At 60.8% G+C, this 55,482-nt stretch carries 58 protein-coding genes (1 of these 58 only partly in view); 16 read left to right on the forward strand and 42 right to left on the reverse strand.

What is annotated here, in order from left to right:
- Positions 1 to 208: 208 nt before the first annotated feature.
- Positions 209 to 553 (reverse strand): divalent-cation tolerance protein CutA, encoded by a 345-nt coding sequence (gene cutA, locus ACE3SE_RS02040; RefSeq protein WP_374553612.1) that lies wholly within the window; start codon positions 551 to 553, stop codon positions 209 to 211.
- Here cutA and ACE3SE_RS02045 point away from each other — a divergent pair.
- A complete protein-coding gene (locus ACE3SE_RS02045; RefSeq protein WP_045846390.1) occupies positions 552 to 977 on the forward strand; it encodes an FxsA family protein in 426 nt (141 codons plus the stop codon). The genes cutA and ACE3SE_RS02045 overlap by 2 nt on opposite strands.
- Positions 978 to 985: 8 nt before the next feature.
- Here the strand turns inward: ACE3SE_RS02045 and ACE3SE_RS02050 are convergent, their stop codons facing one another.
- Positions 986 to 1,282, reverse strand: coding sequence for a DUF167 domain-containing protein (locus ACE3SE_RS02050; RefSeq protein ID WP_374553614.1), 297 nt, complete (start codon positions 1,280 to 1,282; stop codon positions 986 to 988).
- A gap of 93 nt (positions 1,283 to 1,375) precedes the next feature.
- Here ACE3SE_RS02050 and ACE3SE_RS02055 point away from each other — a divergent pair, with 93 nt between their 5' ends.
- From ACE3SE_RS02055 to ACE3SE_RS02075, 5 genes are all read left to right on the forward strand, one after another.
- The gene (locus ACE3SE_RS02055) at positions 1,376 to 1,840 is read left to right on the forward strand and encodes a Dps family protein (RefSeq protein WP_062788372.1); all 465 of its coding nucleotides are present in this window, start codon (positions 1,376 to 1,378) and stop codon (positions 1,838 to 1,840) included.
- A 104-nt stretch (positions 1,841 to 1,944) separates the two neighbouring features.
- The gene (locus ACE3SE_RS02060) at positions 1,945 to 2,817 is read left to right on the forward strand and encodes an energy transducer TonB (protein ID WP_374553616.1); all 873 of its coding nucleotides are present in this window, start codon (positions 1,945 to 1,947) and stop codon (positions 2,815 to 2,817) included.
- Between the two features lie 14 nt (positions 2,818 to 2,831).
- Positions 2,832 to 3,206, forward strand: a complete 375-nt coding sequence (locus tag ACE3SE_RS02065) for a hypothetical protein (protein ID WP_045846394.1) — start codon at positions 2,832 to 2,834, stop codon at positions 3,204 to 3,206.
- Between the two features lie 28 nt (positions 3,207 to 3,234).
- Entirely contained in the window at positions 3,235 to 3,642 is a 408-nt protein-coding gene (locus tag ACE3SE_RS02070) for an acyl-CoA thioesterase (RefSeq protein ID WP_045846395.1), read from the forward strand.
- Positions 3,643 to 3,699: 57 nt separating this feature from the next.
- The gene (locus ACE3SE_RS02075; RefSeq protein ID WP_045846396.1) at positions 3,700 to 4,191 is read left to right on the forward strand and encodes a TlpA disulfide reductase family protein; all 492 of its coding nucleotides are present in this window, start codon (positions 3,700 to 3,702) and stop codon (positions 4,189 to 4,191) included.
- A gap of 213 nt (positions 4,192 to 4,404) precedes the next feature.
- On the opposite strand, the gene ACE3SE_RS02080 is transcribed toward ACE3SE_RS02075, so the two are convergent.
- From ACE3SE_RS02080 to def, 8 genes are all read right to left on the reverse strand, one after another.
- Positions 4,405 to 5,160, reverse strand: coding sequence for a HesA/MoeB/ThiF family protein (locus tag ACE3SE_RS02080; RefSeq protein ID WP_374553619.1), 756 nt, complete (start codon positions 5,158 to 5,160; stop codon positions 4,405 to 4,407).
- A gap of 108 nt (positions 5,161 to 5,268) precedes the next feature.
- A complete protein-coding gene (locus ACE3SE_RS02085) occupies positions 5,269 to 6,537 on the reverse strand; it encodes a sigma-54-dependent transcriptional regulator (RefSeq protein WP_045846398.1) in 1,269 nt (422 codons plus the stop codon).
- A complete protein-coding gene (locus ACE3SE_RS02090) occupies positions 6,537 to 8,642 on the reverse strand; it encodes a sensor histidine kinase (RefSeq protein WP_374553621.1) in 2,106 nt (701 codons plus the stop codon). Before ACE3SE_RS02090 ends, ACE3SE_RS02085 begins: the two co-directional genes overlap by 1 nt.
- Entirely contained in the window at positions 8,642 to 9,196 is a 555-nt protein-coding gene (locus tag ACE3SE_RS02095; RefSeq protein WP_242673576.1) for a DUF4390 domain-containing protein, read from the reverse strand. The genes ACE3SE_RS02090 and ACE3SE_RS02095 overlap by 1 nt, the downstream gene beginning before the upstream one ends.
- 4 nt (positions 9,197 to 9,200) lie before the next feature.
- Positions 9,201 to 10,454 (reverse strand): 16S rRNA (cytosine(967)-C(5))-methyltransferase RsmB, encoded by a 1,254-nt coding sequence (rsmB, locus tag ACE3SE_RS02100; RefSeq protein ID WP_374553623.1) that lies wholly within the window; start codon positions 10,452 to 10,454, stop codon positions 9,201 to 9,203.
- Positions 10,455 to 10,566: 112 nt separating this feature from the next.
- On the reverse strand, positions 10,567 to 11,418 hold the full coding sequence (gene htpX, locus ACE3SE_RS02105; protein WP_062788386.1) for a zinc metalloprotease HtpX: 852 nt from the start codon (positions 11,416 to 11,418) through the stop codon (positions 10,567 to 10,569).
- 34 nt (positions 11,419 to 11,452) lie between these two features.
- Positions 11,453 to 12,373 carry a methionyl-tRNA formyltransferase gene (gene fmt, locus ACE3SE_RS02110; RefSeq protein WP_374553625.1) on the reverse strand — a complete coding sequence of 307 codons (921 nt, stop codon included), beginning with the start codon at positions 12,371 to 12,373 and terminating at the stop codon, positions 11,453 to 11,455.
- Between the two features lie 82 nt (positions 12,374 to 12,455).
- Positions 12,456 to 12,959 carry a peptide deformylase gene (gene def / locus ACE3SE_RS02115; protein WP_045846404.1) on the reverse strand — a complete coding sequence of 168 codons (504 nt, stop codon included), beginning with the start codon at positions 12,957 to 12,959 and terminating at the stop codon, positions 12,456 to 12,458.
- Positions 12,960 to 13,084: 125 nt separating this feature from the next.
- Here def and ACE3SE_RS02120 point away from each other — a divergent pair, with 125 nt between their 5' ends.
- The 5 genes from ACE3SE_RS02120 to ACE3SE_RS02140 all read left to right on the forward strand — a co-directional run bounded on the left by ACE3SE_RS02120 (position 13,085) and on the right by ACE3SE_RS02140 (position 19,057).
- Positions 13,085 to 14,122 (forward strand): LysM peptidoglycan-binding domain-containing protein, encoded by a 1,038-nt coding sequence (locus tag ACE3SE_RS02120; RefSeq protein ID WP_374553627.1) that lies wholly within the window; start codon positions 13,085 to 13,087, stop codon positions 14,120 to 14,122.
- A complete protein-coding gene (dprA, locus tag ACE3SE_RS02125; protein ID WP_374553629.1) occupies positions 14,119 to 15,201 on the forward strand; it encodes a DNA-processing protein DprA in 1,083 nt (360 codons plus the stop codon). The genes ACE3SE_RS02120 and dprA overlap by 4 nt, the downstream gene beginning before the upstream one ends.
- Positions 15,202 to 15,242: 41 nt before the next feature.
- Positions 15,243 to 15,701 (forward strand): DUF494 family protein, encoded by a 459-nt coding sequence (locus ACE3SE_RS02130; RefSeq protein ID WP_045846407.1) that lies wholly within the window; start codon positions 15,243 to 15,245, stop codon positions 15,699 to 15,701.
- A 169-nt stretch (positions 15,702 to 15,870) separates the two neighbouring features.
- A complete protein-coding gene (gene topA, locus ACE3SE_RS02135) occupies positions 15,871 to 18,168 on the forward strand; it encodes a type I DNA topoisomerase (protein WP_045846408.1) in 2,298 nt (765 codons plus the stop codon).
- A 490-nt stretch (positions 18,169 to 18,658) separates the two neighbouring features.
- On the forward strand, positions 18,659 to 19,057 hold the full coding sequence (locus tag ACE3SE_RS02140) for a hypothetical protein (RefSeq protein ID WP_374553631.1): 399 nt from the start codon (positions 18,659 to 18,661) through the stop codon (positions 19,055 to 19,057).
- Here the strand turns inward: ACE3SE_RS02140 and ACE3SE_RS02145 are convergent.
- A complete protein-coding gene (locus ACE3SE_RS02145; RefSeq protein WP_374553633.1) occupies positions 19,048 to 19,428 on the reverse strand; it encodes a DUF1622 domain-containing protein in 381 nt (126 codons plus the stop codon). The two genes, ACE3SE_RS02140 and ACE3SE_RS02145, sit on opposite strands and share 10 nt — an antisense overlap.
- Before the next feature lie 125 nt (positions 19,429 to 19,553).
- On the opposite strand from ACE3SE_RS02145, the gene ACE3SE_RS02150 reads away from it, so the two are divergent.
- Positions 19,554 to 20,303 (forward strand): hypothetical protein, encoded by a 750-nt coding sequence (locus ACE3SE_RS02150; RefSeq protein WP_374553635.1) that lies wholly within the window; start codon positions 19,554 to 19,556, stop codon positions 20,301 to 20,303.
- Here the strand turns inward: ACE3SE_RS02150 and ACE3SE_RS02155 are convergent.
- From ACE3SE_RS02155 to ACE3SE_RS02175, 5 genes are all read right to left on the reverse strand, one after another.
- Complete coding sequence (locus tag ACE3SE_RS02155) at positions 20,300 to 20,686, reverse strand: diacylglycerol kinase (protein WP_045846412.1); 387 nt, start codon at positions 20,684 to 20,686, stop codon at positions 20,300 to 20,302. The two genes, ACE3SE_RS02150 and ACE3SE_RS02155, sit on opposite strands and share 4 nt — an antisense overlap.
- A gap of 148 nt (positions 20,687 to 20,834) precedes the next feature.
- Positions 20,835 to 21,791, reverse strand: coding sequence for a glutathione synthase (gene gshB / locus ACE3SE_RS02160; RefSeq protein WP_062788398.1), 957 nt, complete (start codon positions 21,789 to 21,791; stop codon positions 20,835 to 20,837).
- Between the two features lie 42 nt (positions 21,792 to 21,833).
- Positions 21,834 to 22,775: an XAC2610-related protein gene (locus tag ACE3SE_RS02165; protein WP_374553637.1), complete on the reverse strand. Its 942-nt coding sequence runs from the start codon at positions 22,773 to 22,775 to the stop codon at positions 21,834 to 21,836.
- A 4-nt stretch (positions 22,776 to 22,779) separates the two neighbouring features.
- Positions 22,780 to 24,063: a glutamate--cysteine ligase gene (gene gshA / locus ACE3SE_RS02170; RefSeq protein WP_131356254.1), complete on the reverse strand. Its 1,284-nt coding sequence runs from the start codon at positions 24,061 to 24,063 to the stop codon at positions 22,780 to 22,782.
- A gap of 163 nt (positions 24,064 to 24,226) precedes the next feature.
- A complete protein-coding gene (locus tag ACE3SE_RS02175) occupies positions 24,227 to 25,174 on the reverse strand; it encodes a carbohydrate kinase family protein (RefSeq protein WP_131356256.1) in 948 nt (315 codons plus the stop codon).
- 138 nt (positions 25,175 to 25,312) lie between these two features.
- Here ACE3SE_RS02175 and ACE3SE_RS02180 point away from each other — a divergent pair, with 138 nt between their 5' ends.
- Positions 25,313 to 25,801, forward strand: a complete 489-nt coding sequence (locus tag ACE3SE_RS02180; protein ID WP_374553640.1) for a TlpA family protein disulfide reductase — start codon at positions 25,313 to 25,315, stop codon at positions 25,799 to 25,801.
- 80 nt (positions 25,802 to 25,881) lie between these two features.
- Here ACE3SE_RS02180 and ACE3SE_RS02185 read toward each other — a convergent pair whose 3' ends face one another.
- A complete protein-coding gene (locus tag ACE3SE_RS02185) occupies positions 25,882 to 27,903 on the reverse strand; it encodes an oxidoreductase (protein WP_374553642.1) in 2,022 nt (673 codons plus the stop codon).
- A 228-nt stretch (positions 27,904 to 28,131) separates the two neighbouring features.
- On the opposite strand from ACE3SE_RS02185, the gene ACE3SE_RS02190 reads away from it, so the two are divergent.
- Positions 28,132 to 28,500, forward strand: coding sequence for a DUF1294 domain-containing protein (locus tag ACE3SE_RS02190; RefSeq protein ID WP_045846418.1), 369 nt, complete (start codon positions 28,132 to 28,134; stop codon positions 28,498 to 28,500).
- On the opposite strand, the gene ACE3SE_RS02195 is transcribed toward ACE3SE_RS02190, so the two are convergent.
- The 17 genes from ACE3SE_RS02195 to uvrD form a co-directional block, all read right to left on the reverse strand.
- The gene (locus tag ACE3SE_RS02195) at positions 28,497 to 29,441 is read right to left on the reverse strand and encodes an alpha/beta hydrolase (protein ID WP_374553644.1); all 945 of its coding nucleotides are present in this window, start codon (positions 29,439 to 29,441) and stop codon (positions 28,497 to 28,499) included. The two genes, ACE3SE_RS02190 and ACE3SE_RS02195, sit on opposite strands and share 4 nt — an antisense overlap.
- Before the next feature lie 130 nt (positions 29,442 to 29,571).
- Positions 29,572 to 30,153 (reverse strand): GNAT family N-acetyltransferase, encoded by a 582-nt coding sequence (locus tag ACE3SE_RS02200; protein WP_045846419.1) that lies wholly within the window; start codon positions 30,151 to 30,153, stop codon positions 29,572 to 29,574.
- Positions 30,154 to 30,287: 134 nt separating this feature from the next.
- Positions 30,288 to 31,169 carry a phosphoribosylaminoimidazolesuccinocarboxamide synthase gene (locus tag ACE3SE_RS02205; protein WP_045846420.1) on the reverse strand — a complete coding sequence of 294 codons (882 nt, stop codon included), beginning with the start codon at positions 31,167 to 31,169 and terminating at the stop codon, positions 30,288 to 30,290.
- 111 nt (positions 31,170 to 31,280) lie between these two features.
- Positions 31,281 to 32,411 carry a 5-(carboxyamino)imidazole ribonucleotide synthase gene (locus ACE3SE_RS02210; RefSeq protein WP_374553646.1) on the reverse strand — a complete coding sequence of 377 codons (1,131 nt, stop codon included), beginning with the start codon at positions 32,409 to 32,411 and terminating at the stop codon, positions 31,281 to 31,283.
- Positions 32,412 to 32,900, reverse strand: a complete 489-nt coding sequence (gene purE / locus ACE3SE_RS02215; RefSeq protein WP_045846422.1) for a 5-(carboxyamino)imidazole ribonucleotide mutase — start codon at positions 32,898 to 32,900, stop codon at positions 32,412 to 32,414. It abuts the gene before it with no gap.
- A gap of 121 nt (positions 32,901 to 33,021) precedes the next feature.
- A complete protein-coding gene (locus ACE3SE_RS02220; RefSeq protein ID WP_374553648.1) occupies positions 33,022 to 33,843 on the reverse strand; it encodes a CPBP family intramembrane glutamic endopeptidase in 822 nt (273 codons plus the stop codon).
- Between the two features lie 53 nt (positions 33,844 to 33,896).
- Positions 33,897 to 34,652 carry a tol-pal system protein YbgF gene (gene ybgF, locus ACE3SE_RS02225; protein WP_374553649.1) on the reverse strand — a complete coding sequence of 252 codons (756 nt, stop codon included), beginning with the start codon at positions 34,650 to 34,652 and terminating at the stop codon, positions 33,897 to 33,899.
- 130 nt (positions 34,653 to 34,782) lie between these two features.
- Positions 34,783 to 35,310: a peptidoglycan-associated lipoprotein Pal gene (gene pal, locus ACE3SE_RS02230; RefSeq protein WP_374553651.1), complete on the reverse strand. Its 528-nt coding sequence runs from the start codon at positions 35,308 to 35,310 to the stop codon at positions 34,783 to 34,785.
- Positions 35,311 to 35,341: 31 nt separating this feature from the next.
- On the reverse strand, positions 35,342 to 36,607 hold the full coding sequence (tolB, locus tag ACE3SE_RS02235) for a Tol-Pal system beta propeller repeat protein TolB (protein ID WP_231588849.1): 1,266 nt from the start codon (positions 36,605 to 36,607) through the stop codon (positions 35,342 to 35,344).
- 95 nt (positions 36,608 to 36,702) lie between these two features.
- A complete protein-coding gene (locus tag ACE3SE_RS02240; protein WP_374553653.1) occupies positions 36,703 to 37,662 on the reverse strand; it encodes a TonB C-terminal domain-containing protein in 960 nt (319 codons plus the stop codon).
- A gap of 3 nt (positions 37,663 to 37,665) precedes the next feature.
- Positions 37,666 to 38,079, reverse strand: coding sequence for a biopolymer transporter ExbD (locus ACE3SE_RS02245; protein WP_374553655.1), 414 nt, complete (start codon positions 38,077 to 38,079; stop codon positions 37,666 to 37,668).
- A 133-nt stretch (positions 38,080 to 38,212) separates the two neighbouring features.
- Positions 38,213 to 38,881: a class I SAM-dependent methyltransferase gene (locus tag ACE3SE_RS02250; protein WP_374553657.1), complete on the reverse strand. Its 669-nt coding sequence runs from the start codon at positions 38,879 to 38,881 to the stop codon at positions 38,213 to 38,215.
- Positions 38,882 to 38,999: 118 nt separating this feature from the next.
- On the reverse strand, positions 39,000 to 39,179 hold the full coding sequence (locus ACE3SE_RS02255) for a DUF3460 family protein (RefSeq protein ID WP_045846552.1): 180 nt from the start codon (positions 39,177 to 39,179) through the stop codon (positions 39,000 to 39,002).
- A 105-nt stretch (positions 39,180 to 39,284) separates the two neighbouring features.
- The gene (locus ACE3SE_RS02260; protein WP_374553659.1) at positions 39,285 to 40,766 is read right to left on the reverse strand and encodes a diguanylate cyclase domain-containing protein; all 1,482 of its coding nucleotides are present in this window, start codon (positions 40,764 to 40,766) and stop codon (positions 39,285 to 39,287) included.
- Between the two features lie 236 nt (positions 40,767 to 41,002).
- Complete coding sequence (locus tag ACE3SE_RS02265; protein ID WP_131356295.1) at positions 41,003 to 41,743, reverse strand: LytR/AlgR family response regulator transcription factor; 741 nt, start codon at positions 41,741 to 41,743, stop codon at positions 41,003 to 41,005.
- A complete protein-coding gene (locus ACE3SE_RS02270; protein ID WP_374553661.1) occupies positions 41,731 to 43,443 on the reverse strand; it encodes a response regulator in 1,713 nt (570 codons plus the stop codon). Before ACE3SE_RS02270 ends, ACE3SE_RS02265 begins: the two co-directional genes overlap by 13 nt.
- Before the next feature lie 34 nt (positions 43,444 to 43,477).
- Positions 43,478 to 45,628: a DNA helicase II gene (gene uvrD / locus ACE3SE_RS02275; RefSeq protein WP_374553663.1), complete on the reverse strand. Its 2,151-nt coding sequence runs from the start codon at positions 45,626 to 45,628 to the stop codon at positions 43,478 to 43,480.
- A 126-nt stretch (positions 45,629 to 45,754) separates the two neighbouring features.
- Between uvrD and ACE3SE_RS02280 the strand changes: the two genes are divergently transcribed.
- Positions 45,755 to 46,669, forward strand: a complete 915-nt coding sequence (locus tag ACE3SE_RS02280; protein WP_374553665.1) for a substrate-binding periplasmic protein — start codon at positions 45,755 to 45,757, stop codon at positions 46,667 to 46,669.
- Here the strand turns inward: ACE3SE_RS02280 and ACE3SE_RS02285 are convergent.
- On the reverse strand, positions 46,653 to 46,874 hold the full coding sequence (locus ACE3SE_RS02285) for a hypothetical protein (protein WP_374553667.1): 222 nt from the start codon (positions 46,872 to 46,874) through the stop codon (positions 46,653 to 46,655). The genes ACE3SE_RS02280 and ACE3SE_RS02285 overlap by 17 nt on opposite strands.
- A 229-nt stretch (positions 46,875 to 47,103) precedes the next feature.
- Between ACE3SE_RS02285 and ACE3SE_RS02290 the strand changes: the two genes are divergently transcribed.
- On the forward strand, positions 47,104 to 47,766 hold the full coding sequence (locus ACE3SE_RS02290; protein WP_374553669.1) for a flagellar basal body L-ring protein FlgH: 663 nt from the start codon (positions 47,104 to 47,106) through the stop codon (positions 47,764 to 47,766).
- Here ACE3SE_RS02290 and ACE3SE_RS02295 read toward each other — a convergent pair.
- From ACE3SE_RS02295 to secA, 7 genes are all read right to left on the reverse strand, one after another.
- Complete coding sequence (locus tag ACE3SE_RS02295) at positions 47,753 to 48,376, reverse strand: cell division protein FtsI (protein ID WP_374553671.1); 624 nt, start codon at positions 48,374 to 48,376, stop codon at positions 47,753 to 47,755. The two genes, ACE3SE_RS02290 and ACE3SE_RS02295, sit on opposite strands and share 14 nt — an antisense overlap.
- Before the next feature lie 97 nt (positions 48,377 to 48,473).
- Positions 48,474 to 49,316 (reverse strand): isopenicillin N synthase family dioxygenase, encoded by an 843-nt coding sequence (locus ACE3SE_RS02300; protein ID WP_374553673.1) that lies wholly within the window; start codon positions 49,314 to 49,316, stop codon positions 48,474 to 48,476.
- A gap of 105 nt (positions 49,317 to 49,421) precedes the next feature.
- Positions 49,422 to 50,201: a DUF3658 domain-containing protein gene (locus tag ACE3SE_RS02305; protein WP_374553675.1), complete on the reverse strand. Its 780-nt coding sequence runs from the start codon at positions 50,199 to 50,201 to the stop codon at positions 49,422 to 49,424.
- On the reverse strand, positions 50,198 to 50,983 hold the full coding sequence (gene cysE, locus ACE3SE_RS02310; RefSeq protein ID WP_045846437.1) for a serine O-acetyltransferase: 786 nt from the start codon (positions 50,981 to 50,983) through the stop codon (positions 50,198 to 50,200). Before cysE ends, ACE3SE_RS02305 begins: the two co-directional genes overlap by 4 nt.
- Before the next feature lie 47 nt (positions 50,984 to 51,030).
- Entirely contained in the window at positions 51,031 to 52,527 is a 1,497-nt protein-coding gene (gene rng / locus ACE3SE_RS02315) for a ribonuclease G (protein WP_045846438.1), read from the reverse strand.
- Between the two features lie 14 nt (positions 52,528 to 52,541).
- The gene (locus ACE3SE_RS02320; RefSeq protein WP_374553678.1) at positions 52,542 to 53,138 is read right to left on the reverse strand and encodes a Maf family protein; all 597 of its coding nucleotides are present in this window, start codon (positions 53,136 to 53,138) and stop codon (positions 52,542 to 52,544) included.
- Between the two features lie 319 nt (positions 53,139 to 53,457).
- On the reverse strand, positions 53,458 to 55,482 hold the 3' portion of the coding sequence (secA, locus tag ACE3SE_RS02325; protein ID WP_045846439.1) for a preprotein translocase subunit SecA. 693 nt of this gene lie beyond the right edge of the window; the window shows 2,025 of its 2,718 coding nt (coding positions 694–2,718); the start codon falls outside the window, past its right edge; its stop codon occupies positions 53,458 to 53,460.

The raw sequence follows: 55,482 nt of genomic DNA on the forward strand, positions 1-55,482 counted from the left end.
AACTCGCGACCAACGGATTAAAAGTCCGCTGCTCTACCGGCTGAGCTACCGACCCACGAAAGAGTTCGCAACTATAATAAAACAGCCTTTTTCAGTCAATACTTTTACCGAATTAATTTGAAAAAACCGAGGCATAGACCCGAAATTCGTGCACATCTGCCGGAACCTGACAATCAGCAAAGCAGTCGAAAATAATTGTCGCCCCGGCTCAGCACTCTCTTGAAACCACCTCGGAAGATACCCATGTCAGATAGGCAGGCAAGCCCTGTGCGACTGGCAATGCAATGATTTCCGGCACATCATACGGATGCAGGGCTTGCAAGCGCTGCTCCAGTGCGGCATAAGCCGCAGCCGTGGTTTTGATGAGCAAGGGATATTCGCTGCCTTCCTGCAGCGCACCTTCCCAGCGATACACCGCCTGACAGGACGGAAGAATATTGACGCAGGCAGCCAACTGCTCCTGCACCAGAACATGGGCAATGTGTCTGGCCGTTATTTCATCCGGAACATTGCAGAACACCATCAGACAATTCATACGGGTACCTCGATTCATGCGCGCAATTCTGTTGCTGTTACTGCTTTATCCCTTACTGGAAATCGCCACGCTGGTCACACTGGCCCACCATCTTGGTGGCGGGGTGGTCTTCCTGCTGGTCGTGGCCAGCAGCCTGCTGGGGATCTGGATGCTGCGCAACCAGAAACTGGGCGCACTGATCACCCTCACCAGCGTCGTGCGTCAGGGGCAACAAGTTTCCCTGTATTCCTTGCTCTGGCCCTTGCGCTATGCACTGTCAGGCCTGCTGTTTGCCATTCCGGGCATTCTGAGTGATGTGCTGGCCATCTTGTTGCTGCTGCCATTCAAGGGGCCGAAGCTGAACACGATGGCAAATCCCGGCGCAATGGCCGATGATGTGATAGAAGGCGAGTTCAGCCGGGTTGACCCCAAGCGCAGTGACACGCAACGTCACCTGCCCTGAGGCCACACTCACTGGACATGTAGCAGCTTGAGCACGGCAGCTTCATCCAGCACCGTGTCAATGGAAACCACTTTGTGGCGACTCTTGTCACCGGCCTGCAGGCTGACCGCACGCTTGCCAACCGAAAAACAGTCTGCCAGCCAGGCCAGCAAGGCAGCATTGGCCTTGCCATCCACCGGTAGCGCGGCCAGACGGATTTTCAGGCAGTCGCCATGCTCCCCGGCGACTTCGGTTTTTCTGGCGCCGGGCTGAACATGCAGCGTAAGACGCACGGTATTGCCGCTACAGACCAGCCAGGGTTTCATGGTGTATTTTTTCACAAAATGGCAATTCTAGACGATCCGGGCCACATACTGGCAAACCGTCGTTCCGGAATGGCTACCAACAGGAGTTTGCATATGGATATCGGCATCAACGAACAAGACCGTCAAGACATTGCACATGGCCTTTCCCGGCTGCTGGCTGACACGTATACCCTGTACCTGAAAACCCACAATTTCCACTGGAACGTGACCGGGCCGATGTTCAACACCCTGCACCTGATGTTCGAAACCCAGTACAACGAATTGTCACTGGCTGTCGACCTGATTGCAGAGCGCATCCGCGCCCTTGGGCATTTTGCACCGGGCAGCTATGCCGACTATGCCAAGCTGACCGCTATTGCCGAAGCCAACGGCGTACCCAAGGCCGAGGAAATGCTGGCCCAGCTGGTGGATGGCCATGAAATCCTCTGTCGCACCGCCCGCAGCATTTTCCCGCTGGCTGACCGCGCCTCGGACGAACCCACCGCCGACCTGCTGACCCAGCGCCTGCAAGTACATGAAAAAACGGCCTGGATGCTGCGCAGCATGCTGGACAAATAAGTCCACGCATCATCCCGCCAACGCCGCGCCAGTCGCGGCGTTTTTCTTGCGGATGGCTGCTGCATGTTAAACTGCAGCAGACCTACGGAGCCTGCCGCACAACCATGACTGCCCATCTGCGCAACCCTGCCAGCCACAACCAGAAACTGACGCTGATCATCATGATCGCCGTTTCGGTACTGGCTCATGTCTTGCTGTTCGGTTCCACCATGATTTCATGGGTCCGCCCGCTGCGACTGGCAGAAAGCCACACCATCAGCGTGAACCTGGCCAGCACGCCCAGCAAGAGCGCTCCGGACACCCGCCGCCTGGGCACCGACAATAATCAGGGCAGTGGCAATACCACCGAAAAATTCCGCCAGGCCAGCCATCGCAATCTCAACGAACAGCCAACACCCGCCGCACAAGCGGCAGAGCCTGCCCAGGCCGCGCCACAGCAACGCCAGGTACATACCATCCGCAAAGCGGACAACAAGCAGGCCGCAACCTTGCCTGCCCCCAGTCCCGGTGACAACAGCAGCCCGCCAGCGGCAGTGAATGCAGCCGCATTACTGGCGCAGGTGGGCGGACTGAACAGTGTGCAACGGGGTGATGTGGCACTGAACGACAGTGCACAGGAGTCCGGTAGCAAAAACGGGAGTGGCGACAGTACCCACCGCTATGAATGGGCGCGCTACCAGACCGACTGGCGCTTGCGCATCGAACGGATCGGCAACCTGAATTATCCGGAAGAAGCCCGCCGCCAGAACGTTCATGGCTCGGTGACGCTGGAAGTGACCGTGGCCGCGGATGGCAGCCTGCTCAAATGCCGCATCCTGCGCGGTTCCGGACACAACGTACTGGATGAAGGTGCACGACGCATCGTCCAGATGAGTGCACCATTCAGTCCCTTCCCACCGGCACTGGCCCAGCAAGGTGCCAAAATCATCGTGCAAACCTTCGCCTTCACCCGCGACAACCAGCTTTCCAGCCATTAATGCAAGGATTCACCATGTTTGAAGTCAATCGCAGCATCGCCCTGATCCGTCCCCGGGCACCGTTTCTCGCATGGCTGCAACAATTGCCCGGCGATCTGGACGGCCAGCTGGAGCTCGACAGCCTTACCCGGGATTGCAACGCCCTGCTGATTCCGGCGGCGGACGATTATGAATCCGCCCACGATTTTGTGCTGCAACACTACCGCATGCTGTTTCAGGCCGAGCTGGCCGACTGGTGCGATGACGAAACACTGTGGCCGGAGCAACTGACACCGGCCCTGTTCCTGGAGTGGTTCGATGTTGAAATCCACTCCGTTCTTACCGATATGGTCGAGACGCCACTAGAGCGCGAGCCATTCGTTCCGCTGGACCTCAATGCCGAGGATTGAGACCCAGCATCACACCGAGGGGAAACACATGACACATGAAACAAATATCAAGGTCCGTGGTTATCACCTGGACCTGTACGGCCACGTCAACAACGCCCGATACCTGGAATTCCTGGAAGAAGCCCGCTGGACTTTCTTTGAAGAACGCGGCGACCTGCCCTGGTTCCTGCAGTCCGGTCTGGCACTGGTGGTGGTCAACATCAATATCGACTACCGCTACCCGGCCACCATGGGCGATGCGCTGGCCATTGCCACCTCGGTCAAATCCATCGGCAGCCGCAGTGCAGTCATGCACCAGCGCGTCACCCTGGCAGGTACTGACAAGGTGGTGGCGGAAGCCGATGTCACCTTTGTAGTGTTTGACGCCAAGCAGAACAAGGCGGTGACACTTGAGGGACAATTGAAGGAACTCCTGCAATCCATGCTGGACCAATAGTGCCGGTTGCCCCACGCGTGTGGGGCTACCGTTTTTCCACCTCCCGGATGACCCCGCATGAAGAAGGTTCTGCTCTCGCTCCTGGCCGTGGCCGTAGTCGGCCTGATTGCCTACACCACCCTGTTCGACCGCAATGCAGCACCGCAGGTCAGCTACACCTCGCTTGGCGGCCAGCACGCCGATACCACCTCGCTCAAGGGCAAGGTGGTGCTGGTGAATTTCTGGGCCACCAGTTGTTCGGGCTGTGTGGAAGAAATGCCGGAAATCAAGAAGCTGCACCAGCAGTATGGCAGCAAGGGCTTGCAGATCATGGCGGTCGCCATGAGCTATGACCCGCCCAACTACGTGCAGGCCTTTGTGCAGAAATACCAGCTGCCCTTCTTTGTCGCCCTGGATGGCGAAGGCAGCATTGCCAAGGCATTTGGTGACATCCAGCTGGCACCGACCACTTTCCTGATCGACAAGCAGGGCAATATCCTGAAGCGCTATGTCGGGGTGATGGATTTCAAGGAAGTACACCAGATCCTGAACCAGCAACTGGGTGCCTGAGCCCGGTCAGCAGAAAGCCCCGCCAAAGCGGGGCTTTCTGCTGCTTAGACAGTGATTTGATGCGACTCTACTGAACCCGGCAAGGCCGGGCCTTTCGTCTAAGGCATTTCTTCGGCAGCCTTCCCATCCATTCCCCCCGCCCGGACACCGTAAGGGTTGGCTTTCCTTACAGAAAGCGAGAGGCGTTTGCCAATAATCGGAACCGAGGCCCGGTCAATGCACCGCACATACCGGACAGGCCGGATCCCGGCTGAACTTCATCTGGCGGAATTCACCGCTCAGTGCATCGTACAGGGTCAGACGGCCAAGTACCGGTGCGCGGCCTGCCAGCAGTTTCACCGCTTCCACCGCCTGCAAGCTGCCGATTACCCCAACCAGCGGTGACAACACGCCAAAGGTCGCACACGGACCATCAGATGCCTCGCCCTCCTCGGCAAACAGGCAGTGATAACAGGGTGAGCCGGCAACACGCGGATCAAACACCGCCAGCTGTCCGGCAAAGCGCACGGCCGCACCAGATACCAGCGGCACCCCGGCAGCCACGCTGGCGCGGTTTACCGCATGACGGGTGGCGAAATTGTCCGAACAATCCAGCAACAGGTCATGCGCTCGGGCTTCCTCCAGCAGGCGCGCGGCATCCAGCCGTTCACCCAGCGCCCGCACGGAAATATCCGGGTTGAGTGCCAGCATGCGGGCACGGGCTGATTCAGCCTTGTTCTGCCCCAGTGAGGCCATATCGTGCACCACTTGGCGCTGCAGATTGCTCAGCTCCACCGCGTCGTCGTCGGCCAGCGTGATGTGGCCGATACCGGCACTGGCCAGATACAGCGCCACCGGCGAGCCCAGCCCGCCGGCACCAATCACCAATACCCGCGCGGCAGCCAGCCGCTGCTGGCCTTCGATATCGATTTCCGGCAGCAGGATATGCCGGCTATAGCGCAGCAGCGCCGCATCGTTCAAATCTGTCATGAGGGTGAAGCTTAGTGAAATCAGTCTCCAGACGCCATAGTTCCTGCGAGCTAGCCGGAAAAACAAAACGCCAGCGCGAGGCTGGCGTCTGGTTGGGCAAACAACGGATTATTCCTCCACCACCTTGCGGGCGAACTTGATGCCCAACTGCTTGAGCTTGCGATACAGGTGAGTGCGCTCCAGGCCCACTTTCTGTGCCACGCGGCTCATATTGCCGTTTTCCAGCGAGATGTGGTACTCGAAGTAACGACGCTCCAGCTGTTCACGCAACTCACGCAAAGGCATGTTGAAGTCGAAGCCGGACTCTTCCACCGGTTTTTCATGGCGGAACTGGGCCAGTACCTTGTTGACTTCCGGTGCGTCCACATCATCCGATTCGGAGGTCAGCGCCAGGCTCTTGATGATGCTGCGCAGCTGCTCCAGGTTCCCCGGCCAATCATACTGACGCAAGGCATTCAGCGCCGCGGTGGTCAGTTTCTTGTTGGGGATCTGCCGTGACTCCACCAGCTCGATCAGGATCTGTTCGGCGATGAAGATGATGTCTTCCGCATGCTCACGCAGCGGCGGAATCGGCACGATCACGCTGGACAGTGCAGTCAGCAGGCGATTATCGCATTCCGGGTCCACCAGCAGTTCCTGCAAGGGACGGCTGCAGGAGCACAGCAGGCGCACATTGAAGCGATCCAGCTTGGACAGCAGGAACAGCAAACCTTGCTGCACCCGGCGGTTGTACTGGCCGATTTCCGGCAGGAACAACACGCCGTTATTCGCCTTTTGCAGCAACTCCAGCGGCGCATCCGCCAGTTGTTCCGGCTTGGCAGGCGTTACCCAGGGGGTATTGCCCTGATGGAAAAAGCGCGCCACCAGTTCGAAACCGGAGCCAGGCTCACCGGTCAGCAACACCGGCGACTTGACCTTGGCCACCCGTTCCAGCTGACGCTTGAGTTCCTGGATGGGTTCGCTGCGGCCCAGCTTGTCCAGGTTCAGCGAAGTATTGGCTTGCATGTCGCCATACTTCAGAGCCCGCTGTACGGTAGTCAGTAGCTTTTGCAGGGCAATCGGCTTTTCCAGGAAATCGAAAGCACCGATGCGGGTGGCTTCCACCGCCGTATCAATACTGGCATGACCGGACATCATGACCACCGGCATGTTCAACTGGCCGGACTTGGCCCATTCCTTCAACAGTGTCACACCGTCGCAGTCGGGCATCCAGATATCCAGCAACACCAGCGCCGGACGTGTCTGGTTGCGCAACTGTCTGGCTACCTCGGCGTTTTCCGCCAAGGCGACCGTGTATCCCTCATCCTGCAGGATCTCCGAGAGCAGTTCACGAATCCCGATCTCGTCATCAACAATCAATATATCGCTGCTACGCATTAGGCCTCCAGCAATGGCAGGGTGAGAAGAATGCGCGCGCCGTGCTGCTCGCCATTCCCCAATGTGACCTGACCATGGTGTTCCTCCGCTATTTTCTTCACCACCGCCAGTCCCAGCCCCGTGCCCTTGGGCTTGCTGGTCACATAGGGCTCGAACGCGCGTGGCAGGAGCTCGGCGGGAAAGCCCGAACCGTTGTCCTGCACGCAGACGATCGCGTTTCTTCCTTCTTGTCGGCTGCTAATGTGAATCATCGGGATGTCAACGTCAAGGACCGCATCCTGTGCATTCTGCATCAGGTTATGCAATACCTGCCGCAGCAGTGCGGCATCCCCCATGATCATCAGCGGCCTTTCTTCCAGTTCAATCTTAACAGCCGGATTGGATTCGTACAGCGTACTTACCTCTCGCACCACCTGATTGAGATCAAGTTCACTGAGTTTGATGCGCGGTGCCCGGGCATAATCGCGGAAGGCATCCACCATGTTCTTCAGTGCCGCCACCTGTTTGATGATGGTGTCGGTAGAGCGTTTGAGCATGTCCGCATCGGCAGTTTCAAGCTTGGCGGAAAGCTTCATCGCCAGGCGCTCGGCCGACAGCTGGATGGGCGTGAGCGGATTGCGGATTTCATGCGCCAGCCGCTTGGCCACTTCGCCCCAGGCCGCATCCCGCTGGGCCCGCGCCAGCTCGGTAATGTCGTCGAACACCACAACATAACCGCTTCCGGAGCGTTCGGGCAAGCGGGCACCGCGTACCAGCAGGCTGCGCGCGCCCTGCCCGGTCATGTAATCCAGCTGGGTTTGCCACTCTTCTTCCTGCTTGTTTTCACCATGTTGCAGCATGGTATCCACCAGGGGAATCAAAGCCGGAACCCGGGTGGACCACTGCTCTACCGGGTAGGGCACCAGCTCGGAAAAATCCACGCCCAGAATGCGTCCGGCACTGGTATTGGCCGCGCGCAGTTGCCAGGCCGCATCCAGTGCAATCACCCCGGCAGAGAGATTGGCCAGAATGCTTTCCAGGTAAAGCTTGCCGCTTTCCAGCGCCTGTTGGGTCTGGTTGGCCGTCTGGCGTGCTTCATCCAGCTGCTGGGTCATGCGGTTGAACAGCGTGGTGAGCATGCCCAGCTCGTCACGGCGGTATACCGGGTGGCGTTTGGAGAAGTCACCTTGCGCCACCGCACGGGTACCTGCGGCCAGCTCGGACAGCGGCGCGGACAGGCGTTCTGACAGAAACAGGGCAAATGCCAGCGCTGAAGTCAGCGCCAGCAGACAGGCCAAGGCCAGCGTCAGCATGTAAAAGGTTTTCAGCCCATCCCGCGACAACAGCAGCTGGTGGTATTCGGCACGCGCGGTTTCGATCTGCTCGGCATCGCGGGCAATGGATTGCGGCGCAGCCTGCACCACTTGCAACACGCGCCATTCGCCTTCCAGCGTGCGATAGGGCAGCAATACGCGCAGGGTGAGTCCGGCGGCGTCATTCTCCACCGATTTGCTGCCCTGCCGCAGCTTCAGGCCGCGCAGGGCATCGCGGGATGGGGCCTGCGGCAATTGCCGGGTATTGCTGCTGGCAAAGTTGAGCAGTTGTCCGGATTTGTTGAAGATGGCCACCTCGCGCAAACCCAGTTGTTCGCGCAGGCGCTCCAGCCGGGACGGCAACATCAGGGACGGCATGCCGTCAATATCGTCCAGCACCACGCGGCTCTTGCGGGCCACATCTTCCAGTACGTAGTTGAGCGCGCCCTTGCCCAACTCCAGCCCGCGATCCAGCGCGGACTCTACCCGCACGTCAAACCAGCTTTCGATACTGCGCGTCAGGAATTGTGCGGAAATGGTGAACACCAGCATGCCCGGCACCAGGGCAACCACGGCAAACATCATCACCAGACGCTGGGTCAGCTTGGCACCGAACACCCGGCCCTTCACCCGCTGGCGCAGCCGCAAGAGCTGCCGCCCCACTACGCCCAGCAGGCCAACCAGCAACAGGCTGTTGAGCCCGAACACCCACCAGTAGTATTCGGCCAGCTTGGAGGCATTGCCGGTGGCAATGGCCAGCAGGTAGAGCATGATGGCCCCGAACGTCGCCAGCGCAATGGCGGCGTAGCGCATCAGCTACCTTCTTTCATGGTGATGCTGGTCCAGTTGGAGGACAGGCTCCATTCGCCGGAGCCAAGGGCATTGAGCTGGAAGGGCTTGGGCAGCTCGCTGATATCCAGCACCAGTCGTACCCGGCCTGCCACGCTGCCGGAGTTGCGCGGATCGAGCGCACCGCTTTGCAGGACGCGCCAGTCCTGGATGGAACCCAGGGCACCCATGGCTTCGGACAGGGAACGGTAATAATTTGAAAAACTGCCGATGGTGACGCGATAGCGGCTGGTCAGGGACTGATAGGACAGCTTGAACGTGAGGCTGGCGTGTGGCTCGAACCACTCTTTCAGATTGAGGTAATAGGCGGTACTGCGCGGTCGGGTCAGTTCGAACTCCAGCCGGAAGGTCAAGGTGACACCTTGTGCCAGCGCATCATTCAGGCTGCTGGATAACTTGGTCTGGAAGCGGGTGCTGAGCGAAAGCTGGCCGTCTTGCGTCAGCTCGGCATCGGCACGGCGCGCCAGAATGCCATCGGCCTGCGCCGTGGGAACGGCACAGACCAGTAGCCATAACACCAGGCTAATGCTTCGCAAGCAGCGCGTAATAGAAACCGTCATGACGCTCACAGGGCAACAATTGCTGCTGATTCTGGCATTCGGCATCGGCATGACGCGCCAGGAATGCAGTCAACTGCTGCTGATTTTCTTCCGGAAAAATCGAGCACGTAGCGTATAGCATTTTCCCGCCGGGCGCGAGTAGCCCCCATAGCGTGTCAACCATCTGCGCCTGCTGGGCGGCCAGGGTGGAGAAGTCGCCCGGACGGCGCAGCCATTTGATGTCCGGGTGACGACGCACGACACCGGAAGCCGAGCACGGCACATCGGCCAGAATGCGATCGAAAGGCTTGCCATCCCACCAGTCAGCAGCCTGCCCGGCATCGGCCGCGTGCAGGCTGGCGTGCAAGCCACCGCGCTGCAGGTTTTCCGCCACCCGTTGCAATCGCTGCGGGTCGATATCCAGCGCGGTCATCTCCACATCTGCCATTTCCAGCATATGACATGTTTTGCCACCCGGCGCGGCACAGGCATCCAGCACGCGCTGTCCGGCGTGCAGGTCCAGCAGGCGGGCAGCCTGCTGTGCGCCCCAGTCCTGTACCGACACCACGCCGTCAGCAAAGCCGGGCAGTTCGCGTACATTCACCGGCTTGTCCAGCAGGATGCCGCTGGCGTCATCCAGTGCTGTCGCCCCCATGCCCAGCGCTTCGAGCTGGGCCAGATAGGCGGCCACCGTGCTCTTGCGGAGGTTGACGCGCAGCGTCATCGGCGGATGGCTGTTATTCCACTCCAGGATGGACGACCACTCTTGCGGGTAGGCCTGCTGGATGGCTTTCACCCACCAGCGCGGGTGATTGGTGGCAGCTTCCAGATCTTTCTGCGCCAGGCGCAGCATTTCCTCGCGCTGGCGCAAGAAGTTGCGCAGCACGCCATTAACCAGCGCCTTGAACTTGCCGCGGGCCAGCCGCTCTGCCAGCTTCACTGCCTCGTTGACGACGGCGTAATCGGCTGCGCGGGTATATACCAGCTGATAGAAAGCCACCTGCAATACCCGCTCCAGCTGGGCATCCGGCAAGGCCTTGGGCACCAGGCGGCGCAACCAGAAGCGCAGGCGTGCCAGTTGACGCAGGCTGCCGTAGCAAATGTCCTGCAAGGCCGCGCGCTCTTGCGCAGTCAGGTCGGCGCCCTGGCGTTGGGCCTGGGCCAGCGCCTCGGTCAGGGTACGGCCGGATTCCACCTGGCCCAGCACTTCGGCGGCCAGTTGCTGTATGCGATGCATGTCAAAACCTTGAAATGGCAAACGGCGAGGACTGTGCTCTCGCCGTATGAAAACGGCCGGTATCCGTCTGGCGGTACCGGCCCGTGTGTTCGTTCAGATGCGCATGATACGTTCAGCCCACGCCGCGCGCCATAGCGTGCAAGCGGGCAATGCGCTCCTCGGTATGCGGGTGGGTACGGAACAGCTCGCCCACATCCAGCCCGGCCAGCGGGTTGATGATCATCATCTGGGCGGTTTCCGGATGGGCCTGCGCAGTGGGCATGGCAATACCTTGAGCGTAGTACTCGATTTTCTGCAATGCACCCGCCAACGCGAGCGGATCGCCGGAAATTTCGGCTCCGCCGCGGTCTGCCTCGAATTCGCGGGCGCGTGAAATGGCCATCTGGATCAGGCTGGCCGCCAGCGGCGCCAGGATGGCCAGCAAGATTCCGGCCAGCGGATTGACCGGTCGACCGTTTTCGTCCCGCCCGCCAAAGAACATGGCAAAGTTGGCCAGCGCCGACACCGCACCGGCCATGGTGGCGCTGATGGTGGAAATCAGGGTGTCACGATGCCGCACATGGGCCAGCTCATGCGCCATCACGCCACGCAGCTCGCGATAGTCCAGCATGCGCATGATGCCCGTAGTGGCTGCGACGGCGGCATGTTCCGGGTCTCGCCCGGTGGCAAAGGCATTGGGTTGCTCTTCGTGGATGACGTAAACCCGTGGCATGGGCAGGCCGGCACGCTGTGCCAGCTCGGCCACCATGCCGTAAAACTCGGGTGCCGACCGGGCATCCACCTCCTGGGCGTTGTACATACGCAACACCATTTGGTCTGAATTCCAGTAGGCAAACAGATTCATCCCGCCAGCAAACAACAATGCCAGCATCAAGCCGTTCCGGCCCCCGATGAGGGCACCGATCACACCGAGAAAAGCGACAAACGCGGCCATCAGCATGGCCGTCTTGAACATATTGTTCATTTACCCTCCTTTTGCTGTGACCGTTGAAAGACGCTTACTGCCCCAGACGGGTTCCCGCCAGCGTGGCACGGCCTGCGGCAAAGTCGCGTGCGCCCAGACGTTTGCCACCAGCGGCCTGCAGTTGCGTCAGCACCACCAGTCCCTCGCCACTACCCACCACCACGCCATCGGCATCCGCACGCACCACCAGGCCAGGTTCGGCCTGGCCGGCAATGGCATGGGCCTGCCACAGCTTGAGCGGCTCGCCAGCCAGCTGGGTAAACGCGCCCGGCGCCGGGTTGTAGGCACGGATGGCACGGGCAATGTCGGCAGCTGGCAGTTGCCAGTTCACCTCGGCTTCGGCCTTGGTCAGCTTGTGCGCGTAGGTGACGCCTTGTTCCGGCTGCGGCTGCGCATTCAGGCCATCCAGTGTCGCCAGGGTGCTGACAATGGCTTCGGCACCGCACACAGCCAGCTTGTCATGCAGGCTGGCCGCGGTCTCGTCCTGGGCAATGGCCAGCGGGTGTACCGATAACATGGCACCGGTATCCAGCCCCACATCCATCTGCATGATGGTGATGCCGGTTTCACTATCGCCGGCCAGAATGGCGCGCTGAATGGGAGCGGCACCGCGCCAGCGCGGCAGCAAGGAGGCATGGATGTTCAGGCAACCACGCGGCGGAATGTCCAGCACCGCCTTGGGCAACAGCAGGCCGTAGGCCGCCACCACCATCAGTTCGGCACCGATCTCGCGCAGCATGGCCTGGGCTTCGTCGGTCTTGAGCGATAGCGGCTGCTCCACCCGCAAGCCGTGTTCCAACGCTACTTCCTTCACTGGACTGGGCTTGAGCTTCATGCCACGCCCGGCCGGACGGTCCGGCTGGGTCAGCACCAGGGCAATTTCATGACCGGCGGCCAGCAAGGCGCGCAGCGCGGCCGCGGCAAATTCCGGCGTACCGGCAAAAATCAGTTTCATCGTCAACCCGCAATCAGCAAGACAGGACGCGCCTGTCTTTATCAGCATCACCCGTCCGACCAGTACCGGACAGGTTCATTCATCACATATTCTGTTTTTCGCGCTTTTTCAGCTTGGTGCGAATCCGGCCTTGCTTGAGTTCGGACAGGTATTCGACAAACACCTTGCCATCCAGATGATCAATTTCATGCTGAATGCAAATGGCCAGCAAGCCGTCGGCTTCCAGTTCATACTGGGCACCGGTGGCATCCTGTGCACGCACCTTGACCCGCTCGGCCCGGGTAACCTTGTCGTAGATGCCGGGCACCGACAGGCAGCCTTCTTCGTATACGGTTTCACCTTCTTTTTCGATGATGACCGGGTTGATGAAGACACGGCGTTCGTTGTGGTCCTCGGAAATATCCATTACCACCAGCCGCTTGTGATAGTCCACCTGGGTGGCAGCCAGGCCGATACCCTTGGCCTCGTACATGGTTTCAAACATGTTGTCGATCTGGGTCTGCAAGGCAGCGTCAAAGGTCTCGACCGGCGTGGCCACGGTATGCAGACGCGCATCCGGATAATGCAAAATGTTCAGCAGCGCCATCGGTTTTATTGCTCCAAGTTGTCTTAATGCCATCAGCACATCGATAATAGACATGTCTGACGCATGCTCGTTTGTCAAAGGAGCGCTCGCGGGCGCTCATTACACTCAATATTGGGGCACTTTTCATGCGTAAAAGTATTATATCGCTTGCTTTGGCTCTGGGACTGGCTCTCCCGGCTTTTTCCGACACCCTGACCATCAAGCCCGGCGCACCGGCGCGTTATACCGTGGTGAAGGGTGACACGCTGTGGGGTATTTCCGGCCGTTATCTCAAGAGCCCGTGGAAATGGCCCCGCCTGTGGCAGATGAATAAGAGCGAAATCAAGAACCCGCACTGGATCTACCCGGGCGACGTACTGGTACTGACCTATGTCAACGGCCAACCGCGCCTGACGCTGGAAAAAGGCCGTCAGGGTGATGTACGCCTGTCGCCGCAGGTCCGCATGTCCGACATCGACAAGGCCATCGCCAGCATTCCGGCCAAGGCCATCGAGCCTTTCCTGTACCGTCCGCTGGTGGTCAACGAGGAAGAATTCCTGACCTCGCCGCGCCTGGTGGCCGGTCCGGGAGAACGTCTGGCTTTTGGCTCTGGCGATCGCATTTTTGCCAATGGCGTTGCCAGCACCGGCACCTGGCAGGTGTACCGTGCCAGCAAGCCGCTGATTGATCCGGTTACCAAGGAAAACCTCGGCTACGAGGTGATGTATGGCGGTGATGCCGTGGTGGACAAGCTGGGCGAAGAAATCCAGACCATGCACCTGACCAAGGTGAACAGCGAGATTCTGGTAGGCGACCGCCTGATCAAGGCCCCCAGGGACCAGTTTGTCAGCTATGTGCCGCATAGCCCGGATGCCAATATCCAGGGGCAGATCATCTCGGTTTATGACGGTGTGGACGGCGCGGCCCAGTACTCCAACGTAGTGATCAACCGTGGCCAGCGCGAGCAGGTGGAGCCGGGTGATGTGTTCAACATCGTCAAGAACGCCAAGCCGGTTACCCTGATCATGGCGGATGGGGAGAAAAAAGAAGTCACCCTGCCAGGCCAGAGCATTGGCAAGATCTTCATCTACCGCGTATTTGACAAGGTTTCCTATGGCCTGGTGCTGGACAGCACCGACGCGGCCAGCGTGGGGGATGTGGTCAACTCGCCGGAAAGCGAATGAGCCAGCAGAACGAAGACTGGCTGCTGCTGGCCCTGACACCGGGCATAGGTCCGGCCGGTTTTCTCAAGCTGATTGCCGCCTTTGGCTCCGCCAGCCATGTGCTGGCGGCCAGTACCGCACAAACCGCACCGCTGATCGGGCAGGACATCGCCCAGGCGCTGCGCGAGAGACGTGCCGAGGCAGACGCCAAGGCGGCCCTCGCCTGGGCCGAACAAGAGAATTGCAGTCTGCTGAGCCTGCTGGATGACGATTACCCGCAAGCACTGGCAGAAACTGCCGCCCCGCCGCCGCTGCTGTTTGCCCGCGGGCAGCGCGCCTTGTTGCAACGTCCGATGCTGGCCATGGTAGGCAGCCGCAGTGCCACCCCGCCGGGCAAGCAGATCGCCGAGGACTTTGCCCGCCAGCTGTCCGCCCACGGTTACACCATCGTCAGTGGCCTCGCCAGTGGCATTGATGCCGCCGCACACCGGGGTGCCTTGCAGGAATCAGGCTCCACCATTGCCGTCATCGGCACCGGGATTGACCGGGTGTATCCGGCCAGCAACCGCGAGCTTGCCCACCAGATCGGCCGCTCAGGCCTGATTTTGTCGGAATTCCCGCTTGGTGCCGGTCCGGTTGCCGGCCATTTCCCGCGCCGCAACCGCATCATCGCGGGCTTGTCGCGCGGTTGTCTGGTAGTGGAGGCCAATATCAATTCCGGCTCGCTGATTACCGCGCGGCTGGCTGCAGAAAGCGGGCGCGAGGTCATGGCGGTTCCCGGTTCGATTCACAACCCGCAAGCACGCGGCTGTCACCGCTTGCTGCGTGATGGTGCCCGCCTGATCGAAACCGTGGATGACGTGCTGGATGAAATCGGCCGGGTGGCTTCGCCCCCGATCACGCCGGCAGCAACAGCAGGGGAAAATCAGCCGGTGGACGACCCGATTCTGGCGATCATGGGCTTTGATCCGGTGAGCAGCGAGGCGCTGGCAACACAACTCGGGTTGACGCAGGGAGAGGTTTACGCGATGCTGCTGGAGCTGGAACTTGCCGGCAAGCTGACCAGCCTGCCCGGCGGACGGGTTCAGCGACTGGTCTGATCCGGACCAGCCCCTGTAGTAGTTCATTTGAAGAAGACCTGATGTTTGACGTTCTCACTTATTTGTTCGAGCAGTATCGTGATCCGGATGCCTTTGGCGACCGCGGCTCGCTGATGCGCCAGCTGGAAGCCGCCGGCTTCGAAGACGAAGAAATCAACGATGCACTCGACTGGCTGGACAATGTCGCCAATATGGTTGACGGCCTGTATGCCAGCGCGGATGACGCGGTGGGCATGCGCATTTACGCCGATGCCGAACTGGAACGCCTGCCCACCGATGTGCGCGGCCTGATCCAGTTTCTGGAAGATCACGGCGCGCTGTCGCCATCGCAGCGGGAAATGGTGATAGACCGGCTGTGCGAACTACCCGATGACGACATCAATGTCGGCTCGGCCAAGCTGGTGGCACTGATGGTGCTGTGGGCACAAAAAGCGGAACTGCCCATCCTGTTGGGTGAAGAACTGCTGGATGCCATTCATGGCGAACCCACCATGCAATGACTTGTCAGCGCTGGCGCTACGGGCTTACCATCCCGCCTCGCCTGACAGTTACGGCAGGGAATTTTTACAAGAGCGCCAATTGCGCTCTTGTTTTATTTGCGCTCTTGCTTTATTTGATAGATAGAACCGCTATCAACCGGATGTTTCCGGTACACACTGAAACGAAAACATGCCCTCCAGCCTCTTGATCGTTGAGTCGCCATCCAAGGCAAAAACGCTGAAGAAATACCTGGGACCGGACTTTGAAGTCCTGGCCTCCTACGGTCACGTGCGCGATCTGGTACCGAAAAACGGTGCGGTAGACCCTGAAAAGGGCTTCGCCATGAAATACCAGTTGATCGCCCGCAACAGCAAACACGTTGATGCCATCGTCAAGGCCGTGGCCGAAGTCGACCATGTCTACCTGGCAACTGACCCGGACCGCGAAGGCGAAGCCATTTCCTGGCACCTGGTACAAATCCTCAACAGCAAAAAGCTGCTGAAGGACAAAACCGCCCAGCGCGTGGTGTTCCACGAAATCACCAAGAATGCAGTGCTGGAAGCCATCGGCAACCCGCGCGAAGTGGCACAGGACCTGGTGGATGCCCAGCAGGCACGCCGGGCGCTGGACTATCTGGTGGGTTTCAACCTGTCGCCGCTGCTGTGGAAGAAAATCCGCCGTGGCCTGTCGGCAGGACGGGTGCAAAGCCCGGCGCTGCGCCTGATCTGCGAACGCGAGAACGAGATCAAGGCCTTTGTGCAGCAGGAATACTGGTCGGTACATCTGGACAGCCACAAGGGCCGTACCAAGTTTTCTGCCAAGCTGACTCAGCTTGCCGGCAAAAAGCTGGACCAGTTCGACATTCCCGGTGATGCCGAACACGCCGACATCCTGGCCCGTTTGCAAGACCAGCCGGCCACCGTCACCAGCATCGAGAAGAAAAAGAAGTCGCGCAGCCCCGCCGCGCCCTTCACCACTTCCACGCTGCAACAGGAAGCCGTGCGCAAGCTGGGCATGACCACCGACCGCACCATGCGTACCGCGCAGCAGCTGTATGAAGGTATCGACATCGGCCAGGGCACGGTCGGTCTGATCACCTATATGCGTACCGACTCGGTGGCACTGGCCAACGAAGCCGTTGAAGAAATCCGTACTTATATCGGCGACACCTTCAACAACGACTTCCTGCCGAAAAACCCGGTTGCCTACAAGAACAAGTCCAAGAACGCACAGGAAGCGCACGAGGCCATCCGCCCGACGTCCATCCTGCGCACGCCGGAATCGGTCAAGCCCTTCCTCACCACCGATCAGTTCAAGCTGTACGACATGGTGTGGAAGCGTACCCTGGCCTGCCAGATGGCTCCGGCCAAGTTTGACACCACCAGCGTGGACATCACCGTGGGTGAAGGCATCTTCCGCGCCAGCGGTCAGGTACAGACCTTTGCCGGCTTCCTGGCCGTGTACGAAGAAGACGTGGACGATGCCGAGGACGAGGACAACGCCAAGCTGCCGCTGCTGGAAGAAGGCGACAGCCTGCCGGTGGACAAGCTGTACGGTGAACAGCACTTCACCCAGCCGCCGCCGCGCTTCTCCGAAGCCAGTCTGGTGAAGGCACTGGAAGAATTCGGCATCGGCCGTCCGTCCACCTACGCCAGCATCATTTCCACGCTGAAAGACCGTGAGTACGTGATCCTGGACAAGAAACGCTTCTTGCCCACCGATACCGGCGACATCGTCAACAAGTTCCTGACTGAGCACTTCAGCCAGTACGTGGACTACAACTTCACCGCCAAGCTGGAAAACCAGCTGGACGATATCGCCAGCGGCCAGCGCGAGTGGGTGCCGGTGATGGACAGCTTCTGGAAGGGCTTCTCCAAGCAGATTGCCGAGAAGGAAAGCATCTCCCGCGCCGAAGTCACCACCGAGAGCCTGGACGAAGCCTGCCCGAAATGCAGCAAGCCCTTGTCGATCAAGTTTGGCAAGCGTGGCCGCTTCATTGCCTGTACCGGTTATCCGGACTGCGACTACACCCGCAATATCGGTGAAACCGCAGAGCAGGCGGCAGAAGAAGCCGAAGCACCTACAGTGATCGAAGGCCGGGTCTGCCCAGACTGCGGTGGCGAACTGCACATCAAGAAAGGTCGTTACGGCAAGTTCATCGGCTGCGCCAACTACCCCAAGTGCAAGCACATCGAACCGCTGGAAAAGCCGCGTGACACCGGCGTGGAATGCCCGGAGTGCAAATCCGGTCACCTGATCGAGCGCAAGAGCCGCTACGGCAAGCTGTTCTACAGCTGCAATACCTACCCCAAGTGCAAGTACGCCACCTGGAACCCGCCGGTGGCCGAGCCCTGCCCGAAGTGCAACTGGCCGATTCTCACCATCAAGACCACCAAGCGTCGTGGTACCGAGAAAGTCTGCCCGCAGAAGGAATGCGGCTACAGCGAGGTGATTGCCCCACCGGAAGCCAAGCCAGCGGAAGAGTAAATCGCCGCCAGCGGATTGCACACCATAACGCCACCTTCGGGTGGCGTTATTATTTTGACAATATCTTCTCGCTTCCCAGCAGGAATTCGAGGCTTACCTTTTCAATTGCCAGGGTAAGGGCGGGGGATAGAGAGTAGGAGGGAAGGCTGCGGAATCGATCCGGGAGCAGGAAGACCCGGCTCTGCCGGGTCCTGCGCCATCGCAACGCATTGTTTTGTCAGCAGTCTGACGCCACCTCCGGGTGGCGTTGCTTTTTTGGCCATGGCAGCCAAGCCATGCAACTGGAGGAGCTACGCCAACAGCATTGGCAATGGCCTGATTTTATTAATCAAGTTCAGAAAAGCCGCCATATAATTCGGAAATCAGGCTAAACCGTAAACAGCTAACCAGTCTGACGGCTCTTGCGACGGGCCACATCGTTTCCGAACCATACGCCGCCGCCATCACAGGCGGCGTTCGTCGTTTTACGCCCCCCGGCAAAGCACACATCATGAAAACACACAGCAGCTTCTTTTTTACCGGCGCATCGGTACTGACTCTGTTTGGCCTGGCCAGCGGCCACTGGCTGATGCTTCCCATTGCCTTCCTGCTGGCTTTCTGCGGCATGGTAGTGGCCGACCGGGAGCAACTGGCAGAGATGGATGAACGCACGGCCGCCATGTTGCTGGTGCTGCCCAGCCAGCACCCGCTATTGCCGCTGGACCACTTCCACGGCAACGACCTGATGTTTTACCAGGCCGGCAGCCCGGTTTACCGCGTTTTGCAAGCCGATGGTGCCCGTTGGGAGCTGGTGGGTGAATACGGCAAGGTAGAAGACGACAGCGGCTGCATCCGCGTTTACCCGGGCTATCTGTACCGCCGCCAGCCTCACGTGAATGTTCAGGACTGATCCGGCCGCCGTTCTTCGCCCTCGTGCTCGGTATCACGGATTTCCTTGCCCAGGAAAAAGTTGAGCGCGGTACGCAGCACGGCAATGGCGGCCAGCTTGCCGATCTGGTCCCAGCTTGGCGCCACGGCGGTGGACAGGATGTCAGCCGCCAGTTGCAATTCCAGCGCCAGAGCGAGAAAGCGGGCAAAACTCAGCCGTACTGCATTGAATTGCGCCATGCCCGGCTCAAGGCAGTGCTGCAAATAGCGTACCCCGGCCACCAGTACGCCAATGCCGATCACCACGGCACCGCTGGCTTCCACCGCCAGTTTCAGCCATAGCACCAGATTGAGCACCAGTTCTTCCACTCCGGATTCGGCAGGTGACAGCATGCGTTTTCCTTGTGCTTGATGGGGAATGCCCAGCATACACACAAGGCGGACAAGCGACAGCTACTGAACGCCTGACCATGCAGGCAGCATGTTATGCTATCGGATTATCCAGCCTACCCCACCGCATGCTGTTACTGAAACTGACGCTGGTTCCTGCCTTTCTCTATCTGCTGGCTCTGGTGGCACGCTACTGGGGGCCGCAGCGCGCTGGCTGGATGGCCGGCCTGCCGGTGGTGGCCGGGCCCATCCTGTGGCTGCTGATGCGGGAACATGGCCCCGCCTTTGCTGCCAGTGCGGCGTTGCAGGCCATTGCCGCCATTGCGGCCTCCGAGTTGTTCAACCTGATCTATGCCCGCCTGGCTGCCCGCCTTGCCTGGCCGCTGACGCTGATATCTGCCCTGTGCGGCTGGCTAGCAGGGGCCTGTCTGCTGCAAAGCCTGATACTGACTCTCCCCGTCGCACTGCTCATGGCGGTACTGGCAGTGCTGATCAACAGCGTCTGCCTGCCCCGCCCGGCCCTGTCAGGCGTGGTGGCTGCGGTGAATGAAACCCTGGGCTTGCGTATGCTGGCCGCCGCCGTGCTGACCTTGCTGGTCAGCCTGGCCGCCAGTCATCTGGGGGCGCGCTGGAGTGGAATGCTGGCTGTCTTCCCGCTGCTGGCCGTGGTGATGGCGGTGGCAACCCAGCGGGCACAGGGTGTGGCCGCCACCCAGGCATTGTTGCGCGGCATGCTGCTGGGTCGGCTTGGCTTTGCCGGCTTTTGTCTGGCCTTGTGGCTCTTGCTGCCGCTGATGGACGGCAATCTGGCGTTCTTGCTGGCTGCCGCCACGGCCATTGGCTTGCAGCTGCTGTCACGCCGTTTGCTGGCAGCCTAGTGGCCGAACAACACCAGCGACCACATGGCCGCCAGGTTGATCAGGCCAAGCAACTGGGCCGCGCTGCCCATGTCCTTGGCGCGCTTGGCCAGCGGGTGGCGCTCCAGTGAAGTGTGGTCCACTGCTGCCTCGATGGCGGAATTGAGCAGTTCGATCACCAGCGTGGCCAGCGAACTGGCCACCAGCAGCGCACGGGCCAGCGGGCTGGCCGGTACGATGAACAGGGCGGTGGGAATGAGGATGATGGCCAGCAAGGCCAGTTGGCGGAAGGCATCTTCATGGCGGAAGGCCGCCTTGATGCCGTCCAGCGAATAGCCAAATGCGTTGATCAATCGGCGAATGCCGGTCTTGCCCTTGAACGGGCTTTCCTCATGCTTGCTCATGTCGGGTCCTGTGATTGCGCAGTGTCAGCCGGGTGGTGCCAGTCTGGCGAGCGGCATGTTAAGCCCTGCACTCCGGTGCAGCAAGCCTGGCTTGCCAGATGGCCAGCGGCGATGGTGCCGCTGGCAGATGACAGGCTGATGGCAAGGCTTAATGTGCAGTGGCGCGTTCCAGTGCGTCGATGTACAGGCCGGCAACGTTCAGGCCGGTCTGATCCATGATTTCGCGGAAGCAGGTGGGGCTGGTGACATTCACTTCGGTCAGGTAATTGCCGATCACATCCAGACCGGCCAGCAGGATGCCGCGCTTTTTCAGCTCCGGGCCCACTGCTTCGGCAATTTCGCGGTCACGGGCGCTCAGCGGTCGGGCTTCGCCACGACCACCGGCTGCCAGGTTGCCACGGGTTTCACCGGCGGCCGGAATGCGTGCCAGGCAGTAATCCACCGGTACGCCGTCAATCACCAGCACGCGCTTGTCACCATCGCGGATTTCCGGAATGTAACGCTGGGCCATGATGGTGCGCTTTCCGCGCAGGGTGATGGTTTCCAGAATCACCGACAGGTTGGGGTCGTTCGGGGTCACCCGGAAAATGCTGTCGCCACCCATGCTGTCCAGCGGCTTGAGAATCACATCCAGATGCTGGCGGATAAAGGCTTTCAGACGCGGGGTTTCACCGGTGATCATGGTGGGCGCGGTCAGCTCGGGGAAATTCAGGATGGCCAGCTTTTCGTTGAAATCACGCAGGGCCTGACCGCTGGTGAATACCTTGACGCCCTGTGCTTCGGCCAGCGTGAACAGCTGCGAGGCATACAGGTATTCCATGTCGAACGGCGGGTCCTTGCGCATCACCACCGCATTGAAGGCGGTCAGCGGCTGGCGATGCACATCATCCAGCTTGTACCAGGCCGGGTGATCGCCCTTGCGCTCATCGGTGACGGTAAGGCCTCGGGCATCCACCAACAGACGGCCGCCCTCTACCGACAGCTGGTGCGCCTGGGCATAGCTGATGGCATGACCGCGTCGCGCCGCCTCTTCCATCATGGCAAAGGTGGTGTCCTTGTAAATCTTGAACTGTTCCAGCGGGTCGGCGATGAACAGGATACGCATGCTGCTCTCCAGAGTTGGGGCGGCCAGCTGGGGCCGTCGGATTCATTGATGATAGTAGGCGTCCAGCGCATAGCGCCGGGTCGATGTTTTCCAGCGGCCATTGACCAGGGCTTCGCGGGTGACGCGTACCTGTTTGCCTTCCGGGTCCTGCGCGTCCTCAATCAGCCGCTCCACGGCCTGCAAATGGTGGCGGGCGTCGAACTGGTAATCGGTGGTTTCGTGGTAACAGCAGCCGCTCTTGGCAAAGGTACGCAACCGCTTGCGCTTGGCATCCACCTGGAACAGGCCCAGGTTTTCTTCGGTCAGCGTTGATAATTCATCGTTGAGCACAAATTGCTTGCGGGCCGTGTCGTACAGGTAAACCCGGTAGGTGGGGCCGCCATAGGGGCCGTCATTACCGTTTTGCACTGCGAAATCGGCATGACCGTCGAAGTCGAAATCGGCTGCGTTGATCACGCCCTGCAAATCATACAGCCGCGCGGTATTGACCAGCGGCTTGCCGTTGTCGCCACGCGCCATGTAGACATTGTCCAGCCGCAGCTGCTGGATACGCTGCTGGCTGGGTTGGTCGATGATATTGATGATGGCCGGGCCTTCGGCTGCCCAGTCACGCTCGCCCCAGTCGAGCAGCGTGATGTCAAAGCGGTATGCCGGCATGGCATTGTCGATTTGCTGACGGACCAGCTGCGCGTGCTGCAATTGCGCCAGCCGCTGTTGGTAACGGCCTTGCAGGCAGGCCCCATCCGCCTTGCACTCGGCTCGCGGGCCAGCCAGCCACTGGCGCTGGTTATCTTGCAGCAGGCCTTGCTGATTGTGCTGCCGGTAGGCGGCAGCCACTTGCACGTCCAGCGCGGAGAGTTCCGGCTGGCGGCAGATGGCCTGCTCGGTGGCTGTTGCCGCCTTGCTGCAGTCGAAGCTTGCCGCTGTCGCCAGCATCGGCAACAGAAGCGGCAGCCACAGCAGCAAGCGGCGCAAGGTCGGCATGGACTCAGTCGCGCTCGGGGTCGGTGTTTTCCAGCTCCAGCGAGGCGGCCAGCAGCGCCAGACGGGCAATCACGCCGTAGGCGTAGAAGCGGTTGGGCGCACAGTCCGGCGAGCCGTGCTTGTCGGGCAGGCAGGGGGTTTCGAACGACAGCGGTACAAACTGCATGCCCGGTGCGTTGAGGTTTTCGTCAATGCCACGGCCGGTATGCACGCGGTAGAAACCACCGGTGACAAAGCGGTCCATCATGTACACCACCGGTTCGGCCACCGCATCGTCCACGGTTTCGAAGGTGTACACGCCTTCCTGCACGATGACTTCGGAAACTTCCAGCCCTTCTTTCACCACCGACATCTTGTTGCGCGCCTTGCGGTTCAGCCCGATGACTTCTTCCGGGCTCTTCACGCTCATCACGCCCATGCCATAGGTGCCGGCATCGGCCTTGACGATGACGAAGGGGTCGTTCTTGATGCCGTATTCACGGTATTTCAGCTTGATCTTGTCCAGCGTGCCGGCCACGGCTTCGGCCAGCGCATCCTCGCCCTGACGAGCATGGAAATCCAGCCCGTTACAGTTGACGAAGTAGGGGTTGATCATCCACGGATCGATGGAAATCAGCTGGGCAAACTGGTCGGCCACCTGATCGTAAGCGGTGAAGTGGTTGCTCTTGCGGCGCACGGCCCAGCCGGCATGCAGCGGCGGCAGCAGGTTTTGTTCCAGGTCCTTCAGGATGTCGGGAATGCCACCGGACAGATCGTTATTCAGCAACACCACGCAGGGGTTGAAGCCATCGGCCAGCTTGAGGCGGTTGCCTTGGCGCAGGATGGGTTCGAGCTTGACGATGTCGCCACCAGCGCTGGTCAGCTCGGTGACTTCGGTGATTTCCGGGTTCAGCGTACCCAGACGCACCTTGAGGCCGGCCTGCTCGAAAATGTGCACCAGCGTGGCCACATTCTGCAGATAGAAGGTATTGCGGGTGTGGTTTTCCGGAATAAGCAGGATGCTGCGTGCTTCCGGACAAACCTTCTCCACCGCAGCCTGCGCCGCCTGGATGGATAGCGGCAGGAAGTCCGGGTTCAGGTTATTGTGCCCGCCAGGGAACAGGTTCATGTCTACCGGGGCCAGCTTGAAACCGCTGTTGCGCAGGTCAACCGAGCCGTAAAACGGTGCGGCATGGTTATGCCACTGACTGCGGAACCAGTGCTCGATATGGGGTTGGGCGGTCAGGATGCGGCTTTCCAGCTCCAGCAACGGGCCGGTCAATGCGGTGGACAGATGTGGGACGGTCATGGGCTCCCCTAGGCGTCGGATGACTTGCGAGTAATTGGTCTATGGTGGGGGTTGGCCTTGGGGAATTCAACCCTCTCGCATGAAGGAAAGCTTCATCGCGTGCCATGGGGAAGCGCGCGGTGTGCTATCCGGCACGCCCTTCCCCCGGCATGGAGCTGGCCGCTCAAGCCAGTGGCCATACTTCCCCATAGGTACGCTGGTACATGGCCTGCAGTTGTTCCCAGTCGAAAAAGTGGTTCTGGCAACCGGCAGTGGTCACCTTGATGGCACCGATCATATTGGCCAGACGCCCGGTCAGCTGCCAGTCCAGCTGGCGGCTGATGCCGAACATCAGCCCGGCACGGAAGGCATCGCCACAGCCCATCGGGTCCACTGGCGGTTGCGGCATTTCCACCCGAGGCAGGTGGATGTGGTCGGCCCCCACGTAGAGATCGGCCCCGCGCGAGCCACGGGTCACCACCACCGCCTGCACCTTGCGCCGCAAATCCTCCACCGTCAGCCCGGCGCGTTCGCGCATCAGCTCGCTTTCGTAGTCGTTGATGGTGATGTAGCTGGCCAGCTCGACAATCTGGTGGATTTCCTCACGCGACAGCAGCGGCAGCTCCTGGCCCGGGTCGAAAATGAAGGGAATACCGGCAGCGGACAGCTCCTGCGAGTGCTGCAGGAAGGCACGATGACCACCGGGCGACAGGATGGCCAGCTCTACCGGCTGCTGGATATCCGCGATGTGATTCTCGGTGGAAAAATCCATCGCGCCGGGATGAAAAGCCATCAGCTGGTTGCCGTCTTCATCGGCAATGCCGAAGCACTGGGCGGTGTATTGCTTGCGGATCAGCCGGATGTGGCTGTCGTCCACCCCGGCGCGCAGCAGGTGCTGGCGATAGGGCTGGAAGTCCTCGCCCACCGTGCCCATCACCAGCGGCTTTTCGCCCAGCAGGGTGAGGCTGTAGGCGATATTGCCCGCCATGCCGCCAAATTCGCGTCGCATGGTGGGAGCCAGGAAAGTGGTGGAAATCTTGTGCAGCTGATCGGGCAGGATCTGACTGTCGAATCGACCGTGAAACGAGAACAGCGTATCGTAGGCGAGCGCCCCGCATACCAGGAGAGACATGCTCACTCCGAATAAAATTCAACTGAACATTTTAACATGAAACTTTTTTGTGCATGCGGAGCGAAACTTGCGCCTGCGCCCTCTCTCCAAAGGCAGCAAACCCGTTTTCCCATTCTGCAAGCTCGTTCCGGAGGCCACATGAACCTGACATCCTTGCGCGCCACGCTGCTGGCCGCCCTGCTCTGCCTGCTGCCACTCGCTGCCAGCGCTGCGCCCACGCTGGCGCAAACCCGTTTCACCGACCAGAGCGGCAGTTCGGTGTCGCTACGTGCGTATCAGGGCAAGGTGGTGCTGGTGAACTTCTGGGCCACCTGGTGCAGCCCCTGCCGCGAAGAAATGCCCATGCTCAATGCGCTGCGCGAGAAGCTGGCGCCCAAAGGTGTGGAGGTAGTGGGCGTGGCGCTGGACAACAAGACCGAGACCTATAACTTTACCCGCCAGCTGAAAATCAACTACCCCATCGTGCTGGGCGACAGCGACACCCTCAGCCTGTTGCGCAGCCTGGGTAATCCGGCTGGTGCGCTGCCTTACAGCATCATCCTGGACCGCAATGGCAAGCAGGTGGGCAGCTTGCTGGGCCGTCTGAACGAAAAGAACCTGGAAGACACGCTGCGTCACTTCCTGTAAGCCCTGCGCCAGCCCGACAACAAAAATCCCCGCCATTGTCGGCGGGGATTTTCATTTCTGCCAGCAGGTGGCTGAAGTCATCAGAGACTGGCCGCCAGCTCGCTGCCCTGACGGATGGCACGTTTGGCATCCAGCTCCGCCGCCACATCGGCACCACCAATCAGGTGTACCGTCTTGCCGGCATCCTGCAGCGGCTGCTGCAATTCGCGCAGCGGGTCCTGACCGGCACAGATGATGACGTTATCCACGGCCAGTACTTGCGGCTCGTCCTTGATGATGACATGCAGGCCGGCATCGTCGATTTTCTGATAGCTGACGCCGGACAGCATCTTCACCTTTTTCATTTGCAGGCTGGCGCGATGGATCCAGCCGGTGGTCTTGCCAAGGCCATCCCCCACCTTGCTTTGCTTGCGCTGCAACAAGTAAACCTCGCGCGGGCTGGCATGCGGCTGCGGGCCTTGCGGGCTGAGGCCACCGGGCTGTGCCACCTGCATGTCCACGCCCCATTCCTGCATGAAAGCCGCCACGTCCAGCGAGGTGGATTTGCCTTCATGGGTGAGGAATTCCGCGGTATCAAAACCAATGCCACCGGCACCGATGATGGCGACACGCTTGCCCACCGGCTTGCCGTGCTTGAGCACATCCAGGTAATTGAGCACCTTGGGATGGTCGATGCCGTCGATCTGCGGCAGGCGCGGCGCAATGCCGGTGGCCAGTACCACCTCGTCAAAGTCGCGCAGCATGGCGGCATCGGCGCGGGTGTTCAGTTGCAAAGTCACGCCGGTCGCGGCCAGACGGCGGTCGAAATAACGCAGGGTTTCATGGAATTCTTCCTTGCCCGGAATGCGCTTGGCCACATTGAACTGGCCGCCGATTTCGCCTGCGGCATCGAACAGCGTCACCTGATGGCCGCGTTCGGCGGCAACGGTGGCACAGGCCAGGCCTGCCGGGCCAGCGCCCACCACGGCAATTTTCTTGCGCACTGCCGCCGGGGTGTAATTGAGTTCGGTTTCGCGACAGGCGCGCGGGTTCACCAGGCAGCTGGTGAGCTTGCCCTGGAAGATGTGGTCCAGACAGGCCTGATTGCAGCCGATGCAGGTGTTGATTTCATCGCCCTTGCCCGCTGCCGCCTTGTTGACGAAATCCGGGTCGGCCAGGAAGGGACGCGCCATCGACACCATGTCGGCACAGCCACTGGCCAGGATGTCTTCTGCCACTTCCGGAGTATTGATGCGGTTGGTGGTGATCAGCGGAATGTTCACCTTGCCCATCAGCTTTCTGGTGACCCAGGCAAAGCCGCCACGCGGCACCATGGTGGCAATGGTGGGGACACGGGCTTCGTGCCAGCCGATGCCGGTATTGATGATGCTGGCACCGGCGCGTTCGATCTCCTGCGCCAGTTGCACCACCTCGTCCCAGCTGCTGCCGTCCTGCACCAGGTCCAGCATGGACAGGCGGTAGATGATGATGAAGTTGCTACCCACGGCGGCACGCACGGCCTTGACCGTTTCGATGGCGAAGCGGATGCGGTTTTCAAAGCTGCCGCCCCAGTCATCGGTGCGCTTGTTGGTGGCACGGGCGATGAACTGGTTGATCAGATAGCCTTCCGAGCCCATCACCTCGACGCCGTCATAACCGGCCTGCTGGGCCAGTCTGGCGCAGCGGGCGAAGTCGGCAATGGTTTGCCACACCTCGGCGTCGCTCAATTCACGCGGGCGGTAAAAGTTGATGGGCGCAATCAGCGGCGAGGCCGACACGCATTTTTCCTGAAAGCTGTAACGGCCGGAGTGCAGGATCTGCAAGGCAATCTTGCCGCCTGCGGCATGGACGGCATCGGTTACCTTGCGGTGGTCCGGCACGTGCTGTTCATCGGCCAGCATGGACGCGCCTTCGGCCACACAGCCTTCCGCATTCGGTCCCACCCCGCCGGTCACGATCAGGCCGACACCACCACGGGCGCGTTCGGCGTAAAAGGCGGCCATCTTGTCGAAACCACCGGGCGCTTCTTCCAGCCCGGTATGCATGGAGCCCATCAACACGCGGTTTTTCAGTGTGGTAAAGCCCAGGTCCAGCGGGGCCAGCAAATGCGGATATGCAGTCATGTTTCGTCCTCGTCGACGTGGCGAGCAGGCGCTCACCCTGATTGTGGTTCAGCAGCCGGTCATTTGCCGGCATGGCATGCATTATTGTCACTCGACAATACTTACTAGTAAGTAAGTTGTCAACGCAAGCCATCGCCCGGATGTACGCCTGCACCGCGCATGCGCGCTCACCCTGCTTGGCGTGTACAGGCAGCCTGCTTACACTGTGTCTTTTCTGCTGGAAAACCCATGTCCCTGCCCCGCCCGCTGGCCAATCTGCTTGCCCTGCCACCCTTGCTGGCCGCCGGCAGCTTTGCGCTCACCGACAGTCTGTTCTGGCCCGTCCTGCTGTATCTGGCCATGAGCCTGCTGACCTTTGCCGTGTATGGCTGGGACAAGCGCCAAGCCGTGCATCACGGGCGGCGTACACCGGAAAAACTGCTGCACTGGCTGGAGCTGTTGGGCGGCTGGCCGGGCGGCTTGCTCGGCCAGTACTGGCTGCACCACAAATCCAGCAAGGGCAGCTACCAGCTGATGTTCTGGCTGATCGTGCTGGCTCACTGGCTGCTATGGGGCAGTTGGATTGCCTGGCGCTGGCATGTGGCGCATGCGGTCTAGGTGCGCCGTCGCGTTGCCACCTGAATGGCCGCATCCAGCCATTGCAGCAGGTCGGTCACCACTTCATCCCGATTGGTTTCGTTGAACATCTCATGCCGCCCGCCAGTGTAAACCTTGCTGCTGACATTCAGCAGGCCGGCCTCCCGATAGCGGATTTCCAGCTGGCCCAGCGCCAGGCGTCCCAGGCTGACCGGGTCGCGGCTGCCTGCCAGCAGGTAGACCGGGCAATGCCGTGGCAGATTATCGCCGGCCCTGGCCTCGCCCCTTTCCAGCGCGATGATGCCGCCAAACAGGTCCGCCCACAGTCCGGGGGCGGGGTCGAAACCGCATAAGGGATCGGCCAGATAAGCATCCACTTGTGCCGTATCGCGTGACAGCCAGTCCACCTTGGTGAGGGCCGGGAAAAAGCCCAGATTGAAGCTGCCAAAAATCAGCCTTGCCATGAAGGCGGATGGCACATCATCCCCGCCGAGCCGGCCTGCCAGCCAGGCCAGCTGACGCAACAGCCAGGCCAGCGGGCGCTGCCGGTAACCGGTGGCCGACAACACCAGCCCGTCAAGCCTGGCACCATGTTGCAAAAAGTAATGGCGGGCAATGAAGGAACCCATGCTGTGCCCCAGCAGGATGAGCGGCACCGCGGGATGCTGGCTGGCGACTAACTGGCGCACGTGGTCGACATCCGCCACCACCTTGTTCCAGCCATCCTCGGCGGAAAACCAGCCATGACGGGCAGCGTGCGGGCCATGGCCGCGATGGTCGTGGGCGTAGACCGCAATGCCGTGTTGCGCCAGTTGCAGGGCCAGCGGCTGGTAACGGGCGGCATGTTCGCTCATGCCGTGGCAGATCAGCAGTGCGGCACGTACCGCCACGCCTGCCGGCGGCTGCCAGCTGCAGCCATGAATGCGATGGCCATCGGCCACCTGCAAGGTGAAGTGCTCCATGTTTTCCTCGTTGCCGGTTGTGCGCTTGCCGGCAAGGCCGGGGACGCAACTGTTTCCATCAGGCTGCGCAGGCGCAGGCATGGCTTAAGAAAACACGAATCGGCAGGACATGACAACCGCAATGCTGCAATCAGGCCAGCATCCGCGCCGGATCGAACTGCAGATTGGTCAGTGAGGTAAGCACATGGTCGCGCCATGCGCCGTTGATATACAGGTAATCGCGCGCCAGGCCTTCCTCGACAAAGCCCAGGCGCCGCAGCAGGGCGGCGCTGCGCTGGTTGTGCGGCTGGTAATTGGCTTGCAGGCGATGCAGGCGCAAGTCGTCAAAGGCAAAGCGGATGATCTCGCTGACTGCCTCATGCATCAGCCCCTGCCCTTGCAGGCTGTGGTCGATGCCATAACCCAGATGTGCCGCCTGAAACACCCCGCGCACGATATTGCTCAGGCTCACTGTCCCGACAATGCGCTGCGGCTCTTCCGGCAGGGTAAGCAAATAGCGCGCGCACATGCCCTGCTCCCAGCCCAGCGCCTGCTGGCGCAACTGCATGGTCCAGTACAGCTCGGTGTAGAACATGTCTCCGGGCTTGGGGTCCCACGGGGCAAAGTGCTGGCGGTTGGCTACCTGATAATCCAGCATGGCGCGGGCCAGCCCGGTATGGGGCGGCAGCAAGTGCAAACGCGGGGTGACCAGCACGGCTTGCAAGGTGGTCATGAGGCACATCCTTCGACAATGGCGGCAGACAGGCAGTGTAAGCGTTGCGCCATGCCACACTCAAGCGCCACGCCGGATGCGACAACGCCCGGACAGGGCCGGGCGTCGGGTCTCGCTGTGCTGCGTGTGGCGGCTTAGTTGCCGGTCAGGCGTTCCAGTGCCTCGCGGTATTTGGCCGCGGTTTTTTCACGCACGTCCAGCGGTACCGCCGGGGCCGGCGCCTGCTTGTTCCAGCCGGAGGCTTCCAGCCAGTCACGCACGAACTGCTTGTCGAAGGACGGCGGATTGGTACCGGCAGCGTAGCTGTCGGCCGGCCAGAAACGGCTGGAGTCCGGGGTCAGCGCTTCGTCCATCAGTACCAGGGTGCCGTCTTCATCCAGACCGAACTCGAACTTGGTGTCGCAGATGATGATGCCGCGCTTGGCGGCGAATTCGGCAGCCGTCTTGTACAGCAGGATGGCGGTGTCACGCACCTTGGCAGCCAGCTCGGCACCAACGATGCCCACGCACTGCTCGTAGCTGATGTTTTCGTCGTGATCGCCCACGGCCGCCTTGGTGGACGGGGTGAAGATGGGTTCGGGCAGCTTGCTGGATTCCTGCAGGCCGGCCGGCAGTGCAATGCCGCACACGGTGCCGGACTTCTGGTATTCCTTCCAGCCGGAACCGGCCAGATAACCACGCACCACGGCTTCGATCGGCACCGCTTTCAGGCGCTTGGCCACCACGGCACGGCCTTCCACTTGCGGCAGGTCTTCGGCGGACACCACGTCTTCCGGCTTGTCACCGGTCAGGTGGTTGGGTACCACGTCCTTCAGGGTTTCAAACCAGAAGTTGGAAATGGCAGTGAGGATCTGGCCCTTGGCCGGAATCGGATCGTCCAGAATCACGTCGAAGGCGGACAGACGGTCGGTGGCGATCATCAGCATGCGCTTGTCGTCGATCTCGTACAGATCGCGTACCTTGCCGGAGTAGATTTTCTTCAGGCTTTTCAGATTGGTGGTGTTGAGTCCGCTCATGACACGTCCTTGCTAAAGGCTGGGCCGGCCTGCCTTGTGGGCGGGCTGGCGATTTTGAAAACGGGTGGGCTCCGCCGCCAACCGGTAGTCGACTGGCGGAGCCGGAATGGCTTACAGCGTATCCTTCAAGGCCTGCGCCTGTTCCAGTGCCTCGTCGGCAGTGGCGGCCATCACGTTGAAGTGGCCCATCTTGCGCCCCGGACGCGCCTGCTTCTTGCCGTACAGGTGCAGCTGGGCGTTGGGGGCCTCGGCCAGTACGTCCCAATTGGGCTCGCCGCCGTCTTCCTTCCATACATCACCCAGCAGGTTCACCATCACTACCGGGCTGAGCAGGTCGGAGCGGCCCGGCAGCAGGCCGCACATGGCACGTACTTGCTGCTGGAACTGGTCGGTGAGGCAGGCAGTCAGGGTGTAGTGGCCGGAGTTGTGCGGACGCGGGGCGATTTCATTCACCACCAGGCTGTCGTCGGCCAGCACGAAGAATTCCACCGCCAGCACGCCAATGTAGTCCAGCGCTTCGGCCAGATTCTGCGCCATCTGCTGGGCGGATGCCGCCAGCGCCGGGGCAATGCGCGCCGGGACAATGGACACGTCCAGAATGCCGTTTGCGTGGCTGTTTTCCGCGACCGGAAACACCGCCATCTGTGCCGCACTGACGCGGGTGACAATGGCCGATACTTCCAGCTTCAGGTCCAGCATTTTTTCCAGCACACAGGCCTGACCACCCAGATTGGCATAGGCGGCGCGGGCTTCGTCCTGGGTGCTGACCCGTACCTGGCCCTTGCCGTCGTAACCCAGACGGGCAGTCTTGAGAATGCCGGGCAGGTAGGGTGTGAGGTCGACCTGGATGTCTTCCACGCTTTCAATGGCCAGATAGGGCGCAGTCGGCAGACCGGCCTTGTTGATCCAGGCTTTTTCGGCAATGCGGTCCTGGGCGATGGCCACACAGTCACCCGAGGGCGATACACGGGTGGTGCGGGCCAGTTCGCGCATGGCGTCGGCATTGACGTTTTCAAACTCGGTGGTGACGGCGGCACAGGTCTGCGCCAGCGTCTTGAGTGCATCGGCGTCGTTGAACGGGGCACACAGGTGCACGTCGGCGAACTGGGCGGCCGGCGCATTGCTGTCCGGGTCCAGCACCGTCACGCGGTAGCCCATGGTCTTGGCAGCCACGGCAAACATGCGGCCCAGCTGGCCGCCGCCGAGAATGCCCAGCATGGACGGTGGCAGGATGGCCGCCATTTATTCCACCTCCGGCAAGGTCATGCCCAGCACGGTTTCTTCCTGGCGCTTGCGGAAGGCGATCAGTTTCTCGGCCAGTTCCGGTACGGCATTGGCCAGCATGGCCACAGCAAACAGCGCGGCATTGGCGGCACCGGCTTCACCGATGGCAAAGGTGGCCACCGGAATGCCCTTGGGCATTTGCACGATGGACAGCAGCGAATCCTCGCCACGCAGGTATTTGGACGGCACCGGCACGCCCAGCACCGGCACGTGGGTCTTGGCGGCCAGCATGCCCGGCAGGTGGGCAGCACCGCCGGCACCGGCGATGATGGCTTTCAGACCGCGCTCGGCGGCGGTTTCAGCGTATTGGAACAACAAATCCGGGGTACGGTGGGCGGAGACGACGCGGGTTTCGAAAGCGACACCGAAGTCTTTGAGCACGCGCGCGGCGTTCTGCATGACTTCCCAGTCGCTATTGCTACCCATCACGATGCCGACTTCAATCATGGCGGTGAAGCTCAGGGAGGAATAAAGACGTGATTTTACCTGAGAGCCGGGTGCTGCCGGAATGGTTTTTTATTTTGATATCAAGACAGTTGCACCAACTGTCGCACGCGCTGTCTCTGGCTCAGCCCGGACGCGGGTAGGTAAACAGCAGCAAGTGCGCGGTATTGAAGGCCAGATGCGCCAGCGCAGCCAGCGCCACCTGCCGGGTGGCGGCATACACCAGGCCATAACCCAGCCCGGCCAGCGTGGCCAGACCCACCCAGCCCCAGCCGCCTGCCACATGGGCGGCACCAAACAGCAGGGAGGCAGCAATCAGCGCAGGCAGGGGCTCCACCCGGTTTTCCAGCCAGCGTTGCAGGCCATGACGGAACAAGGCCTCCTCCGGCATGGCAGTCAGGAAGAAATTGGCAAACAGCCAGGGCAACAACCAGGCCGGCAGCTTGGGGGCATAGGCAACCATGCCGCTTTCCTGCGCCAGCGCCAGCACCAGTACCAGCAACAACACCCCCACCGCCGCCACAGTACCGCCCCAGGCCCGGCCATGGTGGGGCGCATCGTGCAGGCCCAGCAACAGCAGCCAGCCGGCCACGCCCTTGTCAAAACTCCAGAACAGCCGGTAGGGCTGACTGTCCGGCGTCAGCTTGCCCTGCCACAGCAGCGGATTGTCAAAACCGGGCAGCACATGCAAGGCCAGCGCCAGCAAGAGTGCCAGCCACAAGGCAGTCCAGGCAGGACGGGGAAAGCGGTACACCACATAACTGAGCCCAGCGGCCAGCACAACCGCCAGCAGGCCCAGCAGCTGCAGCAAGCCGCAATAAGCCGCCAGCCCGATGGCTGCGGCACCGGCAAGCAGCGACGAGCGTGGCAGACCAAGGCATTGCAGCAGCAAGGCCATGGCCAGCAGGCCGAAGCTGGCCAGTTCGATGGGGGCGGGTAGCATCATGGGGTGAGCCCAGCCCGCCGGGCGGCATCTGCCGTGTGGCGGGCTGTGGTGACTTACATCTTGGTGAGCTGCTCGCGCGCCTTCTGCGCAGCAGAGCTGGACGGATACAGCTTGATCAGGCGCTTGAGCGTGGCCTTGGCAATATCCACCTGACCCAGGTCACGCTGGCAGTTGGCCACATTACGCAGCGCGTCCGGTGCCTTGGGGTTGTCAGGGTATTGCTCGGCAAAGCGGCGGTGGATTTCAATGGCGGCATCGTACTGGCGCTGCGCGGTATGGGCCACACCAAGCCAGTACAGGGCATCAACCGCCTGCGGCGCATTGGGGTTCTGCTGGATATACAGGCTGAGCGCGGCAGTTGCCTTGGGAAAGTCGCGCGCGCGCAGCAGGTTCAGCGCCTTGTCGTAGTCCGGGCTGGTCTGGGTATCGGTTGCAGCGGCAGGCTGGCTGCTGGCCGGCTGGCTGGCCGCCTGCTGGGCGGCGGCTTCCTTGCCGGCGCTCTCCAGATGGCTCAGTCGGCCATCCAGATCGTTATACAAATCGTTCTGGCGTTTTTGCGTGGTTTGCAGATTGTAGTTGGCCACTTCCACTTCGCCGCGCAGCTTGGCGACTTCGGCTTTCAGGCTTTCCACCTGATTGACCATTTCCAGCAGCTTCTCGTTGGACAGCTTGCTTTCCACTTCGGTAAGGCGCGCATTGGCCTGACGATTGACCTGGTCAATCTGGTAGCGGGTGGCTTCGATATCGCTGGTGGTGGCGCAGGCAGACAGGGTAAGCAGCAGCGCCGCGCTGAGGGCAAGGCGTTTCATGGGGCGGTTCTCGGTCCGTTGCATACAGGATGGCCGGACATCATAGCAGCCTGAAACAGGTTTCTGGCTAGATGTCCGGCCTGATGGAGTGGCAAGTCGGCAAGGCCGCAACAGCCTGCCCTACCCTGCCTTATTCGCCGTTATACAGAATGTCGGCGCGGCGGTTCTCGGCGTAATCAGCCTCGGTATTGCCGGTAGCCTTCGGCTTTTCCTTGCCCAGGCTGACTGCTTCAACCTGGCTGTCCTTCACGCCCAGCACTTCCAGCGAGCGCTTCACGCTTTCGGCACGGCGCTGACCCAGGCCCAGGTTGTACTCGCGGCTGCCGCGGGAGTCGGTATTACCCTGGATGATCACCTTGCGGTCGGCATGGTCCTTCAGGTAGCCGGCATGGGCTTCCACAGTGGGCTTGTCGCTGCTCTTGACGGTGGAGGAGTCAAAGTCGAAATACACGCTGCGCTTGGACAGCGGGCTGTTCGGGTCGTGCAGCGGGTCGGCATTCAGCTTGCCCTGATTGCTGCTGCCGGTATCAGCCGGAGCCACGCCCTGATTGGCGGTGGCCGGGGTGGTGTTGCTGGTGACGGCGGCCGGCTTGGTGCTGGCGCAAGCAGCCAACAGGGTAACCGTAGCGGTGCCGAGTACGAGTTGTTTCCAGTTCATGCCTTCGCTCCTTGGATTTGAATGCACTACATCATTGCGGATTGTTGAAAGGGCCCCACGACGGGTCCTGCACTTCGCCATTAATCACTGCCAGTCTGACCTTGCTGCTGCCATCCAGCGTGGTGGCATACAACACGCTCTTGCCGCCGGTGTCGCTGGCATACAGCACCATGCGGCCATTTGGGGCAAAACTGGGTCGTTCGTTATAACCACTATCCGACAGCGCACGGACGTCCCCGGTGGTGAGATCCTGCGCCATCACCCGGAAACGCCCGGATTCTCGCCGGATGAAGGTCAGGGTGCGACCATCCGGCGATACGCGCGGTGAAACATTGTAGTTACCTTGCCAAGTAACGCGCTGGGCGGCTCCGCCGCTGACAGCCATGCGATAAATTTGTGGCCCGCCGGTACGGTCGGACACAAAGTAGATCTGGCTGCCGTCCGGGGTGAAGGTCGGTTCGGTATCGATGCCATCGCTGTAACTGATACGGCGCGGCGCTCCACCCAGGGTGTTGACCAGGTAAATCTGCGAATTGCCGGTGGTGGTCAGTACCACTGCCAGCTTGCTGCCATCCGGACTCCAGGCCGGTGCCGAGTTGCTGCCCTTGAAATTGGCCACCGCACGGCGCTGGCCGGTGGCCAGATCCTGCACCCATACCACCGGCTTCTTGCTCTCGAAGGAGACATAAGCCAGATAACGGCCATCCGGACTCCAGCTGGGCGAGATGATGGGCTCTTTGGAGCGCAGGATGGTTTGCGCCCGGTTACTGTCCACATCAGTGATCAGCCCGACTTGCAGCATGTAGTTGCGGCCACTCTTGAGTACATACACCACGCGGGTATTGAAAATGCCCTTCTGCCCGGTGATGGCCTCGTAAATCATGTCGGCAATGGTGTGTGCCACTTCGCGGCTGCGGTCCGGCGTCACGGTGAACTCGCCAGAAGTCAGCTGCTTTTTCTGCGCCACATCCATCAGCCGGAAGCTGACCTTTACCTGACCACCGGCCACGGCTTCGACCTTGCCGATGGCGATGGACTGCGCCCCGGCGGCCTGCCACAGCGGATAACGGATATCCACCGGCTCGACCGGCACATTGGCAATGGCCGAGCCATCCACCATGCGGAATACACCGGAGAGTTCCAGATCGCTGCGGATGATGGGGGTGAGCGCCTCACGCATGCGCGTGGTTTCATCCTTGAACGGCACCACGGCAATGGCGTGCTTGCTGGCACCACCACCGACAATCTCGATGGTCATCTCGGCACGGGCAGACTGGCCGGCGAGCAAGACAAACATTAGCAATAGCTTAAACAGAGTACGAATGCCCGGCATGAGTTCCCTCTGAGACTGAAATTTTTGCAAAAACACGGTATTCCTCCCGGCGCTGTTGCTCAGCGCGGGCGGAATTCCATCTTGAACTGGCGGTAGCCATCGTTGAAATTGGCACCTGGCGGCAAGCTGGGGAAGGTGCGTGCTTCCCAGATAGCACGTTGCACCGCCTCATTGTAAGCATTGTTGCTGCTCGGCCCGATCACCTGCACCTTGCTCACTTCCAGCGTGGGCAACAGCGTGACCAGCACCACCACCTTGGGGTTGCCGCTCAGGTCGGGCGGCAGTTGCACCAGCGGGGTGATCTTGGCCTTGACCTTGTCGATCCAGCCGCCCTTGGCCGCGGCCGAACCATTCACCGCACCGCCGGCCACGCCATTGGCACTGCCGGCCTGGGTGCTGCGTGCATTGGCCTTGTGACCGGTATTGGGGGCATCCAGTTGCGACAGCAAATCGTCAGCCTGATTGTCATAGGTTTTCGACTGCTTGCTGCCCTTGCCCGGCGTGGTGGCTGGCGGCAGTTTGACCGGCTTTTTCTCCGTCACAACCGGTGTGACGGGCTTGGCCGGGGCTTTTTCTACCGTTTTGGCTGGTTTTTCCTGCTTTTTCGCGGGTTCAGGCTGCTTGGCTGGCGGTGTTTTCACCGGCTCCGGTTTGGGTTTTTCCGGCAGCAGCTTATGTACCGGCTCCGGCTTTTTCGGTACTTCAACCGGTGGTTTTACCAGATGCTGCGGCTTGGGTTCCGGCTTTTTCCTGGCACCCAGATTCACCTCGGCCGGCGGCTCCGGCGGCGGGGCGGGGGGAGTTGGGGGAGGTGCAACACGAAGCGGCTTGCTGACCGGCACCGGTTCTACCACGGCAGCGGGGGCTGGCGGCGGACTGCTCCACAACTCCAGCGCCAACGGCACTTCGCTCACCGGCTGCTTGCTGGCAAGGCCGGCCCACAGCATCAGGCCAATCACTGCGCCATGCAGCAGTAAGGAAGCAAGCAAGGACCAGGAGGAAGAAGGAGAACGGTTCATGCCTTACTGATGATTCTGCTGCTTGACGGTGAGGGCAACGCGCTTGATGCCGGCCTTGTGCAGATCATCGGCCACGGACACCACATCGGCGTACTTGAGGTCTTTGTCGGCCGAGATGGCCACCGGACGGTCGGCTCCGGCCAGCAAGGCGGCAACCTGGCTGGCGAGCGTGCTGCGCGAATCCACCGGCGTCACCTTGTCGCCATCCTTGATTTGCATCTTGTCACCGGCATCCAGCACCACTTCCAGCGGCGGCGCATCCAGCGTGGCGGCCTGCGATACGCTGGGCACCTGAATGACACCGGGGGTGAACATGGGAGCTGTCACCATGAAAATGACCAGCAGCACCAGCATGACGTCGATGTAGGGCACCACGTTCATCTGGTTCATTTGACGGCGGGGACGGCGGTTGAGCATGACAATCCAGACCAAAGTTCAGCTTGCCATCATAGCACCGCAAGCACAGCGGCCGGATGACAAACATCTTGCTTAACAAAAAACCGGTCAGACTTGCCGGACGAGCGGAAAGTTCTGACCGGTCAGCCCGCCATCAGCGCAGACGGGTGCACAGGGTCAGGCCGTCACCAATGGGCAGCACGCAGTGACGGATGCGCGCATCCTGCTGCAATCGGGCATTGAAGGCGTGCATCAGGTGTACGCCGGGCGGGTCTTGCGGCCGTGGCGATACCACGCGGCCGGACAGGAAGATATTGTCGATGGCAATGACACCACCGGGCCGTACCAATTGCAGGCAGGCTTCAAAATAGTCCTGGTAGGAGGGCTTGTCCGCGTCGATGAACACCAGATCAAACTGACCGGCCTGCCCCTCTGCCAGCAGTTGCTGCAAGGTGAGCAGGGCGGGCTGCAACTCCAGCCGGATACGCCCGGCCACCCCGGCACGCTGCCAGTAGTCGCGGGCAATGCTGGTAAACTCTTCGCTGACATCGCAGGCCACTGCGTCGCCATCTGCCGGCATCGCCAGCATCGCGGCCAGCATGCTGTAACCGGTGAATACGCCGATTTCCAGATAACGGCGCACGCCCAGCAAATGCACCAGCCAGCCCATGAACTGGCCCTGCTCCGGGGCGATCTGCATCTTGGCCATGCGATGGCCAGCGGTGAATTCGCGCAGCTCACGCATCACCGGGTGTTCGGTCAGGCCAATGGCCATCAGGTAATCATGCAAGGTGCCGTCCAGCGGCACGGTACGACTGGTCATGGATACTCTCGGAAAAATGACAAAACGCCCGCTGGTAGCGCCGGTCCGACAGGGAGGGCCATCGGTGGCAACAGGGGGCGTTGGCAAATGGCCACGGCGAGCGCCGGGCCGGGACTGCTTATTCCGGCTGGTAGACGTAAGGCTTTTGCGGTACGCGCGATTCTTTCCAGCGGCGCTGGTCGTCCAGATTGACCTTGCGATCCCACAGGGTGAGGCGCAGTTCGCGACGTTGTTGGTCTACTTCCGGATGCTTGTCCAGAAATTCGCTCATGAATTTGGTGAAGTCGGACTGGTACATGGTGTTCCCCTGGCTATGATCGCAGGATTCTAATGCATAAGCGGCGGCGCTGACCACGGTGAGGCCGGATATTTGCGCTGCATGGCAGCACAAACACCACAGCATTCAATGGCGTTCGATGGCAGGCGCCTTGTCGCCATACATCTTGCGGTCGGCCACATCCAGCAGTTCCTCGATCAGCATGCCGTCCTGTGGATAATAGGCAATGCCTATGCTCACGCCCAGCAACACGGTATGGCCATCCACCTCGTAAGGCTGCTGGATGGCATGCTTGAGCCGCTCCACCACCCGGTCCGCCTCGCGGTTGGACTCCACATCTTCCATCAACAGGACAAACTCATCGCCGCCCAGCCGCGCCACCGTGTCTTCATTACGCATCACTGCCAGGATGCGGGCGGCAATCAGTTGCAACACCTTGTCGCCTACTGCATGACCGAAGCGGTCGTTGACCGGCTTGAAGCGGTCCAGATCCAGAAACAGTACGGCAAGTCGTCTGTCACTGCGCTTGAGGCGCGAGATGGCATGCTGCAGGCGGTCGTAGAACAGGTTGCGGTTGGCAAGCCCGGTCAGGCGGTCGTGATTGGCCAGATGAAACAGGTGGTTCTCGCGCCGTTGCTGCTTGGTGAGCTGGCCGCAGTAAAAGCGCAGCCCCAGACCCAGCAACACCAGCAACAACAGTGACTGCCACAAGATGACGCTGCGCTCGAAACCACTGAGCAGATACCAGCCCAGCTGCCAGTCCAGTTGCAGCAGCAAGGGCTGCGAATCGTTGCCGACGGCCCGCTCCAGCCGCAGTCGCGGAAAACCCAGGGTGTCCAGCCAGCCATGGTTCTGGCCCGGTATGGTCACATAAGGCTCCAGGCCCTGACTGCCAGGCCCGCGCGCGCGCAGGCTCAAACTCAGCCCGACCGGCAGAGCGGTATTGGCCGGGCGCAGGTAATCGGTGCGTAACACCAGCGCCACGAATTGATCGGCCAACTGGCCACGTAAGAGCACGCTGCTGGTATTGAGTGGCTGCAACAGCAAATGGCCGCGATAGCCCTCGCGCAGGGTGAAGGCAGCCGACATCGCGGTGCGGCCAAAATGCTGCGCCTCCAGCAAAGCCCGGCGGAAGCGCTCATCCACTGACAGATCGGTGCCCAGCAAGGGGCGCACGGTAGGGTTCATCGGCAGAATCGACACGACCGGGTAGTACTCGGCCTGAACCGGCAGGGCGGTCAGTGGAGCCTGTCCCTGCCGGGTATAGGCGTGCAGGTGGAAATCGCTGCCCAGGCTGGCCTGCATGGCCCGATGCCAAGACGGCACATCCTGCGCCCGCACCCGCTCGATGCGCTCCAGCGAGACCAGTTGCGGGTAACGCTCTGCCATTTGCTGGACAAACAGCAGCTCCTGTTCACCGGCGTGCTGGGCATCAAGCATGCTGAATGCAGCATAGCTGTCGAGGATGGTCTGGTTGACCAGCAACTTCTGGTTCAGTTGCTCGGACAGGCGCTCGCCCAGCATGTCGAACTCTTGTTCGGCACTGAGTACGGCACGACTGATGAAGGCCAGGGAAATGAGCAGGCTGAGCAAAAGCCACAGCAGCACGCATCCCAGCGTGGTCAGTTTTATCCGCATGGACGAGGGAGGAGAAGGGAAAAACGGAATTCTATAGAAAGCGCTGGCAGCCCGGATGGGCAAAGCCGAACTCAGCCGCCAACTAAGTAATTACACCTAGACTTATTGGTCCTTAATCTAAATAGCGGGCTTTAGCTGTGTAAACCAATGCTGACGAACCATGAAAAGTGACTGACAGCACGCTTGCGGCCGGGGGAAATCAGCGCTCAGGGCAGGTGGTCTGCCTGACGCAAGCAGGCACGAATCTGGGGTAACTGCCGCCGGCTGATGGCCAGTGGCTGTGCGATATCCCGCAGCTGCACACCCCATTGCTCATCTTCTTCATTCCCGATGCGCAGCAACGCCAGCAAGGCATGGCGCATCACCAGACAATTGCGGTGTATGCGCAGCACGCTGTCACCCAGTCGCTGTTCCAGCGCTACCAGTGATTCGTCCAGCAGGTATTCACCATTGGCCGTGACCAGGCTGACGTATTTCTGCTCGGCTTTCAGATAGCGCACGGCGGAAATGGGAATGTTCAGCAGGCTGTCGCGATGGCGCACGGTGAAATGGGCTTCGATGGCCGGGAGTTGGCCACGACGGGCGGCGGCTTTGTCCAGTGCCTGTCGCAATCGTTCCAGCCGCACCGGCTTGAGCAGGTAGTCAGCGGCATCCAGCTCGAAGGCATCCACCGCATACTGCTCGTGTGCGGTGGTGAACACCAGTTGCGGAGGCAGTTGCTGGGTACGCAGTTTGCGGGCCAGTTCCACCCCGCTCATGCCGGGCATGGAGATGTCCAGCAGTACCACATCCACCGTCTGCCGTTCCAGCCAGCGGGCAGCCTCGGCGGCATCCGGCAAGGCTGCCACCGCAGTGGCACCGCACTGGGCCACCTGCCCCACCATGCGTTCGCGCGCAAGTGGTTCGTCATCCACCACCAGCACGCGCAGCCTGTTTACAGCACCCATTGCGGTTTGCCCAGCTTTTCCACCAGTTGCCGCCAGGCCTTGAGGATTTTCTGGAACTTGTTGTTGGTCGGCGCCAGGTCCCGTACCTGGGTCAGCATGTCATAGGCACGCCGCATATGGCTTTCGTGCCAGCCATTGCCGTGGACATAGGCCATGGTGGCATTGGCCAGGTTGAGCATCACCTGCACATTGTGCGGCATTTCCTCGTGCGCCTTGACGAAGCGCTCGATGGCCTGCTCGAAACGTCCGGCCTGGGCTTCACGTACCGCCTGGTTGTTGAGCTCCAGTACCGACTGCACATTTTCGGCAATCAGCTGGCGGCCGACATCACCCAGCCCCACTTCCTCGAACAGGCTGCCAATGCTGGACAGCAGTTCTTCATCATCATGATTGTTACGCACCAGGTCGCGCATGGCGGCATTGCCGCTGTCCTGCTTGCCCTGGGCAAAGCAGGCACGGGCAAATTCCATTTGCGCCTCGGCAGGCAGATTGCTGCCCAGCTTCTGGTAAGCCGTTTCGGCACTGGCCAACAGGGTGCGCGCCTTTTCGTGATTACCCAGCCTGGTTTGCAACTGGCTGTCGATGACATTGCACATCCACTCGCCCATCTCGTTGTAGCGGTAATCACGGCGCAAATTACCCAGGGTGCGGGCGGCGGTGCCGGTTTCGCCACGTGCCAGCTGCACCCGCGCCAGCATGGCGTAATGAGTGGGGCTGCGATGCCAGGTGTATTTGGCAATATTGAGGGTTTCTTCGCTGGCAGCCTCGGCGGTTTCCAGATCCTTGTTCAGCAAGGCCACTTCGGCCAGCTGCTTTTGCCGACGCAATACCACCGGGGACAGCGCGGTGGCCTTTTGCAGGGTGTCCTGCGCGCCGGGCAGGTCGTGATGAATGCGATGCAGCTTGGCCAGCCAGTCGTAGGCTTCCATCACCCTTTCGTTGTCGGCCAGTACTTCTTCGAACAACAGCTTGGCTTCGTCGTAGGCTTTCAGGCCGGTGAGCGATTTGGCCAGACCCAGCTTGGCCCAGGCCAGCGGCTTGAGTCGCAACACATCCATATACAGGCTGCGGGCGGTGTCAAAATCGCCAATCTTCTGCGCCAGACTGCCCTTGAGCTTCATGAAGTCCAGCGTGAACTCGCCACGCTGGCTGATGCGCCGGCTACAGGCATCGATGGCAGTCAGATATTCGTGGCGCATGATGGCTTCGTCCACCACGCGAAAGGCCTCGCGGCGGCGCATGGCCTTTTCCAGACGCTGGCTGAGCACTTCGCCGGTAAAGGGTTTGAGCAGGTAGTCATCCGGGGCCAGTTCGGCCGCGGAAATCACCCGTTGTGCCCGCCGTTCGCCGGTGACAATCATGAACACGCAGGACTGCTTGATCAGGTTGCGTTCCTTGACCTCTTCAAACAGGTAGAGACCGTCGTAACCATTGCCCAGATCGTAGTCGCACAGCACCACGTCGAATTCGAACTTGGCCATCTTGGCCAGCGCATCGCCAGCCTTGCTAGCGTATTCGACCTTGTCGGCACCAAACGAGGCCAGCGTCATGGCCAGCGCGCGTTGCATTTCCGGCAGGCTGTCGATGATGAGGAACAGGCGATTGGCGTAAGGGTCCTCATAACGCCGCCTTGCATTGTCCGTGTTATCGAGTCCGGAAGTCAGGCTCTGGTAGGTGGTAGAAGGTAGTTTGTCACTCATGGCATCATCATCTGCCAGCCTGGCTGGAATGTCATTATTCGGCGGTCAGTTTGGCATAGCGTAAATCCAGCCATTTCAGCCCGTGCTCCGCAAAATTGATCTGCAAACGCACATCACTGCCACTGCCTTCGGCATTGATCACCACACCGGAGCCGAACTTGGCGTGACTGACGCCCTGGCCAATGCGAAAACCCTGCAACGACATGACAGTGGCAGGTGCGACCGCCTCGTCCAGCCAGGGCGCACGACGCGGGCTTGCTTGCGGAACAGGTTTCACTGTAGCAGACAGTATCCGTACCAGCGTGTTCGGTATTTCGTCGATGAAACGGGAGCGAATGGGATAACGACTTTGTCCGTGCAGCATGCGGCTCTGGGCGCAGCTCAGGTACAGCCGTTTGCGGGCACGGGTAACGGCCACGTACATCAGGCGGCGTTCTTCCTCCAGCCCCTTGCTGTCGTTCATGCTGTTTTCGTGTGGGAACAGCCCTTCTTCCAGACCGGACACAAACACGGCGTCGAACTCCAGGCCCTTGGCCGCATGCACCGTCATCAGTTGCAGCGCGTCCTCGCCAGCTTCGGCCTGATGCTCTCCCGCTTCCAGACTGGCCGCACTGAGAAATTCGACAATAGCCAGCTCTGGCTGATCCGGGAAGAAACCGGCTGCTGCACTGACCAGTTCGTCCAGGTTGGCCAGCCGCTCTTCGCCCTCTTTCTTGTCCTGCTCGTACATGGCGCGCAGGCCGGAGTGGTCGATGATCAGACTGACGGTTTCCGCCAGCGTCATGTCAGTGCTCTTGTTACGCAAGGCTTCGATCAACAGCACAAACTCGCCCAGCTTGGCGGCGGTACGGCCACCACCCGCGGCGCAGCAGGCCTGCCACAGGGTGACACCCTGCTCGCGGCTGATGGCTTGCAGGTTTTCCACGGTGCGGGCACCGATGCCGCGCGCCGGTACATTGATGACACGTAGCAGGGCATTGTCGTCATCCGGATTGCTCACTAGACGCAGGTAGGCCAGAGCATGCTTGATTTCCTGGCGCTCGAAGAAGCGCAGGCCGCCATAAATGCGGTAGGGCAGCTGGGCATTCACCAATACATGTTCCAGCACCCGTGACTGGGCATTGGAACGGTACAGGATGGCCATGTCCGACAGATTCATGCCTTCGCGCTGCAGGCTCTTTACTTCATCGATGATGAACTGGGCTTCGTCACCATCGGAATAGGCTTCGTACAGGCGGATCTGCTCGCCCTCGCCCGCGTCGGTCCACAAATTCTTGCCCAACCGGCCATCGTTGCGTTCGATCAGGGCATTGGCGGCATTGAGGATGGTACCCACCGAGCGGTAGTTCTGCTCCAGCCGCACCGGCTCGGCCACCTGGAAGTCGGTCAGCAAGGCGCGCATATTGCCCACTTCGGCACCGCGGAAGGCGTAGATGGACTGGTCGTCATCGCCCACGGCAAACAGGACGTTGTGCTCGCCGGACAACAGCTTGAGCCAGGCGTATTGCAGACGGTTGGTATCCTGGAACTCATCCACCAGGATATGGCGGAAGCGCCCCTGATAATGGGCGCGCAAGGCAGCATTGGCCTGCAACAGTTCGTAGCTGCGTAGCAGCAGCTCGGCAAAATCCACCACGCCTTCGCGACGGCACTGGGCGTCGTAGGCGGCGTACAGCTCCACCAGCTTGGCTTCGTACGGCGTCAAGGCCGGCGGCAGGCGGTCGGCGCGCAGCCCGGCTTCCTTGTTGCCGTTGATGAAGCTTTGTACCGCACGCGGCGGATATTTCTCGTCCGACAGCTCCAGGCTTTTGAGCAGGCGTTTGATCGCGGCTTGCTGGTCGGCGGAATCCAGAATCTGGAACGCCTGCGGCAGTCCGGCATCGCGGTAATGGGCACGCAAGAAGCGGTTGCACAGGCCATGGAAAGTACCAATCCACATGGTGCGCACATTGACCGGCACCATGGCCCCCAGCCGGGTATGCATTTCCCGCGCCGCCTTGTTGGTAAAGGTAACTGCCAGAATGCCGGAGGGATTGACCTGGCCGGTGGCTATCAGCCAGGCAATGCGGGTGGTCAGTACCCGTGTCTTGCCACTGCCCGCACCTGCCAGTACCAGCGCACTTTTGGCCGGCCAGGTGACGGCACGCAGCTGTTCATTATTCAATCCGGCTAAAAGCTCACTCATGACAGGTATTTCTTCTGGGCGTGGTTGATGGGTGGCATTTTACACCAGCTGACCGGCAAGCCGTGGGCAGGCTTGCCTGACAGGCGGTGACAGGTTAATTTCTGTCAAACAACTGCCCCCCTCCCCATGCGCTCACGCCTACTTGTCGCGATATTCCTGCTGCTGCACCTCCCTGCCCACGCGGCGGGGCTGACTGCCTATACCGAGGAATTGCCGCCGCTGAATTATCTGCAAGGCCAGCAAGTGAGTGGCTTTGCCAGCGAATTGCTGACTGCCATGGCCAGCAAGGCCGGCCTGGCGCTCAGGCTGCAACTGCTGCCCTGGTCGCGCGCTTATGCCACGGTGCAATCCACGCCGGACACCGTCCTGTACAGCACCGTACGCACCGCGGAGCGGGAGAACCAGTTCCGCTGGGTTGGCCCCATCGGCAAGCGCCATATTTATCTGTACCGCTTGAGCAAGCGCGAGGACATCCGGCTCACCGATATCCGGCAGCTGGCGCAATGGCGTGTCGGGGCCATTTTTGCCTCTGCCTCGCAAAAGCAGTTGGAACAGCTTGGTTTGCGGCCGGGAATAGAGCAGGACAATGCACCGGATGATGCCAGCAACCTGGCCAAGCTGAGAATGGGGCGCGTGGACATGGTGGCCATGCTGGACTGGGCCATGCACTGGCAGACACGGCAAACCGGCATGCCGGACAATCAGGTCCGCCCGGTAGCCCTGCTGGATGGTCAGGCACAGTACTGGTTTGCCCTGAACCGGCAAACCCCGGATGCCACCATCCGGCAGCTGCAGAATGCACTGGATGCGCTGACAAGAAACGGCGAACTCAAACGGCTGCGCCAGAAATACATCGGCACGGAAGAGTACCCTGGCGAGTTGGTCGATCTGTATGCGCAACTGCGTCAGGATGGCCCGCTCTTGCTGGCGGACAACGACAAGCCTTCTGCCCGTTGCCCCGAACCCGGCCAGGGCAGTGGCTGGCGCCACAAGCACCGGGCCGGGCCGGAAGGCATTTGCCCGCTCAAACCAGGGTATTGATGGTACGCCCCAGCGTGCTCAGGCCGTCGCCCGCCGCGGTCAGGCCATGCGCGATGGCACTGCCGGTACCGCTGGCACCACTTGCCAGGCCACTTCCCGCCGCCCTGGCCACTGACTCCACGTCGTCTGCCACCTTCTTCGCCCCCTGCTTCAGCACCTGGTAAGTCGTGGGTGCCTGATTAGTGATACTGCCGATTGTGCTCATTTTGTTCTCCCCATACCGTTAATTGGCTGTTGTCCGCCATTACAAGGTCAGTACCGACTGCCATGTAAATTTACGTTATGCAGGGTTAAGAGCTAGAGCCAATTGCTTTACATCTTATTACCTTAATTTGGCATCGGTAACCCTAATTAACTTTCCATGCCAATAGAATTAATAAGGAGTAATCAAAGAGAAAGCGGGTGATATCGTGAAAAATCAGGCAATCAAGATAATGGCTGGTTTGCTCATTTCCGGTTTCGTCACCGGCTGTTCTTCTCCGCAAATGCTGGTAACTGCACCGGTACATATTCGTCCACAATTTACCCCGGTGGCATTAGAAGACAGCCCAGGCTCCATCTACCAGCCCAACAAGGCCATGCTGCTGTTTGAAGAGCCGATTGCCAGCCATGTGGGTGATGCGCTGAAAATCAATATTGCGGAAAACCTGACTTCCAGCAATAACGCCAATACCACCTCCAACCGCACTTCCACCATTTCTGAATCCGGCCCCGGTGCCTTGTCCTCCATGGGTGGCTTGCTGAAGGAAATCTTTGATTACAGCGGCAAGGCGTCCGGCAGCAGCAGCCTTAAAGGCACCGGTCAGGTCAGCAACTCCAACCAGATCAGCGGCAGCCTGATGGTGTCGGTCACCGATGTATTGCCCAATGGCTATCTGGCGATTGCCGGGGAAAAGGCCGTGGCGGCCAGTGGCAATACCACCTTGCTGCGCTTTTCCGGCATTGTGAACAAGCGTGACATCAAGGTGGGCAATGTGGTGTCTTCCAGTGATGTGGGCGATGCCCGCATCGAGCAGATCGTCAACGGGATCGCCAGCGAAGTGGCTTCGCGCACCGATGCCCAGCGCTTCTTCGCCGGGCTGATCAATTTCTGGTAGTCGTTGCACCGGCCCGCTTGATGACATCCTGCTCAAAGCGGGCCGCGCCATTGGCACCATCACCACTGCCCTGCCACTGGGTCATGTTTTCGCCGGAAAACATCTTGTTCAGCAAGGGTGACAGCTTCCTGCCGGTCGAACTCCACTTGTCATAGGCCATGCCATCCAGCCGGTAAGCGGCATTGGCCAGCACCTTGCCATTCTTTTTCAGCAGCAGGTTGATGTCGGTAATGTAGGGCCGCAATTCATCGCTGAACATGGGCGAGCCCCATTGCGTCAGCACGGTGTAATACAGCATGGCTTCGCAATCTGACGGCGCATTGCCGGGCGCATAAATGCGGCTTTCCACTTCGCGGTCGCGCAATTGCTTTTGCAATTCGGGAATGAAATCCGCCACGATCACATTGGCATTCAATTCGATGCAGATATTGTGCAGCTCATCATGCGGATGAGCCATGCCATTGGTACTGGTATTGGGTGCCATATTGGCAACCGATGTGACGGCGGTACTGGCCAATTGCACACCGGCCACCAGCGGTGAGGTAATCAGGCTGCAGGCACTTAAAGAAAGGGCCGCAGGTGCAATCAGACAGCGCCACAGAACATTCACCTTGAAACTCGCCGGACAATTGAAACAGAGCCACCCTAGCAGCAAAAAAAAATGCCCCGAAGGGCATTTACAGTCATTTACACCGGATTCACCGGTCTTACTTTTTCACGCCCAGTTCGCGCAGGCGTTCATCCAGATAACTGCCCGCCGTGTGGCGTTCCGACAGTACCACCTCCGGGCGCGGATGCAGGAACAGCGGCAGCGACACCCGGCTGCTACGCGCGGCCTCTCCTTGCGGATTCACCACCCGGTGCCGGGTGGACGGGTAGTAGCCGCGTGATGCCTCTTGCAGCATGTCGCCGATATTGATGATGAGCATGCCGAAGTCACACGGCACGTCCACCCAGTTGCCTGTCTTGTCCTGCACTTGCAGGCCGGGTTCGCTGGCAGCAGGCAGGATGGTGAGCAGATTGATGTCGCCATGCGCGGCGGCACGCAATGCGCCGGGCGCTTCCTGCCCGGTCAGCGGCGGATAATGCAGCACCCGCAGCAGGGTTTGCTGGCTGTCGGCAATCATGCCGGACAGCGGTTCACTGTAATGGGCTGCAATGTCGGCCGGGGTGTACTGCTCTACCCAGCCCAGCAGCTCGCGCGCCAGCGCATTGGTACTGGCATAGTAGCGGCGGGCATCATCGGCCAGCTGTGGCGGCACGCGGCCCCAGGGGTAGATGTGGAAGTATTCCTTGATGTCCTTCAGGCTGGCACCCTTGGCCGTTTCCGAAATGTCGGGGGAAAAATAACCGTCCTGCTTCTCCACGGAAAAGGCGTAATCGTGTTTTTGCGGACTGTTGAAGAAGGCCAACCAGTCAGCATAGATTTTTTCCACCAGTTGCTGGTCGATGGGGTGATTCACCAGCACGCCAAAACCGGTTTCGTGCAGGGAACGGGTAAATTGCGCGGCAGCATCGGCGGCGCGGTAGTCGACAACGCGGACGTTCATGCGAGGGAATCCTTACGGAAGGTGGCCGTCAGGCAAGATCGGGACGGACCACGGCGGCGGATTCTACCCTTGCCGCCGTCGCAGGCAAAGCGCAGCGCAGTGAACTCAGCGCAGGGCCACGTGGGGCGGGCCATCCGCTTGCGGCGTCAATACCACAAGGCCGGCTTCCGCCAGCATGGACAGCCGCCAGAACAGATACGTGTCGGGCACAAAGGCCGTGACATGTTGCCCCATGACGCCACCCACCAGCCGGGCGGCGGCCTGCGGCCCATCACGACGCAATGCTTCCAGCAGGGCAGCATCGAAACAGTCGGCCGGCTGCTGTAGCAGTTGGCCATGGTGCAATTCACGCCAGCCGGCCGGGGCCTGCTGCCAGTGTTCCCATTCGGCGGCAAGGCGCTGGCGCTCTGCCTGCCCGACAGGCCTTGCTGTGCCGATCAACTGCCGGATTTCCTGCTGGCCGCACATGCCCATGGCAACACGGCCATTGTGCTGGATAGCCACCTTGCCACCGGCTTCCACCAGCGACAGCGGCTGGCTGGCGTGGGCATGCGCGCACACCATGGCCAGCAGCAGGCGGTCATGCGCGCCATCGCCCAGCCACAGGCAAAGCGGCTGGCGCTGGGCAAACACGCGGAACAACTGCTTGCGACAGTGCCAGTAGTCCTTGAGAAAGGCTTCGTCGATGTCCGGCAGCCAGCGCATGGACCACCAGATGCGGTTCCACCACGCCACCCGCGCCTGCGGGTCGATGGCATCGGCATCGGCCAGCGGGCCGTGGGCGAAGTCTTCCACCACCTCCAGCACCTCATCGCCCGGCAACAGGGTGCGCAAGGCCTGGGCGGCTGAAGGGCCGGTCAGCAGGTGCACGGTGGACTGGGTCACACGCGCTGGTCCATGTCGAGGGCGGGCATGGCGCCTTCCACCGTTTGCGCCACCACGCGGGCCGGGACACCGGCTACCGTGGTGTGTGGCGGTACGTCTTCCAGCACCACGCTGCCTGCGCCCACCTTGGCACAGTCGCCAACGCGGATATTACCCAGCACGGCGGCACCGGCACCCAGCATCACGCCGTCGCCGATCTTGGGGTGACGATCGCCCCGCTCCTTGCCGGAACCACCCAGCGTCACGCCATGCAGGATGGACACGTTATTGCCGATGACGGCGGTTTCGCCCACCACCAGCGCAGTGCCGTGATCGAGCATCACGCCCTGGCCGATACGCGCTGCCGGGTGGATATCCGCCCCGGTGACTTCGGAAATGCGGTTCTGCAGGAACAAGGCCAGGGTCTTGCGCTGCTGCTGCCACAGCCAGTGGGTGATGCGCTGGCTTTGCAGCGCATGAAAGCCCTTGAAATACAGCAAGGGGGTGGAATAGCTGTCACAGGCCGGGTCGCGCTCGAAACAGGCGCGGATGTCGGCCCGTACCGAGGCGCTGATCACCGGATCGGATGCCAGTGCTTCACGGAACAGTTCCATCAGCGCGCGGGCGTCCATCACCGGGCTGGCCAGCTTGCTGGACAGGTGAAAGGCCAGCACGTCTTCCAGCGTGCTGTGCCGCAATACCGTCATGTGCAGGAAGCTGGCCAGCAGCGGCTCGTCACGCGCAGCCTGTTCGGCTTCCTGCAAAATGGCGAGCCACAGGGCGTCGCCGGAATCTTGCTTCATGCTTGTTACTCCATGACCACGCGGCCCAGACCATGCCGGGCCGGTGCTTACAACAGGACCACGTCAAACTGTTCCTGGGTATAGGTGCTTTCCACCGACAGCGAAATCGGCTTGCCGATGAAGTCCACCAGCATGGCCAGGCTTTGCGATTCCTCATCGAGGAACATGTCGATCACCGGCTGGGCCGCCAGGATGCGATAGCCCTTGGCATCGAACTGGCGTGCCTCGCGCACGATCTCGCGTTGCACCTCGTAACACACGGTCTGGGCGGTCTTGATTTCACCACGGCCCTGGCAGGTGGGGCAGGGTTCGCACAACACGTGTGCCAGGCTCTCGCGGGTGCGCTTGCGGGTGATTTCCACCAGCCCCAGGCTGGTAAAGCCGTTGAGGGTGACACGGGTGCGGTCGCGCGCCAGTGCCTTGGCCACTTCGCTCAATACCGCAGTCTGGTGCTCTTCATTGTCCATGTCGATGAAATCGACAATGATGATGCCGCCCAGATTACGCAGCCGCAGCTGGCGGGCAATGGCCTGGGTGGCTTCCAGATTGGTCTTGAAGATGGTTTCGTCGAAATTGCGGTTGCCGACAAAGCCGCCGGTATTGACGTCGATGGTGGTCATCGCCTCGGTCTGGTCGATGATCAGGTAACCGCCAAACTTCAGGTTCACCCGCCGCGACAATGCCTTGTCGATTTCCGCCTCGATGGAAAACAGCTCGAACAGCGGGCGCTCACCGGAATAGCGCTCGATCTTGCGCACGGCAGACTGCACGTATTGCTCGGCAAATTCCACCATGCGGCTGTAGTTTTCGGTCGAGTCGACAATCACATGCTCGGTGGTGTCGCTCACCATGTCGCGCAGCACGCGCACCGCCAGCGGCAGGTCTTCGTACAACAGGCTTTGCGCCGGCAGGTGCTGCGATTTGTGGCGGATGTCGGCCCACAGCTTGGACAGGTATTCGATGTCAGCCTGCAGCTCGGTATCGGTGGCGGTTTCCGCGCTGGTGCGGATGATGTAGCCACGCGGCGTGCTGGGCGGCAGCAACTTTTCCAGCCGCGCCTTCAGGCTGTGGCGTTCCGACTCGCTCTCGATCTTTTGCGAGATGCCGATGTGTTCTTCCTGCGGCAGATGCACCAGGAAACGCCCGGCCAGCGAGATTTGCGTGGACAGCCGCGCACCCTTGGTGCCGATCGGGTCCTTGATCACCTGTACCAGCACGGTCTGGCCTTCGAACAGCATTTTTTCGATGCGTTGCGGTTCGGTGGGGTGCTGGCGCTGTTCCAGTACATCGGCAATGTGCAGGAAAGCCGCCCGTTCCAGGCCGATTTCGATGAAAGCGCTCTGCATGCCGGGCAGCACGCGCTTGACCTGGCCCAGATAGATATTGCCGACAATGCCGCGGCTGGCGGCGCGTTCCACGTGCAGCTCCTGCACGATGGAGTCCTCCAGCACCGCCACGCGGGTTTCCTGCGGGGTGATGTTGACGAGGATTTGTTCCTTGGGGCGCTGGATGTCGCGCGGCAGCGGAATGGACTGATGCAGCATGGTCTTGTCTCCGCTCAAGGGAATGGGTGGCCGAACAGGCCCAGCAGTTCTGCGGTTTCAAACATCGGCAGGCCCATCACACCGGTATAGCTGCCGGCGATATGGTCGATGAACACCGCCGCCAGGCCCTGGATGCCATAGGCACCAGCCTTGTCAAATGGCTCGCCGCTGTCGATGTAACGCTGGATATCGCTGTCGCTCAGTGCACGGAAATGCACTTCGGTGATGCTGGTGCGCAGTTCTACACGCTCGTCCTGACGCACGGCCACGCTGGTGACCACCTGATGGTTGCGACCGGAAAAAGCCCGCAGCATGCGCGCAGCGTCGGCCGTATCGGCCGGCTTGCCGAAGATTTCGCCGTCCAGCACCACGGTGGTGTCGGCAGACAACAGCGGGCGTGAAGGCAAACCACATTTTTGCACCACGGCCCAGCCGGCAGCGGCTTTTTCACGCGCCAGGCGCTCGGTATAGGCTACGGCGCTTTCACCGGGCAGCACCGATTCGTCGATGTCGGCGTGGATGCGTTCCAGGTGCACGCCCAGCTGTTCCAGCAGTTCGCGACGACGCGGGCTGCCGGATGCCAGGTAAATTCGGGTATCGCTTGGGGTCATGATGTTGTCGCTGCCAGTGTTATCAATATTTATGAGCTGCAAGGGTAGCAGAGCGGCCCTTGGCCCACCATCTGCTGCACCGCAAAATGTACCCGGCTACGTAGCTGCACCTACGGAACCGGTTCAGAGTCTCGCGAGCTAGAGTGAGACAAGGCGAAAACGGCTAAGGAAGCGAAGTTTACATAAAGTAAATGAGCATTCCGCAGGCGTTTTTAACGCAGTATCACCGAAGCGCAGCAGACTATGAGCAGCTTCCAAACAAAACGCCCTGCATAAAGCAGGGCGCTTGCTGGTATGGCATGGTCAGACGAGGTCGGACTCAGGCCAGACGGCCGTGGCACTGCTTGTATTTTTTACCGCTGCCGCAGGGACAAGGGTCGTTGCGGCTCACGCGCAGGCCCTGCTCGGCCAGCGCTTCGGGCGACAGGGGATTGTCCTCTTCGTCCGCGGCACCCAGCGAAGAGCCCGGCTCGGCATGCTGCATTTCGTACTCGCCATGCTGATGCGGTTCGACCGCGTCAACGTCTTCCTGACCGCGAATCTGCACGGTCATCAGGACATTGACCACGCTGCGCTTGATACGCTCCAGCATGTCGGCAAACAGCTCAAACGCTTCGCGCTTGTATTCCTGCTTCGGGTTCTTCTGCGCATAGCCGCGCAGGTGAATGCCCTGACGCAGGTGGTCCATGGCGGCCAGATGTTCGCGCCAGTGGGTATCCAGCATCTGCAGCACCAGGCTGCGTTCGAACTGGCGCATCACCTGCTCGCCAGCCAGCTCCACCTTGGCCTGATAGGCATCGGCAGCCTGCTGGATGATGCGGGCCTTGATATCCGGAATGTCCAGCGTGGATTCGGCCTTGATCCAGTCGGCCACCGGGGCGGCCAGCTGGAATTCGGCTTCCAGGGTTTTCTCCAGGCCGACCAGGTCCCACTGCTCTTCCATGGATTCCGGCGGCAGGTGCAGGTCTACCAGGTCGGACAGCACGCCTTCGCGCATATTGATCACCACCGCGCTGACGTCTTCATCCTGCAGGATGTCGTTACGCTGCTGGTAGATCACCTTGCGCTGGTCGTTGGCCACGTCATCGTATTCCAGCAATTGCTTGCGGATGTCGAAGTTACGGCCTTCCACCTTGCGCTGGGCGTTTTCGATGGAGCGCGATACCCACGGGTGTTCGATGGCTTCGCCGTCCGGCATTTTCAGGCGGTCCATGATGGCCGCCACGCGGTCGGAGGCAAAAATGCGCAGCAGCGGGTCTTCCAGGCTCAGGTAGAAGCGGGAGGAACCCGGGTCGCCCTGACGGCCGGAACGGCCACGCAGCTGGTTGTCGATACGGCGCGATTCATGACGCTCGGTACCGATGATGTGCAGGCCGCCGGCAGCCAGCACTGCGTCGTGGCGTTGCTTCCACTCGGCACGGATGGCTTCGATGCGGGCGTTCTGCTCGGCCTCGGACAGGCTGTCGTCCTTCTGTACCGCGCGGATTTCCGGTTCCGGGTTGCCACCCAGCACGATGTCGGTACCACGACCGGCCATATTGGTGGCCACGGTGATCACACCCGGACGACCGGCCTGCACCACGATGTCGGCTTCACGCGCATGTTCCTTGGCGTTCAGCACATTGTGCGGCAGCTTGGCCTGCTTGAGCAGCTCGGCAATCAGCTCGGAGTTTTCGATGCTGGTGGTACCCACCAGCACCGGCTGGCCACGCTCGTGGCAGTCCTTGATGTCGGCCAGGATGGCGTCGTACTTCTCGCGTGCCGAACGATACACCTTGTCCTGCGCGTCCTTGCGCTGCATCGGACGGTTGGTGGGGATCACCACCGTTTCCAGGCCGTAGATGCTCTGGAATTCGTAGGCTTCGGTATCGGCCGTACCGGTCATCCCGGACAGCTTGCCGTACAGGCGGAAGTAGTTCTGGAAGGTAATGGACGCCAGGGTCTGGTTTTCGCGGTTGATTTCCACGCCTTCCTTGGCTTCCACCGCCTGGTGCAGGCCTTCGGACCAACGGCGGCCAGCCATCAGGCGGCCGGTGAATTCATCCACGATCACCACTTCGCCATCCTGCACCACGTAGTGCTGGTCCAGATGGAAGAGCGAATGGGCGCGCAAGGCGGCCATCAGGTGGTGCATCAGGGTGATGTTGGTGGCGGAATACAGGCTGTCGCCTTCCTTCAGCATGCCCAGCTGTACCAGGATGTCTTCGCAATGCTCGTGACCGGCTTCGGACAGCAGCACGCTATGGGCTTTTTCATCCACCCAGTAGTCGCCCTCGCCGTCTTCGGTTTCCTGACGCTTGAGCAGCGGCGGTACCGCGTTCATGCGCTGGTACATGTCGATATT

The sequence above is a fragment of the Aquitalea pelogenes genome, from assembly GCF_041914625.1.
GTDB lineage: Bacteria > Pseudomonadota > Gammaproteobacteria > Burkholderiales > Chromobacteriaceae > Aquitalea > Aquitalea pelogenes.

Bases quoted from the DNA above. Each gene is read 5' to 3' on its own strand.
- ACE3SE_RS02045 (WP_045846390.1), top strand. From the start codon at position 552: ATGCGCGCAATTCTGTTGCTGTTACTGCTTTATCCCTTACTGGAAATC.
- cutA (WP_374553612.1), bottom strand. From the start codon at position 553: ATGAATCGAGGTACCCGTATGAATTGTCTGATGGTGTTCTGCAATGTT.
- ACE3SE_RS02050 (WP_374553614.1), bottom strand. From the start codon at position 1,282: ATGAAACCCTGGCTGGTCTGTAGCGGCAATACCGTGCGTCTTACGCTG.
- ACE3SE_RS02055 (WP_062788372.1), top strand. From the start codon at position 1,376: ATGGATATCGGCATCAACGAACAAGACCGTCAAGACATTGCACATGGC.
- ACE3SE_RS02060 (WP_374553616.1), top strand. From the start codon at position 1,945: ATGACTGCCCATCTGCGCAACCCTGCCAGCCACAACCAGAAACTGACG.
- ACE3SE_RS02065 (WP_045846394.1), top strand. From the start codon at position 2,832: ATGTTTGAAGTCAATCGCAGCATCGCCCTGATCCGTCCCCGGGCACCG.
- ACE3SE_RS02070 (WP_045846395.1), top strand. From the start codon at position 3,235: ATGACACATGAAACAAATATCAAGGTCCGTGGTTATCACCTGGACCTG.
- ACE3SE_RS02075 (WP_045846396.1), top strand. From the start codon at position 3,700: ATGAAGAAGGTTCTGCTCTCGCTCCTGGCCGTGGCCGTAGTCGGCCTG.
- ACE3SE_RS02080 (WP_374553619.1), bottom strand. From the start codon at position 5,160: ATGACAGATTTGAACGATGCGGCGCTGCTGCGCTATAGCCGGCATATC.
- ACE3SE_RS02085 (WP_045846398.1), bottom strand. From the start codon at position 6,537: ATGCGTAGCAGCGATATATTGATTGTTGATGACGAGATCGGGATTCGT.
- ACE3SE_RS02090 (WP_374553621.1), bottom strand. From the start codon at position 8,642: ATGCGCTACGCCGCCATTGCGCTGGCGACGTTCGGGGCCATCATGCTC.
- rsmB (WP_374553623.1), bottom strand. From the start codon at position 10,454: ATGCATCGCATACAGCAACTGGCCGCCGAAGTGCTGGGCCAGGTGGAA.
- htpX (WP_062788386.1), bottom strand. From the start codon at position 11,418: ATGAACAATATGTTCAAGACGGCCATGCTGATGGCCGCGTTTGTCGCT.
- fmt (WP_374553625.1), bottom strand. From the start codon at position 12,373: ATGAAACTGATTTTTGCCGGTACGCCGGAATTTGCCGCGGCCGCGCTG.
- def (WP_045846404.1), bottom strand. From the start codon at position 12,959: ATGGCGCTGCTGAACATTTTGCATTATCCGGATGCGCGTCTGCATACC.
- ACE3SE_RS02120 (WP_374553627.1), top strand. From the start codon at position 13,085: ATGCGTAAAAGTATTATATCGCTTGCTTTGGCTCTGGGACTGGCTCTC.
- dprA (WP_374553629.1), top strand. From the start codon at position 14,119: ATGAGCCAGCAGAACGAAGACTGGCTGCTGCTGGCCCTGACACCGGGC.
- ACE3SE_RS02130 (WP_045846407.1), top strand. From the start codon at position 15,243: ATGTTTGACGTTCTCACTTATTTGTTCGAGCAGTATCGTGATCCGGAT.
- topA (WP_045846408.1), top strand. From the start codon at position 15,871: ATGCCCTCCAGCCTCTTGATCGTTGAGTCGCCATCCAAGGCAAAAACG.
- ACE3SE_RS02140 (WP_374553631.1), top strand. From the start codon at position 18,659: ATGAAAACACACAGCAGCTTCTTTTTTACCGGCGCATCGGTACTGACT.
- ACE3SE_RS02145 (WP_374553633.1), bottom strand. From the start codon at position 19,428: ATGCTGTCACCTGCCGAATCCGGAGTGGAAGAACTGGTGCTCAATCTG.
- ACE3SE_RS02150 (WP_374553635.1), top strand. From the start codon at position 19,554: ATGCTGTTACTGAAACTGACGCTGGTTCCTGCCTTTCTCTATCTGCTG.
- ACE3SE_RS02155 (WP_045846412.1), bottom strand. From the start codon at position 20,686: ATGAGCAAGCATGAGGAAAGCCCGTTCAAGGGCAAGACCGGCATTCGC.
- gshB (WP_062788398.1), bottom strand. From the start codon at position 21,791: ATGCGTATCCTGTTCATCGCCGACCCGCTGGAACAGTTCAAGATTTAC.
- ACE3SE_RS02165 (WP_374553637.1), bottom strand. From the start codon at position 22,775: ATGCCGACCTTGCGCCGCTTGCTGCTGTGGCTGCCGCTTCTGTTGCCG.
- gshA (WP_131356254.1), bottom strand. From the start codon at position 24,063: ATGACCGTCCCACATCTGTCCACCGCATTGACCGGCCCGTTGCTGGAG.
- ACE3SE_RS02175 (WP_131356256.1), bottom strand. From the start codon at position 25,174: ATGTCTCTCCTGGTATGCGGGGCGCTCGCCTACGATACGCTGTTCTCG.
- ACE3SE_RS02180 (WP_374553640.1), top strand. From the start codon at position 25,313: ATGAACCTGACATCCTTGCGCGCCACGCTGCTGGCCGCCCTGCTCTGC.
- ACE3SE_RS02185 (WP_374553642.1), bottom strand. From the start codon at position 27,903: ATGACTGCATATCCGCATTTGCTGGCCCCGCTGGACCTGGGCTTTACC.
- ACE3SE_RS02190 (WP_045846418.1), top strand. From the start codon at position 28,132: ATGTCCCTGCCCCGCCCGCTGGCCAATCTGCTTGCCCTGCCACCCTTG.
- ACE3SE_RS02195 (WP_374553644.1), bottom strand. From the start codon at position 29,441: ATGGAGCACTTCACCTTGCAGGTGGCCGATGGCCATCGCATTCATGGC.
- ACE3SE_RS02200 (WP_045846419.1), bottom strand. From the start codon at position 30,153: ATGACCACCTTGCAAGCCGTGCTGGTCACCCCGCGTTTGCACTTGCTG.
- ACE3SE_RS02205 (WP_045846420.1), bottom strand. From the start codon at position 31,169: ATGAGCGGACTCAACACCACCAATCTGAAAAGCCTGAAGAAAATCTAC.
- ACE3SE_RS02210 (WP_374553646.1), bottom strand. From the start codon at position 32,411: ATGGCGGCCATCCTGCCACCGTCCATGCTGGGCATTCTCGGCGGCGGC.
- purE (WP_045846422.1), bottom strand. From the start codon at position 32,900: ATGATTGAAGTCGGCATCGTGATGGGTAGCAATAGCGACTGGGAAGTC.
- ACE3SE_RS02220 (WP_374553648.1), bottom strand. From the start codon at position 33,843: ATGATGCTACCCGCCCCCATCGAACTGGCCAGCTTCGGCCTGCTGGCC.
- ybgF (WP_374553649.1), bottom strand. From the start codon at position 34,652: ATGAAACGCCTTGCCCTCAGCGCGGCGCTGCTGCTTACCCTGTCTGCC.
- pal (WP_374553651.1), bottom strand. From the start codon at position 35,310: ATGAACTGGAAACAACTCGTACTCGGCACCGCTACGGTTACCCTGTTG.
- tolB (WP_231588849.1), bottom strand. From the start codon at position 36,607: ATGTTTGTCTTGCTCGCCGGCCAGTCTGCCCGTGCCGAGATGACCATC.
- ACE3SE_RS02240 (WP_374553653.1), bottom strand. From the start codon at position 37,662: ATGAACCGTTCTCCTTCTTCCTCCTGGTCCTTGCTTGCTTCCTTACTG.
- ACE3SE_RS02245 (WP_374553655.1), bottom strand. From the start codon at position 38,079: ATGCTCAACCGCCGTCCCCGCCGTCAAATGAACCAGATGAACGTGGTG.
- ACE3SE_RS02250 (WP_374553657.1), bottom strand. From the start codon at position 38,881: ATGACCAGTCGTACCGTGCCGCTGGACGGCACCTTGCATGATTACCTG.
- ACE3SE_RS02255 (WP_045846552.1), bottom strand. From the start codon at position 39,179: ATGTACCAGTCCGACTTCACCAAATTCATGAGCGAATTTCTGGACAAG.
- ACE3SE_RS02265 (WP_131356295.1), bottom strand. From the start codon at position 41,743: ATGGGTGCTGTAAACAGGCTGCGCGTGCTGGTGGTGGATGACGAACCA.
- ACE3SE_RS02270 (WP_374553661.1), bottom strand. From the start codon at position 43,443: ATGAGTGACAAACTACCTTCTACCACCTACCAGAGCCTGACTTCCGGA.
- uvrD (WP_374553663.1), bottom strand. From the start codon at position 45,628: ATGAGTGAGCTTTTAGCCGGATTGAATAATGAACAGCTGCGTGCCGTC.
- ACE3SE_RS02280 (WP_374553665.1), top strand. From the start codon at position 45,755: ATGCGCTCACGCCTACTTGTCGCGATATTCCTGCTGCTGCACCTCCCT.
- ACE3SE_RS02285 (WP_374553667.1), bottom strand. From the start codon at position 46,874: ATGAGCACAATCGGCAGTATCACTAATCAGGCACCCACGACTTACCAG.
- ACE3SE_RS02290 (WP_374553669.1), top strand. From the start codon at position 47,104: ATGGCTGGTTTGCTCATTTCCGGTTTCGTCACCGGCTGTTCTTCTCCG.
- ACE3SE_RS02300 (WP_374553673.1), bottom strand. From the start codon at position 49,316: ATGAACGTCCGCGTTGTCGACTACCGCGCCGCCGATGCTGCCGCGCAA.
- cysE (WP_045846437.1), bottom strand. From the start codon at position 50,983: ATGAAGCAAGATTCCGGCGACGCCCTGTGGCTCGCCATTTTGCAGGAA.
- rng (WP_045846438.1), bottom strand. From the start codon at position 52,527: ATGCTGCATCAGTCCATTCCGCTGCCGCGCGACATCCAGCGCCCCAAG.
- ACE3SE_RS02320 (WP_374553678.1), bottom strand. From the start codon at position 53,138: ATGACCCCAAGCGATACCCGAATTTACCTGGCATCCGGCAGCCCGCGT.